A 57,671-nucleotide genomic window follows, 5' to 3' on the forward strand; every position below is an offset into this window, starting at 1 on the left:
GTGAGGATTGCTCTGAATATATTCAAATATACTGCCCATAACGTCTTACCAAAAAATACACTTTTATATTCTTATACCATAATTTAATTCTTTTTCGGAGATGTCTATTAGTTAAATTCTAGCCTAGAAATTTTAGGATTAAAGTAAAAGTAAGGAAGAGATAATGTTAGGGTTTGTATCTTTTCCTTACCTACAAAATAGGCGATCTCACTAAATCTTCACCCCTCTACACTTGGAAAGCCTTCCGTAGGTTGCCAGAGTAGTTTTTTTATTTGCTCCTTTTTAAGGTGTGCATTAAATGCTTTAATAGTCAAAGCTGCCAAAAAAGTCATTTTTGCTGGTCTAAAAATATGTTCCTCTTCACAAATCAACTTATGTAAAACAAAGGTTGGGCTTTGTGGTTCAGGACTACATTCCTTTTTCCAGATACTTTCAAGCTCACCAAAGAATTCCTCTCCATCATCCATAGCTGTATCTAAAATTAAAAGTGCGGCGAAACCTATCGCTGCACTTTTTCTACCTAATTTTTGAGCGGCTTCAAATGCTGGTAATATAACAGATACATGTTTTTCACCATGTAAGGCTATATTTCTTTCGGTATATTTTCTTGTGGCAAGCGTGAATTTATGCCTATTTTCTTCTTCTGTTTCTATCCATGCTTTATGTTGTTTGGCTATCGCTGCAAATAATGGAGCTTTTGGAAGTCCTTTAAGACTCATTAAATCGGTTACACTTCTAGGCTTACCAATATCAATTGTCCCAAAAGCAGAATCATCTTCAATTCCCTTTATAACAATAGTTTTAAAAGATTTTCCACTATTTACACATGCGGTCAAACGATGCTGTCCATCTAATAAACGCCCAGTTTCTGAAAATGCAATACTTTCCCCATTTAACATCCATTCACCACGTTTAATGCTATCGGTTAACATTTTTATGTGATCTTTTTTTAGTGGGCGATTACCGTCATTATTATTGTTTAGAATAGTTTCTGCTAATTCTGGCGTTATTTCAGCAACTCCAGCAACAATATTGCACTCAATAAATTCAATTCCGTCCATTTAAACCTGCCATAAAAAGTAAAAAAGGTTAATAATATCCAGACTATATCAAGAAAAATTATGCCTATCGTCAATATCCAGTATTATACAATTTTTTCGGGATATATACTTAGCTTGGTGACAAATTACAGGCTTTTCCCGGATTTCTCCCTAATAGCCAGAATTTCTATGCGTCACCTCAGTCTAAAATAAAACTTGTAATTATTCAACAAGCGATAGTGAAGCGCTGCTGCAAGCAGTTCGCCAGGGAAAACCCCAATTTGGTTTTATGCCGGGTATTGTGGACTTAAAAAACTTCAGCTTTCCAGATAGATCTGATGATAATCAGCAGTAGCTTAGGGTTTGGTAGCGATATTTGAGACACAAGCTAGGTAATCGCATCTATTTACACGCTTGCAAAGAGTTCCATCAAAAGTTACACTTTTTAAAACATTCTCATTTTTCCTTAGCGATCGCGTCAACGCTCAAACAGAAACCTCCTGAAAGTTCACAAGCCCCACCCAAAAGTCTTATCGGCTTTTGCCTGCTGACAAACCCTCGGCAGTTATACAGGCTTTTCGCAACTCTCAAGGATAAAGCTTTTGTAGCTGATAAGCATTGCTAAACCACAGGCTGATCTGTGGTAAAACTCAAGACTGGCAATAACAAAAAACTCAGAGACTTCTCTAAGAAACGACCGTCTTTTATGAGAACCTCAGTAAGAAAATTGCTTTGTAAACTAACTCATCTAGGAGGATTGTAGTCGATGGGACTACCCTGGTACCGAGTACATACAGTTGTTCTGAACGATCCAGGTCGGCTGATTTCTGTACACTTAATGCACACAGCCCTAGTTGCTGGCTGGGCTGGCTCAATGGCGCTGTACGAACTGGCCACTTACAACCCCAGTGATCCAGTTCTCAACCCCATGTGGCGACAAGGGATGTTCGTTCTCCCCTTCATGTCACGGTTAGGTGTCACCCAATCTTGGGGCGGTTGGAGCGTTACTGGCGCTCAAGCAACTGATCCTGGTTTCTGGTCATTTGAAGGCGTGGCTGCGGCTCACATCGTTCTTTCCGGTCTGTTATTCCTAGCAGCCGTTTGGCACTGGGTTTACTGGGATTTGGAACTTTTTAGAGATCCCCGCACCGGCGAACCTGCACTAGACTTGCCAAAAATGTTTGGCATTCACCTGTTCTTATCTGGTTTACTTTGTTTTGGTTTTGGTGCTTTCCACCTCACTGGACTATTTGGCCCCGGTATGTGGGTTTCTGATGCCTTTGGTGTAACTGGTAGCATCCAGGCAGTAGCACCAGAATGGGGACCAGCCGGGTTTAACCCCTATAACCCCGGTGGCGTTGTGGCACACCACATTGCAGCTGGTGTTGTTGGCATTATTGCTGGTTTATTCCACCTCACAGTTAGACCCCCTGAAAGGCTCTACAAAGCCCTACGGATGGGGAACATTGAAACAGTACTTTCCAGCAGTATCGCAGCGGTGTTCTTTGCCGCTTTCGTCGTGGCTGGTACTATGTGGTACGGTAACGCTACCACCCCTATCGAACTGTTTGGCCCTACCCGTTATCAGTGGGATCAAGGCTACTTCCGTCAAGAAATTGAGCGCCGTGTGCAAACTAGTGTTGGACAAGGTGCAAGCCTTACAGAAGCTTGGTCACAAATCCCCGAAAAACTGGCTTTCTACGATTACGTAGGTAATAGTCCCGCCAAAGGTGGTCTGTTCCGTACAGGGCCAATGGTTAAGGGTGATGGCATTGCTCAATCTTGGCAAGGTCACGCGGTATTCAAAGATTCTGAAGGTCGGGAACTGACAGTCCGTCGTTTACCTAACTTCTTTGAAACCTTCCCAGTAATTCTGACTGATGCTGATGGTGTTATCCGCGCTGATATCCCCTTCCGTCGGGCAGAATCCAAATACAGCTTTGAGCAAACAGGCGTTACTGTTAGCTTCTACGGCGGTGATCTCAATGGCAAAACCTTTACAGATCCTGCTGATGTGAAGAAATATGCCCGTAAGGCTCAAGGCGGCGAAATATTTGAATTTGACCGGGAAACCTTGAACTCAGATGGCGTATTCCGCACATCTCCCAGAGGTTGGTTTACCTTTGGTCACGCTGTATTTGCGCTGCTGTTCTTCTTTGGACACCTGTGGCACGGTTCTCGGACAATCTACCGAGACGTATTTGCTGGTGTGGAAGCAGATCTAGAAGAGCAAGTAGAATGGGGTCTGTTCCAGAAAGTGGGTGACAAATCAACCCGCCGGAAAGAAGCTCTCTAATTCTTGGGGAACTGGGCATTAGGAACTGGGGATATTATCCAACACCTAATCCCAGTCCTTGGTACACTAATATTACTGGCTGGATAAACAGGAACTCGTAATATGGAAAGTGTTGCATACATCTTGATTTTGACTTTGGCAATAGGCGTTCTCTTTTTTGCGATCGCATTCCGCGAACCTCCCCGCTTTGAAAGAAAAGATAAGTAGATTCCTATTACCAGGCTTGTAAAGCAATCTAAAGATTCTATCCGTTGCCGCCTGTTTTAGGTAGCAACGGATAATCTTGCGATTTTCTTTTGCTAAACTTGTGAGGCTACAACTGCCAACTACTGAAAAACTTTTTGATATGTGATATAATTTCCTATCTGGAAGTTGATATGTGTGAACCTAGCTCTTCTGCGCTAGGATAAACAAAGGTGTAAGTGTAAACTTCTTTAAAAAAAGCCCTTACCCGTTGTGGGACAGACAATGGATGCTTGTGGAGGGTAAAGTCATTAGACTCCCCGTGAAGCAAGAATCTGCTTTTCTTAATTAGAAGCAGACTGTCAAATACACATTGTTAATTGTGGCAAAAACTTGACGGAGAACAGAACCAGGAACAAATCAGCATGGTCAATCAGAACTTAACCGCTACAGAAATTGGATTTACTCACGAAGATTTCGCTGCTCTACTCGATAAGTACGATTATCACTTTAGCCCTGGTGATGTTGTGCCAGGTACAGTTTTCAGTATAGAGCCGCGCGGCGCTCTGATTGACATCGGTGCTAAAACAGCAGCATACATACCTATACAGGAAATGTCTATTAACCGGGTGGATAGCCCGGAAGAAGTCTTACAATCAAACGAAACACGGGAATTTTTCATCCTCACTGATGAAAACGAAGATGGTCAGTTAACCCTTTCCATTCGTCGTATTGAATACATGAGGGCATGGGAAAGAGTACGGCAGTTACAAGCAGAAGATGCTACTGTCCGTTCTGGTGTGTTTGCCACTAACCGTGGGGGAGCATTGGTACGAATTGAGGGATTGCGCGGCTTTATCCCCGGCTCCCACATCAGTACCCGCAAACCTAAAGAAGAATTGGTAGGCGAAGAACTACCGTTGAAATTCCTAGAAGTAGACGAAGAACGTAATCGCTTAGTTCTCTCTCATCGTCGGGCGCTAGTTGAGCGCAAGATGAACCGCTTGGAAGTTGGTGAAGTAGTAATTGGTACTGTTCGCGGTATTAAGCCCTACGGTGCATTCATCGACATTGGTGGTGTTAGCGGACTACTCCACATTTCTGAGATTTCCCACGAGCATATTGACACACCTCACAGCGTCTTCAATGTCAATGATGAAGTGAAAGTGATGATCATTGACTTGGATGCAGAAAGAGGACGGATTTCTCTGTCTACCAAACAGTTGGAACCTGAACCCGGTGACATGATTAAGAACCGTGATTTGGTCTATGATAAGGCCGAAGAAATGGCAGCTAAGTATAGGGAACAGATGTTAGCGAAACAGCAAGGTATCACTGCGACACCAGTGGAATCAGTAGAAGCTGTGGAAGTTGCAGAAGCTGTGGAAGCTGTAGAAACTGTGGAAGCAGTAGAAGCTGTGGAAGTTGCAGAAACTGAAGCAGAAATCCCACCAGCAACTGAAACTGATGAAGAGATCCCAGCCGCTATTGAAGAGTAATACATTGTTAGTTGCAGTAACTTGCAACTTAGCGCATCAAATCATTTAATAAAGAGGGATTTTCCCTCTTTTTTTGTGCTAATAGGGGATTAATAACTGATGCCGACTATTAAATGTAGAGAAATCAAGTTTTCTGATATTCAGGCAATTTTATTTGATAAAAATGGGACTTTAGAAGACTCAGAAGCCTATTTGCGATCGCTTGGACAAAGAGGCGCACGAATGATAGACGCGCAAATTCCCGGAATTGGGGAACCTTTATTGATGGCTTTTGGTATTAATAGCGATAAATTAGATCCTGCTGGTTTAATAGCAGTAGCCAGTCGCCGAGAAACAGAAGTCGCCGCAGCTGCATATATTGCCGAAACTGGTCGAGGATGGTTTGAGTCTTTAAAAATCGCCCGTCAAGCTTTGGAAGAAGCTGAACAATACATTGATAGAACTCCTTCACCGCTGTTTGTGGGTAGCTTGGAGGTGCTGAAGTCTTTATCAGCAGCAGGTTTAAAACTTGGCATCCTCTCAGCCGCCACAACTCAAGATGTGTCGAAATTTGTCACCCATCACCAGTTAGGCAATTATCTTCAACTCGAAATGGGAGTTGATGAAGGACCAAGTAAACCAGATCCAGTACTATTTTTGCAAGCTTGCCAAAATTTGGGAGTAGACCCAGGTAAAACACTCATGGTAGGTGATTCCGTCGGTGATATGCAAATGGCGCGGAATGCTCAAGCCGCAGGTTGCATTGGTATTACTTGGATTGGTAATTCAGGTAATGTTCAAGGTGCAGATGTGGTAATTAACCAGCTTGATGAAATCCAGGTTATGGAATTTTGATTTGGCGGCATCTGCACTTTACACATAGACTCCAAATCAAAATTTTAAATTAATTAATTTAAATTTGGAATTGTCAACTCACCGCAGGAGTTGACGATATCAATCATGCTGCCAAATTTTGATAGTATTATCCGCACCACCACTAATTATAGTTTTTCCATCAGGGCTGAAAGCTACACAATAAACAGTTAATGAATGTTCTGAGAGAGTATTGATTAATTCTTTTGTCCCTAGATGCCAAAGCTTAATTGTTTTATCATTACTGCAACTGGCTAAAGTCTTACCATCAGGACTAAAAGCAACACTGGTTACACAATTGGTATGGCCGTAATATGTGTGAATCAGATCTCCTGTCGCCAAATCCCAAAGTTTAATTGTATTATTATCACTACCAGTGGCAAAAATTTTCCCCTCAGGGCTAATTGCTATAGTATTAACAGACTCTTGATTGGTAATGGTAATATCTACCATACCAGTTTTTAGATTCCAGATCTTGATACTTTGATCACAACCACCGCTAATGAGATTTTGACCATCTATACTAAAGACAATTGAGTTAATAGAATTTTCATGTGCGGTGAGAGTATACATTAACTTTTCATTGCTTAAGTCCCATATCTTAACTGTTGAATCTAAACTTCCAGTGGCATAAGTTTTACCATCAGGACTAAAAGCAACTGAAGTTAAACCACCTGAATGCTCAATGAATGTTTTACCTTTAAGGGAATGCCATAGCTTAAATGTTTTGTCATAGCTACCACTCGCAATGGTCTGTCCATCAGGGGAAAAAGTAACGGAGCGAACATAGTTTGAATGCCCAGTTAATGTATGAATTATTTCACCAGTTTCTATATTCCAAACTTTAATGTTGTGATCTGCACTTCCACTAGCAAAGGTTTTGCCATCAGGGTTGACAGCAACAGAAAAAATTTGATCGGAATGCCCATAAAGCGTATTAACACAGCGCCAAAATTTTGGTCTTTCTTTTTGAGAACTGGCTAATACTTTCAATTCATTATTATAAATATTTCTATATGTTTGCCTAATTAATTTTAGCTTTTCCATCATTTTATCAGTCCATATTGAAGGAAAATCTGAACCTAATTTAAATAACTGAGGTTCATAATTAGGGTTGATATTCAAGTAGTACCAATCTGCTAAAAATGCTGCTAATAGCTTATGCAGAATCACAATAGTTTGCCTAATTGCCCGCCAACACTTAGTTTCATCATTTCCTGCTTCTTCTAGTTGTCTTTTGAGTTCTTCCCAGTTCAAAGGTTCAAAAGATAAAGATACTGGCTCTTGTAGTCCCCAAAATCTAACATTAAAGTAAATTTCATGGTCTGTAATATCAGTGTAAATAATTGCTGTGGGTACAGCAGATAAAATCGTTTCCAACTGCTTGACTTCAGCATCGAAAACTGAGCGCTCAAAATATTTACCATAAAATTCTACAGGGCAGAAATCACTACCAAGGGGATAATAATTCTCTAAAAATAATTTTAATTGATTGCGGATTTCTTTTTTGAGACTATCACGGAATGATATGGGAAAGTCATCGCTAATATCTGGTGGAGGAACTAACATCAATAAACGTGGTTTCTTTTGTTCATCTACAAAAATTCTTTGTGCTTCATCACGACTTAAGACACCCGGCCACTTCTGCTGGTCAAAAATTCCCTGAATTTCTTTTTGTTTAAGTGCGATTTCATTAGCAGTTGTTTCTCGGCTCAAATCTAGATATAAGATGCTTAACTTACTTCTATCTTCTATTTCTTCTTGCTTAATTTGCTGCAACCTTTCCTCTTTTCCATCTCCATCTGCTGGAATTTGTAAATTTGTCTCAGTACGTATTTTTTGAATTTGTAAGAATTCTTTTTTTCTGGCTTCTCGACGATTGTAATAGTCTATTTCTGCCTGAAGCACTCGCTGATCTTGTCTAACTTCCTGAACTTTGGCAGGTAAATTAATGATATTTTCCTGAAAAAGAGTTTGGTTAATAAACGCTGAGATAATGCGGTTAGTGGTATGAGTAACAAAACCGACAGCAGCACCAACAGTATCAAATGCCATAGAATCTTTAAGCTGACTATTTACTATTTTTGTCAACTTCATTATGTCAATTTTATTTGTTGATGTTATCAGTGTATAGATTATGGTATTGGTATTAAATCTGTTTAATGACCCAATATCAAATATTTCACCCCTAATATAGTGTCCGGTTTACTGTTTATCATTAAGCAAGCGCGCGGAGAGTTTTTTGATCTGCAATTAACCGGACTTAATATAATCAGCTCTTGTGCAGATGGTTTATGCCATGGGGTAGATAGAGATAATGGAGCAGGTAAAAAGGGAGACAATTTTTCACTACTGTAACTTAAACCCTGCTCCTAGATTTGTGGTTGAAGTTCTTTTAAATCGAATAATAAATAGGGAATGACTTAGCGTCTTTGGGTTTGACATACACACGCTCTTGTGGTTCTAATTTCAACTCATCAAAGCGATCACGTGTTAAATGTGCTGTCACCATTTGCCCATCATCTAACGCTAATTCTACTTGAATTTCCCAACCCAGATGAATCACACGGTTAACTTTAGCAGGTGCAGTTGTACCGTTAGCGACCTTTTCCACGATCACATCTTGCGGACGCAAAAATACTTCTGGGTTGACAGAATCGAAACCACTGCTTTGGAAAATTTTGGAAGAACTTGGTAATACGTTCACAGGGCCAATAAAACTCATCACAAAGGCTGACGCAGGATGGTCGTAAATTTGCGCTGGAGTCCCTACCTGTTCAACTTTTCCTTTATTCATCACTACGATTTCATCTGCCACTTCCATTGCTTCTTCTTGGTCGTGGGTAACGAAAACCGTGGTGACATGAACTTCATCATGGAGACGACGCAACCAAGCGCGTAAATCTTTACGGACTTTGGCATCTAATGCGCCAAATGGTTCATCTAGTAATAATACATTCGGTTCTACAGCCAATGCTCTAGCTAAGGCTACCCGTTGTCTTTGACCACCAGAAAGCTGAGAGGGATAGCGATCGCCTAATCCACTCAATTGTACCAATTCTAATAACTGCTCTACTCTTCCCTTAATCTTCTTTGGCGGTGCTTTGCGAATTTCTAAGCCAAAAGCGATATTTTGTCGCACAGTCAAATGCTTAAATAGAGCATAGTGCTGAAATACAAAGCCAATATTTCGTTCTTGCACACTTTGATATGTTGCATCCTTCCCAGTCAGTAATATTTTGCCACTATCGGGCATTTCTAAACCGGATATTAACCGCAGTAAAGTAGATTTCCCAGACCCAGATGGACCTAGTAAAGCAACCAGTGAACCACTGTTAATTTCTAGACTTACCTGATCAACCGCTTGGAAACTGCCAAATCGCTTAGAGACATTCTCAACTACTATGCCCACTGGTTATACACCTCTATGATTAATCTACGGCTTGCAGCTAGGATTACCGTGTTTTTATTTATATCATAAAACACTTGCTTTTGGATGAATTGAATTACAAAGATTGACTTGTATCAATATGTACGTAGCACACTCAGATTAGAATTGTGTTGAGGGAAGTAAACTGTGAGGATCTTGGGGATTGAAGACGTTCCATAACTTGTTTCCCGAAGACTCACTGAGATTCATTCAAAGATCACGGCTTGTTTTCAAGGAAGGAAAATGGAGAGAGGTGACAGACAAAGGTGAAGAACGCACTGCATCAGGAGTCTATAATTTTGTTGTTGATTTACAAGGAATCATTTTTATTCGTAAAGCCAGTGCTAGAATTTTAGGCTACCCAGAACCTATTGGTCATGTAGATTTAGCAATGGGAAAAGATGTAAAATACGCTGGTCAGATATACTTTTCAGGACGCAATAAGAGAGGAATTCTCCGCAATTGGAATAATGCATCAGGACATTATAAACCTCAAGCTGAGTTTATGGCAAACTCAGGTTTGCCAGGAGAACTTTTTGAGTCATGTCTGTTAAGATGATATTTAGTGATATTGCATGGAAGTTACGTCGGATCACAAACATCGTAATTCAGATATTAATGGGAAAGAGAGCATGACTAGCCGAGTTATTGCTGATCATGATTTTGAAAACCATAAAGCTTTGCAAGATAGGCTAATGAGTTTACCAGAGGAAGCTAGGTTTGATGATATAAGCGTCATTTTAGATAAAAGTTCTCTCATCGGTCTAAAGTTGGCTAATGCCGTACTCAAGAACAAAACATATTTTGAAATTTTGCTTGAACGAGGACTAGAGACAGCTAATGCTAGTAGCATAGAACTTTGGCTAAAATATTTACTCCCGCGTCTTGGCTACCGCCGTGTTATCGACATCTTATCTGACAAATTAAATTCAGAACACCCCCAGCAAGTAGCTAAAGCTTCATACTGGTTGCCAAAATTTTTACCAAAAGGTAATGAGCGGGCTGAAATATTGCTGAAAGAGTTTTTGATTAAGGAGAAGCAGATGTTAGGTGGAGAGTACAAAGCTGTTAAACCTTCAGGACAAGTTTACAAGTTAATTTTGAAAATCAAGAAAACAGGTGAATATGCTGTTTTTGGTGGATATCCATTGGGTACTCGTGGTTCTAAAATAATTGTAGAAATTCTGAATCCAGATGACCTGTATCCAACTGGTGGAATTAGGCAAGTATCACCTGGTGATATAGAGATTCTTGATCCTCAACCTTATAATGATTAATCAGGACGAGCCAAATTCACTATCCACAACCACCACAATCGAGAAAACTACAATCAGCACCGCTACAATCTAAGGAACTGCAATCAGTAGCACCACATTCTAGAGAACTACAATCAGGAGCTATATTCAATATTTCTGGACAGTCGCAACTTATTTCAGCACAATTAATTCCTAAATCCACAACATCAAGACTATCTTGACAAGATGATTTAGGAGCAATCGGCTGAGATTTCTTTTTTCGCTGATTTTCATCTGTGGTTGGTGGTTCTAGTTCCTCAGCTTGGGATTTGAGAATTATATTTGCTTGCTGACAACTTTGAAATCTGACACGAGATTTGGCAAATCCAGCTTTTAACCCTTCCTGAGCAATTATCCGCTTGATGTACCCAGAGCAAGACTCACCACCATACAAGACTCGGTGAGCGCACACAAAGCCTTTATAAGGGGAAATATGTTGTTGATATCCAGTAATTGCAGAAACACCAACTTTTCTACCAAAAGAGTCCCACAAAGAAACTTGCATATTTTGTCAGATGTGTATGAAATAGTTAATTCTTCTAGTTACCATCGACTAATATCTAGTCATAAATCCTAATGACCGTTTTTAACCTCAGTTTTTATGTCGAAATGTTAAAGAATATTGCATTTATCTCAAAACCTTAAGGGAAAGCGCCAAAACAACCAAAAGTCCGTGATAGGATTTTCTGGGTAAATGTGAAGATTGGGAGAAAACCTTTGACACTACGGGTTGCGGTTGTTGGTTCAGGCCCAGCTGGTTCATCTGCCGCTGAGACACTGGCAAAAGCTGGAATTGAAACTTACTTAATTGAGCGCAAGCTCGATAACGCCAAACCATGTGGGGGAGCCATTCCTCTGTGTATGGTGAGCGAATTTGACCTACCACCAGAGATTATCGACCGTCGAGTGCGGAAGATGAAAATGATTTCGCCTTCAAATCGTGAGGTTGATATCAATCTGATAAATGAAGATGAATATATAGGAATGTGCCGTCGGGAAGTTTTGGATGGCTTCTTACGCGATCGCGCGGCCAAATTAGGCGCAATTTTAATTAATGCCACAGTTCATAAACTTGATATACCCACAAATAACACTGATCCCTATACCATTCATTATGTTGATCATACAGAAGGTGGGGCGCAGGGGATTGCCAAAACCCTAAAAGTGGATTTAGTGATCGGGGCTGATGGAGCGAATTCCCGCATTGCTAAAGAAATGGATGCAGGGGATTATAATTATGCGATCGCTTTCCAAGAACGCATTCGTCTACCCCAAGACAAAATGGACTACTACAACGACCTCGCCGAAATGTATGTTGGCGATGACGTTTCTACCGACTTCTACGCTTGGGTATTCCCCAAATATGACCACGTAGCAGTAGGTACTGGCACAATGCACGTCAACAAAGCCAGCATCAAAAACCTGCAAGCTGGTATTCGCGCCCGTGCTTCTGAGAAATTAGCCGGCGGTAAAATCATCAAAGTAGAAGCGCATCCCATCCCCGAACATCCTCGTCCTCGTCGCGTTGTTGGACGCATAGCTTTGGTGGGAGATGCCGCTGGTTATGTTACCAAATCCTCTGGTGAAGGTATTTATTTTGCCGCTAAATCTGGGCGGATGTGTGCAGAAACCATTGTCGAAGCTTCCAACAGTGGTGCGCGGATTCCCACAGAAGGCGACCTCAAGATTTATCTGAAGCGTTGGGATAAGAAATACGGACTCACCTACAAAGTTCTGGACATTCTCCAAAGCGTGTTCTATCGTTCCGACGCTACCCGTGAAGCATTTGTAGAAATGTGTGGTGACATGGATGTACAGAAACTAACATTCGATAGTTATTTGTATAAAACAGTGGTTCCAGCTAACCCCATCACTCAACTGAAAATTACTGCCAAAACCATTGGTAGCTTAATTCGGGGTAACGCTCTGGCTCCCTAACCTTCTTTCAAGACAGCAAGATCGAGATAACGCTCCCCTGCTGCCTTGATGATAAGTCTTGAACCGGACATGATATAGGTCAGTGTTGATTGCTCAAAGACTTGAAGCAACTAGGTTTATACTCAGCACGGGGTAACTGCCCCCAAGAAAGCTAATAGCACTTTGTAATATTACCCATCTTCGCAAGCGAGGGTGGGTATTTTAGCTTAAACAGCAGAAGCCCCACGGCTCACTCTTAGGAGCGTGGGATGAATGCGAGGTAAAAACGAAACATTGTTTTTATTAATTTTCTGCGTCGCAGGAATAAGTAAAAACAATAGTTAAGTTTTTACCAAAGTATTTATTTTTTCTCAGGCAGGCTATCTATCAATTCTTCTATTACTTGTGTCATGGTCTTATCCTTGTTTACGGCGTATTGACGCAATTTATCCAGTCTGCGGTCACTCAATTTTATGTGTAAATCTTTTTTCATAATATGTACACAACGTGGATAGAGTTATGTTAACATAATTCAAGGAGGCAAAATAAATGAGAATTTCATACCAGTACAAAATTAAGCCAACAAAAGAGCAAGCAGAAAAAATTGACAGAACACTAGAAATGTTGCGATATCAATACAATTATTTGCTTGCTCAACGGTTTAATTGGTATGAACAGTGCCGTTCTCCTATTGATAGATGTTCTATCTTTGTTTGCCATTTGCCAGAACTCAAAAATAAACCGAATTATTACAGTCAAAAAGCATCATTAGCTCAACTAAAAAAAAGACCGTCCCTGGTACAAAGAGATACATTCTCAAGTGTTGCAAGAAGTCCCTAAAAAAGTTGAATTAGCTTTTGATAGATGGCTAAAAGGTGATAGCAACGGTAAAAAATCTGGTAGACCTAGATTTAAAAGTGCGGGGCAATACAAAACATTTACTTTTCCTCAATTTAAGCAACATCACTTTATTAACAACAAAATTACGCTATCAAAAAAAAATAGGTGACATTAAAGTAATTGTTCATCGTCAAATACCCGATAGGTTTGATATTAAAACTGTGTCTGTCACAAAAAAGCAGACGGGTATTATGTAACTCTAAGTCTTGACGATAAAACAGTTCCAACAATTAAACCTGATTTTAATGCTAATAATATTGTTGGTATTGATGTAGGTTTAATTGATTTTATTGTCACCTCAGATGATGAAAGAATTGCAGCACCTAAGTTTTTGCGTAAAGCTGAACGTAAATTAAAGTCAGCACAACGTCGTGTTTCTCGCAGAAAAAAGGGTTCTAATCGTCGTAAAAAAGCTATTAAAAAACTTGGTATTCAACACAAGAAAGTATCAGATACCCGCAAAGATTTTCATTTCAAAACAGCAAATAATCTCCTAAAAAAGTACGATGTAGTAGCTGTTGAAAAGCTGAATATTAAAGGACTTGCTAAATCAAGATTGGCTAAAAGCGTAAACGATGCTGGATGGGGACAGTTTATAGAAATACTTTCAAACAAAGCCGTTCGCGGAGCGTGCCGAAGGCATAAATGCTGGTTTGAAAGTGATAGCTGTAAATCCAAATAGCACGAGCCAAGAATGTTCTAGTTGCGGTCACAAAGTTAAAAAGCCGCTATCTCAAAGAATGCACAATTGTCCTGTATGTCATGCGAGTTTGTGCAGGGATTTGAACGCCGCTATCAATATCAAGAACCGTGGGACACACGGTCTTAAAGCTCAGTCAATGTCCGGATTAGGAGTCGCTGAGAAGCCCACACTCACCTGTATCCCTTACGGGACCGCAAGGCATAAGGGAGTGTGTGGAGTATGTCACTAACAACCAAAATGGGTAGGTTCCCAAAAATCCGCATATCATACAAAGGTACAAATTTGTCACGTATAAAATAAGTTTCATAGAAAATTTATCAACGTCTTTTATGCCTACATCCTCAGAAAGATGATAAATCCTTTAATCACAGTACTTATACCACGCAGATACACTTAATCGGGAAATTGCTAGTAAAAGTTAAATTTATTTTTTTAGTGAAAATACCGAGGAAATATTTCCGTAAAGGGGTTTTATCTGTCACTATTGAGTAAGATTAGTGTAAGACTGACGTTATTGACCAAATAACTATACAGCAATCTCCGTATAGAGGAGATATGTATAGTTCCATAAATTTCATATTCTGCTAGTTTTTTCGGAGTCGCCAAATGACTCAGTGCCGAGCTACCCAAACTTTGCCAATGACAAACATCCCTACCTTGGTCGAACTACTACGCTGGCGTGCCACTCATGAGATGGACAAGCTTGCCTATATGTTTCTCATCGACGGAAAAACAGAAGGAGCCAAGTTAACCTATGGAGAACTTGACCGTCAAGCCCGTGCCATAGGCGCACTATTGCAGCAACATAATGCCAAAGGCGAGCGGGCTTTATTGCTTTATCCTCAGGGATTGGATGTCATAGCGGCTTTCTTGGGTAGTCTTTATGGTGGTGTAATAGCCATACCAGTACCACCACCCGATGCAGGAAGACTAAAGCGAGCATTGCCTCGGTTACGGGCAATCGTCAAAGATGCAAATGCTGCCTTTGCCCTAACCACGAAGCGCTTTTTAACAATTCTGCAAGAAGCAGAATTAGATTTTCCAGAATTTCAGGAAATAAATTGGATAGTCACGGAAGACATTGATTTAGAACTGGCAGACCAGTGGCAAAATCCCCAAGTTAGCCCAGATACACTGGCATATCTGCAATACACATCCGGATCTACCTCCACACCCAAAGGAGTGATGATCAGCCACCACAACATCATGCACCACTGCGCCTACCTTCAAAAAGCCTGTGGCTATGATGCACAAAGTGTTTCCATTACCTGGATGCCTTATTTCCACGATTACGGGCTGGTAGAAGGATTGACTGTGCCACTATACAATGGTCATCCTTGCTACGTCATGTCCCCCCTAGCCTTCATCAAACAGCCGGTTCGCTGGCTCAAGGCGATCTCGCGCTATCGGGGTACTCACAGTCAGGCTCCCAACTTTGCCTATGAGCAGTGCGTTGGGCGTGTTAACGACATACAACTGGATAGCCTCGATCTTAGCAGTTGGGTAGCCGCAGGTAACGCCGCAGAACCAATCAATCCTAGGGTATTAGAAGAGTTCTTTGAAAAGTTTGCCAATTGTGGATTCCGGTGGGAAACCTTCGCGCCCGCTTATGGATTGGCAGAAAATACACTCCTAGTATCAACAAGTCCCAGAGGACAAACACCTGTACTCTGCCTGGTAAAAACATCGGAAATTGAGAAAAACAAAATTGTCGAAGCCACAGCTTGGGGAGAAGGAGTGCGGGCTATTCCTGGATGTGGTCAGCTGGTATGTGATACCAAAGTAGCGATTGTTAATCCCGACACCCTCACCCGTTGCCAACCCGATGAAGTCGGAGAGGTTTGGGTATCTGACCCCAGCGTGGCAGACGGTTATTGGCATCGCCCCGAAGAAAGTGAAAGTACCTTTCGCGCCCGTACAGTCGATACCAACGAAGGTCCATTCCTACGGACAGGCGACCTGGGTTTTATGAAAAATGGTGAATTATTCATCACAGGACGGATTAAAGACTTGATCATTATCCGGGGTACTAACCACTATCCTCAAGACCTAGAGTGGACAGTGCAGCAAATTCATCCTTGCCTCCGTCCCGACTATGGTGCAGCCTTTTCTATTGATGTAGATGCCGTTGAGCGACTGGTGATAGTACAGGAAGTAAAACGCAATCCCGAAGAGTTTAAACCAGAAGAGGTAATTAGCAGCATTCAGCAAGCGATCGCAGAAATTCACGAACTTCAAGTCTACGCTGTTGTTCTAGCCAAGCCTGGTAATGTCCTCAAGACATCCAGTGGCAAGATTCAGCGTCGCGCTTGTAAAGCCAGTTTCCTCGCAGGTGAATTGGGCGTGATAGCAGACTGGAGCGAAAACCCTAAGTTTAGCGCCAGTTACCAACAATTATCACAGGAAGTCGATTCCTTGCTGGATCAAGTGCAAGTTACCCACTAAGGAGAAAACCATGCAGCCACTCAAGCAATTTTGGGTCGCCGAAGCACTAGAACGGGATTTAGGCGACCCAGGCAACCCAGACAATATCATGTCATTCAAACAGGTAATAGACCTGGATGAAAAGGAAGAGTTTCCTCACGAAATTATCAACTGGCTTTACAACTGGAAACTTCAGCATTATTACATCCCGACAGAGTGCGGTGGTGAATTCACTACTTTTGATGAATTCATCTCCTTTGTGCGGGTGCTTTCACGGCGTGACCAAACAGCCGCAATCGCCTTCACCACCATGTTCTGGTCATACCTAGTATGGATGGCAGGAACCGACGAGCAAAAACACACTTTGGCAACCTTTATGAAAGATGCCAACGGTGCGATGTGCCTAGCTTATTCAGAAAAAGCTCATGGCAGCGATTTGCTCGCTGGTGATATGCAAGCCACGAAAGTTCCAGGAGGCTACATCCTCAATGGGGAGAAATGGCCAATTAATCGTGCCACCATTTCTGGAGTCGCTTTCGTATTAGCCAGAACCGACGAGGAAGGTGGAGCGAGAAGCCTTTCCCTGTTCATGGTAGAAAAGAGCAAAATTGACCCAGCCAACTATAGCAACCTCCCCAAAATCCTGACTCATGGGGTGCGTGGTTCGGATATGAGTGGTATCCGCTTTGATAACTGCTTCATCCCCGAATCCATGAGATTGGGAGCAGAAGGACTAGGACTAGAACTAGCACTTAAAGGCTTCCAAATTACCAGAGCTTTATGTGCAGCCTTTTCCCAAGGTGCGGCAGATACAGCATTGCGTACCACCCTCAAATTTGCCCTCGAACGCAAATTATATGGCAAAACAGTTTTCGATATGCCCCAACCCAAACGCACCCTCACAGATGCGTTTCTGGATATTCTCATTTGTGACTGTGCCACTATTGGAGTTGGTCGTGGATTTAACACCATGCCAGAGCAAATTAGCGTCTGGTCAGCAGTAGTAAAATACTTTGTCACCACCACCTTAGAAACAACGGTGCAGAATGTCTCTGTCGTTTTAGGCTCACGCTTTTATATGCGGGAAGCCCACGAATGGGGAATTTTCCAAAAAGTTTTACGAGATAACGCCATCATCAGTATGTTTGATGGCAGCACCGTGGTCAATCTCCATGCCCTGCTGCTGCAACTACGTCAGTTAGCCAAATCTCGCGCCAGAAATGCTGGACGCAATCTCGACACACTGCAAACACGTCTAGCTACCACTTTTGACCTGACACAGCCTTTACCCACCTTTGAGGGCAAAAAACTGGAACTGGTAAACCGAGGTGGCGATGATGTCCTGCAAGGCTTAGACCTAGCATTGACATCTCTGCAAGACCTGAAGGCGGACTCTAACCTCGACCCAGATATTCTGTACCAAATCATTACTTTCACGGCCATGGTGCGGGAAGAGCTAAATGCTTTTGATGAACAGGTCACAGCTTCCACCTTCCAGTTTGGTCATGAGCAATCGCCAGAAGTATTCGACATGGCGAAACAATACTGCGTCATGCACGTAGCGGCGGCTTGTGTGCATACGTGGCTTCATAACCGCAATCATCTGGGAGACTTCTTTGCTAACGGGGAGTGGTTAGCACTTAGCTTGCGTAAGCTAATGCTGACATTTCGTCCTGCGAAAGCATTACCTGGACGAATCGATGACGGGGCTGTTACCCAAGAATTGATTCGATTGTATAGCGAAGATCGGATGTTTTCCATCTTTCCATTCCAACTTGCAAAATCTGAACAACAAGAGGCTACTACTGATGCAACTCCAAAACTCCAACTCCATGCCTAATACCATCACTGCTGTTGATACCATCCAAGGATGGTTGGTTAACCAAATTGCCAAACAATTGGGCATCAATGCTCAAACCATCAAAGTTACTGAACCTTTGACTCGCTATGGTTTAGACTCTATCGACTCGGTAACAATCGTTGGTGATATGGAAGATTGGCTAGATGCAGAACTTCCTTCTACCTTACTGTGGGACTATCCCACCATTGAAAAAGCAGCTAATTACTTGGTTAGCGAACTGAGTGTATTGCCTTCGGAAACCGTCGCTGCCCAGCCTGTAGCCGCTACCAGTAAACCTAAAGAAGAAGCTACCCAAGGCAAAGGCTGGGGTGGTCTTTGGAACAAAATCAGTGGTAGCTGATGTAGGGAACTCTTAACAGGGAATAGGAAGTAATTATCAATTACCCATTCCCCATTCCCCATTCCCAATACTCTAAATTTCACGCATTTCATAGACCGGAGGAAGGGTGAATTGAATTTTTCGGAGTTTTCCTTCTGGTGGGTGCTAATACTATTCAGCATCCCTTACTTTACAGTTCGCTATATTGCCAAGTCTTTAAACCTCTGGAAAGGTGCTTTTGATGCCTTTGGTTTGGCGGCAATGTCGTTGTTATTATTTGTCAACGCCTCTAAATCCAGCTTTGCCATTTTCATCTGTGAAATCATCTTTAACTACATCATGGTGTGGTTGATGCTGCGACAAGAAGGATGGAAATCGAAGGCAATAGCTACAGTTGTAGTGGCGATAGATATTGGTATCCTGGCCTATTTCAAATACCTGAACTTCTTTATAGAAGATATTTTGGGGTTAGTAGTGCCAGGATTGTCAGAAAATTGGCAGTCGCGGAATATTCCCGGACTAGGTTCAATTCCACCAGGATTGTCGTTTTACACTTTCCAGATGGTGGCGTTTGTAGTTGACTCCTACACCAGTGCGAAGAAACAACCTATTAGTGCATTAGATTACGTCAACTTTGTTTCCTTTTTTCCCCAAGTAGTAGCCGGTCCTATTGAACGTCGGGCTGATTTCTTTCCCCAGATTGAAAATTTTACTTTTAAATTCACGCTTGATAATTTTGAAGCTGGGTTTCGCTGGCTTTCCCTGGGGTTATTTATGAAGTTTGTCTTGGCTGACAATATTTCACCCTACATCAAAGTAGCTCAAGCTGATAATCCTTGGTTAGTCTGGTTTTTTGCATTTTTATTTACCCTGCAAATTTACTTTGATTTTGGTGGATATAGTTTTATTGCCTTAGGTTTAGCCAAATTTTTAGGTGTTAACTTAACCATTAATTTTCTCGCTCCTTACACTTCCCAGAGTATTAACGAATTTTGGCGCAGGTGGCACGTCACTCTCAGCACTTGGTTTCGAGACTATGTTTTTCTACCGCTGATGGGTAGAAATATGAAGTGGGCCCCATTTTATCTATTTATTACATTTACCCTATCAGGCTTTTGGCATGGAGCAGCCTGGAATTTCATTATCTGGGGGGCTTACCACGGACTACTGCTATTAGTACTACGCTATGCGGGACGACCTTTTTATAAATTTCTGGGACAGCAAAAGTTCCTCATGCCCCAGTTTATTTCCTGGGCTTTAACTTTTGGTTCGGTGATTCTGGGATGTTTATTTTTCATGGAAACTAATAGTTCTCGGTTGCTAGAAAAGTTGAAAGTCATCGTTATTCCCTGGAATTATTCCCTTGCCAATCTAGGTGCGGCTTTCACATTTTTGACTGACAATGGGGGGGCAACCTTAGGATTAGCTTTGGTTCTGGCAATGGGAGTATTGTTGATGGAACAAATTGGCGTTTGGCAACAACGGGAGTGTGAGTATGATATATTACTCTCCCCCTTAGTGTCGCGGGTGCTATTCGCTCTCACCATTTTGTTAGCTGCTACTGCACCTTCTCCGTTTATCTACTTTGAGTTTTAGCTAATGAACAAATTTTTGAGGGTCTCTAGTTGGTTTGCGATCGCAGGTTTAACTTGGGGTGTAGGTTATTTCTACAATGCCCGTTACGGTGGTGAACTTAGCTGGTTGCGGATGATGTATGAGCAGAAAATGGCAATAGCTAAGGAAGTCCAAGCACCTCAACGCATTCTGATTGTAGGAGGCTCTGGGGCGCACTACACCGTAGATGCGGAATTAATGCAAAAAGACCTGGGTATTCCCTCCATCAACATGGCCACAGATGGTCCTGTCGGTTTAGATGTGATTTTGCCCAGTGTCTCTGATGCCATCAAAAAAGGCGATATTGTGGTGCTGATTCCAGAGTATCTATTGCTTTTAGATGATGACGGTTTTGGCGATCGCTCTGGTCAGTTTGGTGCTGCTATCGGTAAACCAGGACTGGGAAATATACCTGCTAAACAACTGGCTCAGGACATGATGTTGTTAGGTGTATCCACCCTCAAAGCAGTAACTAAATCATCTCTTGATGTGGTGGAAAAAGGTCGTTTAACTGGCTATTACTCAGACCCCATTACAGCCAATGGTGATCCGACAGTGATGAAACAACGGACTAAGAGCAAATGGTGGTCATTGACAATCAACGATAGCGTTTCTCCCCATTCTTTGCGGCGGATTCAGCAATTTAAACAAGAAGTTGAAGCCAAGGGAGCCACTTTGGTATTAGGACTTTCCTGGATTTATGGCAGTACTGACTCTAAAACTCTCGGTAATATCCGCAAGACAGCAGACGAGTTAGGCAAGATTGCCCCGTTACTTTATGACAAAGAATCCTTAAATGTCAAAACAGATTCTAGTCTATTTGCTGATACTCACTATCATCTTAATCCCAGCGGCCGTCGGACTCGGACTACTGAACTTGTTCAGCAGTTAAAAGCAACAAATATAATTCGTAATTGAATTACATCTTTTTTGGCTCACGCAGAGGCGCAGAGTCGCGGAGAGGAACGCGAGAGTGCAGTCTGAGAAGAAATTTGTATTAATTACTAATTATTAAACCATGTATCAAGTAGATGATAAATTTCGTAACCAGGGTAAGTTTAAACAACCGCCTGTTATTAATACTCATCCGGTGCGGATTTGTATTTTAGGAGGTGGTTTTGGTGGGCTGTATACGGCTTTAGAATTGGGTAATTTTGCCAAATGCCCCTACAAATACGAGATTAAGCTGATAGAACAACGGGATCACTTTGTGTTTACCCCTTTACTCTATGAAGTGGTGACTGGTGAATTACATACTTGGGAAGTTGCACCATCTTATAAAAAGTTGTTAGCAGATAGTAGTGCAAAATTTTGTCAGGGGGAAGTTACAGATGTTGATTTAGAAGAAAATTTGGTAACTTTGCAAAATGGAGAAATACTAACTTATGACTATTTGGTGTTGGCTGTTGGTAAAGAAACAAGGTTAGATATAGTCCCAGGAGCAGCAGAATACGCCCAAACTTTTCGCACGTTAGAAGATGCTGAATATTTAAAAGAAAGGTTACGGTTTCTTGAAGCATCAGATCTTCCAGTGATTAAAATAGCGATTGCTGGAGCCGGTTCTAATGGTGTGGAAATAGCTTGTAAATTGGCAGATAGGCTAGGAAAGCGGGGAGAAATTCGCTTGATAGACCGAGGGAATGAGATACTTAAAACTTTCTCTAAAGGTAGTCAAACTGCATCATACAGAGCTTTGGTAAAACGTGGCGTGCAGATAGATTTGACTACTAATATTGAAGCTATCAAATCTGATGCAATTATCATCAATCACCAAGGTAAAACTCAGCACTTACAGACACATTTGGTTTTATGGACAGGAGGAAATCAATCAATTCAATGGGTAAAAAACCTCAATTGTCAACATAATCAACAAGGACAATTAGTTGCTACTCCAACTTTGCAATTGGCAGGATATCCCAATGTATTTGTATTAGGTGACTTGGCAGAAATTCGAGATGCTCAAGGTAATGAAACTCCGGCTACAGCCCAAGCAGCTTTTCAACAAGCACCCTGTGCAGCTCGTAATATCTGGGCAAAAATTACAGGACGTAAATTAAAGTCATTTAGTTATTTGCATTTAGGAGAAATGCTAACTTTGGGTATTAAGAATGCTGTAGTTTATAGCTTTGGTATTACTGTAGATGGTAATCTAGCTCGCATCATTCGCCGAGGAGTTTATATTCAACGTTTACCAACCCTCAAGCATAAACTTCAGGTAGCTAAAAGATGGATAGTTAGAGGCATCAAAAATCTACTGCGACGATAAATTATGCTCACGCTCCAAACGCAGAGAGTAAAATTCTACTATCTTTATTCCTAATAAAAAAACTTATTTTCCTTCTTCCTTCGCGTCCTTCGCGCCTTCGCGGTTTATTAAAAAAAATTTTATGACCATTCACGAACAAACATCAAAAACATCTTGGAAAAAAAATCTAGAAACTGTCTTAGGACTAGATTTGCGATCGCTTGCAGCTTTTCGGATTGGTATTTCTTTAATCATTCTCACAGATTTATTTACTCGCTTTGGGGATCTCACCGCTCACTATAGTGATGTAGGGGTTCTTCCCCGCGCGTTACTAGCGGAAATTGCTAAACCTGGGTATTGGTCTTTACATACCATTAGTGGGGAACCGATTTTTCAAGTATTATTATTTGCGATCGCAGCATTATTTGCGATCGCAATGTTGGTGGGTTATCGCACTAGGGTGGCAACTATCGCTTCTTGGGTATTGCTGATTTCCCTCCACAATCGCAATCCAGCCCTGATTTTTGCGGCTGATGATGTCCTTCGCGCTCTCCTGTTTTGGGCTATGTTCCTGCCTTGGGGAGCTTGCTATTCCTTTGATAGTGCTTTAAATACTTCTCATCGTCAGTTACCGGAAAGAGTCGTATCTGGTGCTACTTTCGCTCTGATGTGTCAGCAGTGCTTTATCTATATATTCTCCGCTGCAATTAAGACAAAAAGCCCCATTTGGGTTGACGGTAGCGCTGTTTATTATGCTCTGAGTTTTGACCAATATGTCACACCGTTTGGTCATTTTCTCCTCAATGTTCAACCTATTTTAAAAGTATTTACTCAAATCACTTTGGTGTTGGAATGGATTGGCCCTTTGGTGATATTTATTCCTTTTCGGAATAACTTGTTTCGGATGGGTGCTGTTATCACTTTTATCGGACTTCATGCCGGATTTGGCTTAACTTTAAATATCGGTATTTTTCCATTTTTGAGTATTTTTAGTTGGTTAGCATTCCTCCCCAGTTCTTTTTGGAATGCACTAGCAAAGGGTCTGCAAACACCAGCACGTCAAGGTTTAACAATTTATTTTGATGCTGATTGTGGCTTCTGTAAAAAAGTAGTACATATATTGCGGACTTTGTTGATTTTACCGGGAACGCCGTTATTAATGGCGCAGGAATACCCAGATATTTATGCTGATATGCAGGCTTATAATTCTTGGGTAATTGAAGATTGGCAAGGAAACCGACATTTTAAGTTTAAAGGCATTGTTTATGTAGTCAGTCTTTCGCCAATATTTAAGTTTTTAGTGCCGTTGCTAACCTGGAAACCAGTAATGGCAGGGGGGACAAAGTTTTATGAAGCGATCGCTTCCAACCGCAAGTTCGCTGGTAATTTCACCAAACCTTTCAAATTCCGTCCTCTAGAAATTCGTCCATCACGCTTTTTGAATATCCTGGCTTTGGTGTTGTTAATTTACGCTTTTATCTGGAATATCAGTAGTTACGCTCCTGATTTATTTAAGCGCAAAATCTGGCAACAAACTTCATTTATGGGCAGGGCTACACGCCTTGATCAATCATGGAGTATTTTTGCACCCGCTCCCCCTAGAGATGATGGATGGCATATAATTCCTGGACGACTTGAAGATGGTAGCGAAGTTGATATTTTTAGAAATGGGAATCCTGTTAATTGGGATAAACCTAGTTTGGGTGTCAGAAGTGCCATTTATCGCAATATGCAATGGCGCACTTATTTTATTAATCTCAATCGAGCAATTGGTAAAAAGCTTTATCCTTTTTATGGCGAGTATCTATGTCGTAACTGGAATTCTCAACACACAGGCAGTAAACATCTAGATAAACTCGATATTTACTTTATGGATGAGCGTACTGTCCCCCCAGGTGAACAGCAAACCGTTGAGAAAAAGCAAACTTGGCAACAATCTTGTTCTCAAACTTTATAATCGAGAGAAAAGACTGAGAAAGAAACACTGCCAGCCGGGCAAAATCATACAATATATTGATTATCCATGAAGTTGAAGACTATACATCATGGAAAGAAGGTTCATGAGAATAAAGGCTTTTGTAGTCAACTTTGATGATTTTGATAAAATCTCACTTCTCTCTATTCTTCATTTCATCAGCATTCTGAACCGATAGCGCAGCGTGGCGTAAGCCATAGGTCTGCGTAGCGTCTCCTGACTCCTGACTCCTGAATTCTTACGTAGGGCTTGCTGATAGCGCAGCGTGGCGTAAGTCATATAAATGTAAAACCTAGATAGATCAAGGGATTCAGGGGTAAAAAAGTTAAGAAGGTGCAAGGAATAGACATTAAACCCATCAAAAACTTATCACTTTTCCGCCAAAGCAACTATTCAAAAGCTGCTTCTAATTCTTCCTCCTGACTCCTGACTCCTGACTCCTGAATTCTTACGTAATTAAATTGGCACTCCCTGAATTACTTCAGAATGGAGTGCCAATTTATTAGATCAAAGCACTATGTAGCGTTAGTTTATTCAACCACTGTAGCGACAGTTCCCTCAGCCGAGGGAGGTACACTGGGTAACTCTAAACAGTATCCCGCGCCATAAACTGTCTTGATATAGCGGGGATGACGAGGATCTGGTTCGAGCTTAGTCCTTAAGTGGCGAATATGCACCCGAATTGTTTCGATGTCATCATCAGGATCGTAACCCCAAACTTCTCGCAGGATTTCACTGGGAGAAACTGTCTGACCATGACGCTGAAGTAAGCAGTGAAGTAGCTCAAATTCCAAGTGTGTCAGTTTCACAGTTTCATTGAACCAGATAGCCTCAAACCTTTCTGGAACTAAAGTAAGAGGCCCATAGCTGAGAATCTCACTGTGCTTTGCCGCTTGGGGAATGCGGTCAGTACGCCGCAACAAAGCCCGTACTCGTGCCAGCATTTCTTCAACTTCAAATGGCTTAGTCAAGTAGTCATCTGCACCCGCATTGAAACCCTCAACCTTATATTGAGTTTGGCTCAAAGCCGTCAGCATTAAGACTGGAATCTCAGCGGTGCGGTCATCCCGACGTAGGCGTTGGCAAATGGTAAATCCATCTACTCTGGGTAACATGAGATCAAGCATGATCAAGTCTGGTTGTAGCTGGAGGGCCAGCGCCTGACCTTTAATGCCGTCTTCAGCTTGACTAACATCGTAGCCAGCCATTTCCAAGTTGACAGCAACGAGTTCTGAAATCGCTGGGTCATCGTCTATGACAAGAATCCTCGGCATTCTTAAAAAATTATGACTACTTATTTAAGGATAAATAAGAACCTTTGAGATATACAAAGATTGTTATTAGGATTATCAAAAAGATTTAAAATCTAACATAAATATTAAGATTAAAAGGCTTTGAGATCAAGATCAATTTACACGAAATTTTTAAATGATGTGTTACTCTACCTACAATCCGCCTTATTTTTTGCGAAATGGCGTGACAATGACTGCCTACACTGCTTTGTGGGGAGGTCGTCATTGGGAAAGTACAACTATACATCCAGAGCCACTTTATCAGAAAGTCATCTTTACAGGTGGGCAAGGTGTGCCAATTTTTGGTTGGGTCGCTATCCCCCCAAATGCCCATAGCACAATTATTGGCACTTATGGGATTACCGGAGAGTTAAATCAACAATGGTTTTTGCGGCTGTTGGGGCGTAAAGCATACGCGCAAAGATACGCTGTGGTGTTATTTGATTGGCGAGCGCATGGTAAAACCGCAGAATTATCCCCAACTTTAACTTCCGATGGTTTGTATGAGGGTGAAGATTTTGTCCACATTGCGGCAGCAGCAGCGGCCATGGGCTGCCCAAAAAAGTTTTGGTTTACGGGGTATTCTTTAGGGGGACAATTGGCGCTGTGGGCGCTGAAAGCGGCTGTAGATTTAACTAGAGCAGGAGATTTAGGAATTAAAGAGAGTGACATTGCTGGGGGGGCGGTGATTTGTCCAAGTTTGGATTCATTGCGATCGCTCACGTATTTAGTCACAACTCCCTTTGGTAAGTACGTAGAACCACGCATTGCCAGGGAATTAAAAAAACTTGCATGGAAAATACACGCTGCTCACCCTGGTAGTTTGGAAGCAGAAGCAATTGAACGAGCTAACAGCATTTGGGGATTTGACGAAGAACTAGTAATTGAACGTTTGGGTTTTTCGTCTGTAGAAGACTATTATGAAGCCAGCAGTGCTTTAAATCTATTACCTCAGTTATCAAAACCAACCTTGATTCTTTATGCTGCTGATGACCCATTATTTCATCCCGACATTGTTGCCGATTTAAAAGCTGCCAGTTCCAAAAATGCGGCTATAGATTTGTTACTCACCTCTTACGGTGGTCATGTGGGTTATCTGAGTAGCAAAAAATGCCAGCGCCAAGCACAAGATCCTGACCCCTGGTGGGCTTGGAATCGCATTTTACAGTGGATAGAAGCAAAGCGTAGTCATGAAGTTGATAAAGTGGTCATGGTGAGATAATTTATCCAGAAGACAGCGCCACATCTCCCCGCGTCTCCGTGTCCCCGTGTCTCTTCTTCAATTTTGAACTGCTTGTGAATAATTCTAATTATATCTGGCTACCTGCACCCACAGATTTAACTTTGTCATCGGATCATGTCCATATCTGGAAAATAGATCTAAATCAGTCAGAATCACAACTGCAAGCTTTCAGAAAAACCCTATCAAGTGATGAAATTGCTCGTGCTGAAAGGTTTTATTTCCCAGAACATCGTCAGCGTTTTATTGCTGGACGGAGTAGTTTACGCTCTATTTTAGGGCGTTATTTGGGTGTTGAGCCTTCACAAGTAGAATTTGAATATCAACCACGGGGAAAACCTGTATTAGCGGCTAAATTTGCCGAGAAAAAGCTGTTTTTTAACTTGTCTCACTCTCAAGATTTAGCTCTGTGTGGGGTAAGTTGCACGCGGACAATAGGTGTGGATTTAGAACATATTCGCCCGATGTCAGATTTAGAAAATCTTGCCAAACGCTTCTTTTTACCCAGAGAATATGAAGTAGTCAAATCCCTTCCTTTAGATCAACAGCAACAGGTATTTTTCCGTTACTGGACTTGCAAAGAAGCTTATTTAAAAGCAACTGGAGATGGTTTAGTTCAGTTAGAGCAAATTGAGATATTTTTGACATCAACCGAACCTGCCAAATTGCTTGTATCTGGAAATTGGAGTTTGAGAGAATTATCACCAGCAAATAATTTCGCTGCTGCTGTTGTGGTTGCAGGTACTATTGGGGATTTGTATAGTTGGAACCTGATTGAGGATAAAATTAGTTAATACTTTTGCTGAATTATGGGCATGATTGAGGTTCTCCCAGCATGACAATCGAACATTTCAAATTGTTAATCACCTGGGTTGTCACTTCACTAACTGCTAATCCCCCAGCAGTGCGATAGCGCACAGAACGCAAAACCACTAAATCAAATGCCTGAGCTTGCTCAATAATGACTTTGGCAATATCATCACCAACAATTGTTTGGATATTTGTATTTACTTGTAACTTGCTTTGATTAGCAATATCAGACAATTGAGATGTAAAATGTGTGACCTGATGAGCAGGTATGAGGCGTTGGCTTACGTGCAACAGTACAACTTCAGCTTGATTGGCATCAGCTAAAATTTGGGCAAACCTCACAGTACCGATAGTCACCCTTGTTAAGTCACCAACGGGGACAAGAATTCGCTTGATTTCTGTAGGACTTTTTAACAAGCGTGTTACTGCTACCGGACAGTGAGAAGACCAGAACACCTTATCAATGAGACTACCGAATAAACGAGCGCGGAAATTTCTGGTATTTCCCCAACCCATCACCACTAAACTAGCATTGTGTTCCCGACTAGCGTGACTAATCCCCAAAGCCACATCATCATCAATCCGAATTGTCGGTGATGCTTTTACGTCAAATTCTTGACTGATTTCTAAAGCCAACCTCAATCTTTCCTGACTTTTTTCTAGTGCCGTTACTAATGTCGGATCATCCATATTCACATGGGCTTGAGTAATGGCTAAAGGCATAATCTGTCCAGATTCATGGCGCGCCAGCAGTGCTGCCATTTCCAGTAAATAGCGTTGCGTGAGCGGGTTATAAATGGGAACCACGACAATGAATGGCGGGTAATCTTGCTGCAAACGGTTGTCTGCTTTCTCTGCTTGCTCAATCACCGCCTCCTGAGATTCCCACCACACCGATAGACTGTCTGTTTTCCAGTCCGTGGCTGGGATGACTTGTAAAAACCTAGCAACCCTGGCTGTAATTATTGGACCCATGATGGCAGTAACCAACATCAAGACAATGACACTGTTTAAGACATCCTCACTGATTAGTCTCTCACCAGCAGGATTTAGGGATTGATAGGCAACTAATGTTGCTGCTAGTGTGGCTGCTACCTGCGGTAGCGATAATGACCACATTGTCAGCATCTCTGAATTGTTATAGCGATAAAATATTTTCGCTAGAAATGCCGCAACAAATTTACTGCCAATCAGCGCCACTACAATTGCCGCAGTCAGACCAATTGAACTGAGAGTTTTGATAAACGCAGGTATATCAATTAGTAATCCCATGTCCACAAAGAAACAAGGGATAAAGAGAACACTACCAATGAACTCTACCTTTTCTTTAACTGGACTATTTCCTAAAACGCCGTTGACTGCTAAACCTGCTAGGAACGCACCGACAATTTTTTCTACTCCAATCACCTGCGCTCCTACAGATGCCAAAAATAATGCCAGCAAGATAAACAAAAATTGATTACCTTCTTCCTCCCCAGTGCGGCGGAAGAACTCTTTTCCTACCCGATTGAACCCAAATAATATCACAATTGAATAAATTGCCAGTCCAGCCAATAAAGTGAATAATTTAAAAGCTGTGAAATCTCCTCCATGAATACCCACACAAATTGCCAGTACTAACAAAGCACCTGTATCAGTGAAAATCGTTGCCCCAATTGTCACAGTTACTGCTTCATTGCCTATGACTCCTAAACGACTGATAATTGGATATGCCAGAAGAGTATGAGAAGCAAGTAAAGAACCAATCAGAACAGAAGAATTCCAGCTAAAATCGAATAAACGTCCAGTAATAATACCAGCAATTAAAGGTACTAAAAATGTTAAAGTGCCAAACCCAATTGAGCGATTTTTGGTTTGGCGAAACTGCTCAATATCAATCTCTAAACCAGCTACAAACATCAAATAAACTTTACCAATATCCGAAAGCAGTTTTATAGTTTCGGAGTTAGAGTTGAGGAGATTGAGTCCATTTTGACCCAGGACTACACCTGCTAGTAGCAAACCCACCAATCCAGGTAATTTTAATCTCTCAAATAGCGGCGGAACAATAAAAATAGCTAGGAGGAGAATTGTAAAAGAAATGAGAGGTTCCGTGAGAAAATTTACTGGCATTTTTAATAAAAAAAGGTTACATAAGGCAAATTTTGTAATAGCAAACACAGCATACAGTTTGCTATCTTTATAACTGCTCTATCTCCAGATGTAATTGTTTACTGCCGGAGACAATGGCAACGAGAATACCACGGGCATCACCCGACAGCACCAGTAAGTTAATACTCTTGATCAGACTTATTAATTAATTATAGTTGATACTTGCTTTCGTTCAAAGGATGGGAGTGCAAGGTCTCAGCTGAATTGGTATGAGCAAAAAAAATAAGTCCGTGTAGAAGGACTTTACTAATTTAAAAACCATTGATCATCACTAAAATTACTTATCTTCCTGCATTGTTCTCACAACTTTGGTCACCAGATTTCTAGGAAAAAATCTGACACTTTTAGCCAATATTTTATTTAAAAGTCCGGGAATCACTATCGTCTTACCTCGCATTAAAGCATCATAACCAAGCTGGGCAACAGTTTGAGCATCCATCATTTTCTGACCCTTAACCAGCTTAGAATCTGCCATTCCCGTTCTTTCATGAAATGCAGATACTGTTGAACCTGGACAAAGAACTGTCACCGTCACACCAGTTCCTTCCAATTCATTAGCTATAGCTTCAGAAAAGGATAAAACATAAGCTTTAGTTGCAAAATAAACCGCCATTAAAGGCCCAGGTTGAAAAGCAGCAGCTGAAGAAACGTTTAATATTTTGCCCTTACCATCTTTAACCATCTCTTTGAGAAATAACTTAGTTAAATGGGTAAGACAAACTAAATTTACCTGCAACATTTCTAATTCAATACTCAGGCTCGTTTCATTAAATAAGCCATAAGTACCAAATCCAGCATTATTTACCAGTACATTAACTTTGATCTCAGATTGTTGCAACTCAGTAAAAATTTCTTCAGGTGATGTTGATATAGATAAATCTTTAACAAGAATCTTAGGAAAAATTTTGAATTTTTGTTGAAATTCAACATCTATTTCTGCAAGTTTTAGTCTATTTCTATCGACCAAAACAAGATTGTAATTTTTGGAGGCAAAAATACAGGCTAATTCGTAACCAATTCCACTAGCTGCCCCCGTAATCAGAGCAGTTTGTTTGTCTTGTATATTCATGTCAAAAATTTTGTGAAATTAGCCGGAAATACTGGCATTTCAACAGAGTAGGGTGAGCAATGCCCACCCTGTTTACTTAATAACTAAGCAAGACTCAAGAAACCAGTTTGAACCAAATATGAAGTGTAAGTCATCAATAATTGAGAGTCGAGTGGTGGACAAACAATCGCAGTACCAGCTAGTGCATCTAGAGTTTCTTGGCAACTAATAATCGGTCTTCTGGCTTGCAAATACAAATCGGGAATAGTCAATTGTTCATCAGACCAACGCTCTAATAAAAATGGTCGCAGAGTGTATAAAGGATTTTCAGGAGAAGTGACATTATTAATTAACTCTGCTTGCCACTGTTCATAAGGAACCATCTTAATTGCAAAACCAAATGAGCGTACCCAATCAACTAAAGATGCTAAAGATGCAGGTTGAGGATGTTGTAAGTGAAAAGCCTTACCAATGGATTTTTGTTGACGTGATAAATAAACAATAGCTTTGCTGACATAGTCCACAGGAGACATATCCAACATATAATCTACATCAGGAAAAGATCCCATTTGTAGACAACCTTTAATCATCAAATTGATAAAGTCATGGGTATTGCAAATACCAGTTGTGCTATCTCCAGAAATCAAAGGTGGTCTGTAGATAGTGATAGGAAGTCCCCGACTACCAGCAATTTTTACTAACTTTTCAGATACCCATTTAGTTTGTGAGTAGCCGAGGAAAATGCCTTCCCAATCATTAAAGTCTTGTTGTTCTGTAACTACCTTGCCAGCATAAGCAGTTGATTCAAAAACAGCCACACTAGAAACGTAATGAACAGGCTTTACTTTGGTTTGACAAGCCAAGCGTAAAACTTCCTGAGTTCCCAAAACATTAGCAGTTTTTAAAGCTGAATATGGATAAACATAATTCAGCAAAGCCCCACTATGATAAATAGTATCAATATTAGCTGCTAGGGTTTGGAACTGTTCTGCATCAATACCTAAAAGTGGCTGTGCTAAATCACCAATAATGGGAATAATTCGGGAGCTATAACTATCATCCCAAAGTCCATATTGTTGCAGATTATTTTCTAATTTGCTCTTACCTTCTACAATATCAGTTGCACGAACTAAGCAATACATATTTGCTAGAGTTTCTTGCAAAAGTCCTTTGATGATAAAAGCGCCTAAATAGCCTGTACCCCCAGTCAAAAAGATATTTTTGGGGTCGCTGATAGACACCGGAGAATTACCAACTGGTTGGATAGTGGGGTCAAGGACAACTTCAGCAGCTAAATCGAGAAAAGGAGGAGCAATATTTACAGCAGCAACGGTTTTACCCTCAGAATCTTTAACCTGAGATGTATTGGGTACTTCTTCAGATAAACGCTGGGAAAGTGAAGCAATAGTTGGATAATGCCAAAGTAGAACAGGAGAAGGTTTAAATCCTAGTAATTGTTCTAATTTACTGATAATAATCATGGCTTGGGCAGAATCCAAACCATAATTTTCTAAATTTTCGTCAACATCAATTTCATCAGTTGAAGTTGAAATTACTTCAGCTAAATTAATCACCAAGAATTTTTGAATATCTTCAGCAGAATAAGACGGTTTTAAATTCATCTTTACATCTCCAATGTAGACTGAACTGGGTGATATTGACCGTAGTAATTGGGTATTTGCAATCCCTGAATTTTTAAATTTTGGACGCGGTGTAGAAAAGCTGTCCCTTTCATAATTTGATTAGCGATATCGACTACATGACGATGATTTGGTTCAGATAAATATGAACCTCTCACCCAGTCATTAAAGCCACCCATAGCGGGGCCACACCAAATTTGATAATCTACCTCTCGACCTTTTTCACCAGAACTAGACCAACGGGAAGATAATCCTAAATACCAGCGAAAAATTAAAGCCATTTTGAGTTTAGGATTATTAACAGCTTTACCTAATTTCTCTGGATTTTTTTGGGATAAATAAGCAGCAGTTCCTTCCCAAACTTCAGCCAGACTCTTGCGGAAGATTTGTTTTTCTAATTTCTCTCTTTCCGCTACAGGAATATCTTCAATTGAGTCATAACTGCGATATAATTCATATAATTTCTGCGCTCGCATAGGGAACATTGTTCCACGTTTGAGAACTTGCAATTTGACTCCCATTTCAAACATATCTGCGGCTGGAGCCATAATCATATCCGCCATTTCTGCTTGAGCTAATAACTTTTTGGTATGTTCAGAAGCTCCAGATTCAACACAAGATTGATTAATTGAACCAGTCATTACATAAGCAGCACCCATCATAAATCCAGCTAAGGCTGATTCTGGTGTACCAATTCCTCCAGCTACTCCCACTCTAATGGGTGTTGTGTAATGATATTGTGCTTGAATTTCATCCCGTAAACTAATAATTGAAGGTAGCAAACAAACTAAAGGACGATTATCTGTATGACCACCAGAATCAGCTTCGACGGTAATATCATCAGCCATGGGAACTTGGCTGGCTAGAGTTGCTTGTAACTCAGTTATTAGTCCTTGCTGAATTAATTCTTTGAGAATCCTCGCAGGTGCTGGTTGCATAAATTTAGTTGCAACTTCGCGGCGAGAAATTTTAGCAATGACTTTATTTTTAATTTCAACTTGATTAGCACTATTTAAACTTAGCCCAGATACACGATAATAGACGATGTTAGGAGTTAAGTCTAAAAATGCTGAAGCTTCTACAGTTCTAACCCCATAATTGAGGTATAAATCTACAGCACGACGTTCAATAGTAGGTTCATTAGGACTGTGAATTAAATTAAAAGCATAAGGTTTATCAGGTAAGGCTTGTTGAATGCGGTTAATGGCAGCTTCTAAACGGTCTGGTGTTAAACCACCTGCACCAAAAGAACTTAAGATGTTTTCTTTTCCTAGTGCAATTACCATTTCTTCGGAAGCAATACCACCTGCCATTGCACCAGTAACATAGGCATATTTCACACCATAAGCAGTGAGAAAATTGGGGTCACCAAATTGTTGTAGGTGAATTGGTGGAACTGAGATTAAAAGCTCTGCTTGTCCTATTGAACCGTTATCAGCAGGTGCTAAATACCCATCGTTAGTAACACCAATTTTGCCACCAACTCTAATAATATAACAAGGTTTATCTGATGCCAGCAATTTATCTTTGATGGCATTTTGCTCAAAGGAGATACAATCTAAGGAACCTTTCCAAATTTGTTTTTGATTTTGAGACCAAGAAAAAAAACTTAGACCATTATTATGTTGATTTCGTACCGTCTCTACAGTTGTCACGGCAGTTATTCCTCAAGTTTTAATCAATGGATATGAGATGAAGAATTTAGATCACGCTCAAGACGCAGAAACACCGATTAAGAGGTTTGATATTTCTACGTCTCGGTGTGATATTTTATTATGTTTCTTCGTTTAGCAAGTTTTGAGCGCAGGTTAATTGCAGTTGAATTATTTCGCTCATTTGCTTACTGAAGTCTTGTCTGGCTTCTAAAAAGCTGATGTGGGCTTTAGTCAATTTGGAATTATTGATACTCAGTTTTTGATACTGATGGGTTTTAAAATCATTCATGCTGATTGTCGGTTCGGAGTCGTGAATGAGTTGAGTAGTTGGCTGTAAAGTTGCGGTTAACTCAGAAGATTGTACTTTTTCTCTAGATTCAAAACAGTTATCAATGATAGTTTTCATGATAATGTTTTCTGGCTGAGGGTAAATTTCACTGGGGCTAATTTGACTATTGCCTTGGAGAGAATTAATGATTTTATACTCTCGGTAATTAGAAAGATTTAGCTGCTGCTTTTGAGAATTACTATGGGAGAAAAGTTTGCGGTTTTCGTCACTCAATATGGCAGTAGTCATAGAATCACCACCTAAGGTAATTTTCTTCAGCGTTGCTTTATTTTGATTGCCAGTTTTTGAGGATAAGTTGTAGAGTGGATCTAAGTTCAAATTGACTCGATGACTGAGCAATTTTGCTAGTCCTTTGACAAGTGATGTATGGTCATCCATACCGCGACGATTTAGGGATACGGTGATGTGTTCTTGGTTGCCAAGAATTTTATCTATCCAGCGAGAACATACACCACCAGCACCTGCTTCAATGAAGATTCTAGCTCCATCTGCGTAGACACGATTAACTAAGCGGGGAAAATCGAGTTGTTGCGATAATCCTTTGGCAATGTTATGAGCAATTTCTTGACTATCAAGTGTCGTTGGTTGATACTCAGCCGCAGAATAAAAGGTAATACCGGGAATTGTTTGTGCTGGTAAAGTGTAGAGTTTTTCCAATTCTTGCGCTTCTGATTGCATTGTTTGACAATGAATCACATGATCAAAAGGTGCAGGAAAAGCGTTACAACCAAGCTTTTTAATTACTCGTTCACAAGCAGCAGGTTCACCAGCAATTAATACTTCTTCTGGTGTATTAATCTGAGTTAAGTAGACGCGATTTTCATCTTTTAAACATTCTTTGACCTGGGTAGGACTGGCTATGAGAACGTAGTTACTCCAGAAATTATTATCAGAAGTTGAGGATGCTTTTGGTAGTCCCCAATACTCACGCACAGCATTTTTGGGGCCAGATAATCTATCACCAAATAAAGCTGAGGAATTAAAAGTATGACTGACTTCATAAAAATTGCTCCATACCCCTTGAGCAACCATCATACTTGTTTCACCTAAACTATACCCAAAGATATATTTAGGTTTAACTTGAAAATCCTGGCTGATAATTGTTGTGATCATTCTGGTAAAAAGCACTTCGGCTTCAAACATAGCCAGAGAATCATCAAGCAATTTCCTTTCTAAAGTTTCTAGTTGTCGTGTTGACAATTTGCTCAAACTTCTGGGAAAAACAAGTAGTTCAACATCAGCAGCACGTTTGTAAAGACTTTTGATGATTAAGTCATCGAAGGATTTGGGGAAAAGACGGAATAAAGTACGTCCCATGCCCACATAGGAATTTACTGCGGCAGGATAAATATAGGCAATTTCTCCATTTTTACCAAGTGGTTTTGGTGTAAAATAACTACCAAGAGGAGTTTGCCAATCTGTACCTTTTTCAAAGGCAAGATTTACACCTTTACGCGCCGAGTTAATTTCTTTGAGTAATTCTTTGTGGTTGCGTCCGGTAATAGATAAGGCATATTTAGCATTTTCATGCTGCTGAAATTTAACAAACGCCTGACTCGCAGTAGCTTGAAGATTATCAGCATTTTCAATGTTTTGTTGCAAATTATCTAAACCTGCAAACAAAGTGGCATAATCATCAGCAGCGATAGGGAAAAGATAAAAAGGTCGTGACTCTAAATAGCGGCTGACACGTTCTTCTTGATGGGTGTCTTCTGATAAAATGACATGAGCAAAAGAGCCATCACAGCCGATACTATTAATAGCGGAAATTCTACATCTACCTTCTTTTGGTGAAAACCAAGGTCTTGACTCGGTAGCAACGTAGAAGGGGCTACCTTCCCATACTTGTGGTGTTTTGACACCAGACCAATTGGGGGTTCCGGGAATATATCTATGGTAGAGACTGAGGGCAGTTTTAATTAAGCTGGCTATTCCCGAAGCGACAAAGGTGTTACCGATATTGGCTTTGACGCTACCAATGGCGCAGTGTAAACCGTTACCGACGGGGGGATAAGCTTGGAGAATGCCGTTAATTTCGGCTTCGTCTTCTGCGGGAATTCCACTACCGCAGACTTCCAGGTAATTTACCTCTGTGGGTTGAATTCCTGCTTGTTGAAAAGCTTGTTTGCAGACTTGGCTAATGGTAGCTTCATCGACAGCCATTGAGGGAGATTGTCCGATGCTGATACCGTCAATGACTGCATAGATGCGATCGCTATTTTCCAAAGCTGTATCATGACGTTTGAGGATAACTGCACCTGCACCTTCTCCCACAGTCCAACCGTCGGCGTTTTGATCAAAACTTAAGGTATTGATACCTGTATTTACTTTTCCGAATTGACTGCGGAGTAAGACATTTTCCACTCCACCGGCTAAGTCAACAGCACCAACAACAACTGCGTCTACTTCATTTGTAGCTAATAGCATTTGTGCGATTTCTAAAGCTTTAAATGCCGCAGTTTCTACAGCGCTAACAGTGAATGAGGGGCCAGAGAAATTCCACAACGAAGAAATGCGACTGGCCATAATATTGCCGACATAGCTGAGATATTCACCCAAATCAACTTGGTGGTGAATACTATCTTTAACTATGGTTTCTAGTTGGGTAATTTTTTCGGGAGGTAAGGCAATTTCCGCAGCATTTAAACCGTCTTTAACTTGCCAAGGTGAATTCCAACGTTGTTGTAGTTGGTGTACAGATAATTCTGTGTCCGCAGCGATAATTACCGCTACATTACCACCTTGGGGTATTTTTGCATCTTTGAGGGCGCGATCGCACACTTTCAATAATAAAAGTTGTTGCGGGTTAATTTTTTCAACTTCGTTGGGGGGAATTTTGTAAGCTAAAGTATCAACTTCAAAGTCTCTAATGTATGCACCTTGAGGTACTTTTCCGGCTTCTAAACCGTACTCTTGCAGTAATGTTTCTTGCTCATTAATACCATGCCATCTTTTTTCTGGCAGAGGAATAAAATGCTGCTTTCCATCATAAATGCTGCTTTCAAAAGCATCTAATTGATTACATTCACCGAAAAAGGCATCCATGCCTACAATTGCCATTTTTACAGTCATATTTTCTTGAAGACTCATTTGCTGACTTCCCCCTGTTCAAGAATTAAATGAGAGTTATTTCCACCAAAACCAAATGCACTTAAAGCTACGTACTTATTTCCTTTACTCGGCCAAGGTGTGGCAGTTCTGACAATGTTTTGAGGCGAAATCACATTATTTTCAGAACCCACAGGTTCACTGACATTGATAGTTGCAGGAATAACACCGTGAGACATACTTAAAATCGTCTTTGTTATCCCCACCATGCCAGCAGCAACGAGTAAATGACCGACGTTAGTTTTAGCTGAACCCACCAAAGGCGTTGCTTGGTATTGACCAAAAAAGCCTTCAACTGAGTTGCATTCAGTGGTATCTCCCAATAAAGTGCCGGTAGCGTGACACTCTAAATAATCAATTGCTTGGGGGTTAAGTTTAGCCTCAGCATAAGCTCTTTGATATGCAGTGGTTTGTCCGTGAGCATTGGGACTGAGGAGGTGCTTACCTTTACCATCATTAGATAGACCATTACCGCAGATTGTTGCTAGTATTTTGTCTCCATCTCTGACAGCATCACTGTAGCGTTTGAGCATTACCATTCCTATGCCTTCGGAGGTAATTAACCCGCGTGATGCTTTATCTAGAGGACGGCTAATACCGTTTTCTGGATATCCTTGAATCCCGGAAAACAACATTCTTAAAAACAACGGATCTGCACAACTAATAGCACCAGCTAACATCAAATCAGCTTTACCAGATTGCAGATAATGGGATGCTAATTTAATGGCATAAAATGCTGATGAACAGGCAGCATCTATACAGCAATGAGTTCCAGAAAGAGAAAATGCACGAGAAATTATAGCAGCAGGTAAGCCGCTCACCATAGCATTATATGGAGATGCTTTCGTGGCAGTTAATGAACCACCTAAACGGAAGTCTTTTTCCTGTAAAAGTTCACCAATTGCAGGTTCAATCGTTTGCTGATAAATAGGAGCAAACAATTGATTAGAAGCTTTCGTTGGTAAAGCGAGAGTTCCTAAAATTACGCCGCATTTCGAGAGAGCAGATTTATTTCCCCAATAACCACTGTGAACAATTGCCTGTTTAGCGGCATACAGTGACCATTTAAAAGTATTATCCAGACCTTGGACAAATGTTGCAGGTAAATTATACTCACTAGCATCAAAGTTGAAATTGCGGATAAATCCACCTTTTTGGAAGTAAATTTTTTCCGGTTTCCCCTTATTAGCATCGTAAAATATTGCGGGATCTACTCCCAATTCAGCAACACTTACAGATGAAGTTGAGTCTTTTTCTGCGCTGAGATTCTGCCAAAACTCTTCGGGATTATTCGCATCTGGAAACAGGCAAGATAACCCGATAATCGCTATTTTCTCCACTGTTGAAATCCTCGTTGGGGCATAAGACGTTAAGGAAATTTTTATTTCCTTAGTTTTTAAGGATTTACGCTATTCCCCCAATCGGCAAGGATTAACAACTTTCGCTGTTATTATTTAAGCATTCAGGTGAATTTGTTGGATTGTGCTGTCGCTTAACCCAACCTACTATTACTTACGGTTGAGCATTTTCATGGGCCAAATAACTGCTTTTGCTCCGAGAATACGTGAATATATTCTGCCTTCACGATTATGGATTAAGAAATTAGCATTTATGCCAGTATCGGTTTTGCTAATAATTTCACAAGACACATAAAAAGGTACATTAGGTGGAACGGTTAAAAATTGTTCACAGTATGTTAATTGTCCTGGTAAACATACTTCTTGATGGAAATGATTTAACCATAGCCATAGAGTTTGAGTACTCAAATCAATTATGTAGGGATTGTGCCATTTAACGGGGAATTGTCCTTGTTGTTTGGCTGTAATTTCTTGCCAACAGCATTCGGCTGTAAGTTTTTCTGGGCTAATATTTAAGACTTTAGTAATTTCTTGGAATGCTGGGCCATGAAATAAGGACAAATCACCATTTTGATAAAAACCTTTACCAGTGGTGGTGACAATTTTATCTTCCCTGAGATCTACTGATTCATAAATGGGAGCATCTGGCATTTTGCGGACTATTTTGATGAGAGCGCTAAAATGATAATGAGTTCTTCCTTCAGGAGTTTTACTCAATATCTTGGTCTGAAATTCAACAAAATTACCATCGCTTTTGGAGACTTCTTGTATTTCTAGAATATGTTCATTAGCCAGGCTAGAGTTAAAAGTAATTCCTTTCAAAACTTTGAAGTCTTGACAACTGAAATATGTATAGCCTGGATAAATTTCTTCACAACCATTAACCATCCAAGATTTAGCACAGGTTGCTGGTAATACTGGAGAACCTGCAATTGTATGATCATACAAAAATGGATTTTCTGCTAATGTCATTCTTCGCCTAATTCGATAGCTTCGCAGTTGTGAATCTAAAGGCATTGCTGGGGCAATCATGGTGCTACCAATGACAATTTGTGTATTATCTTGATAAGCAGGATGCAGTTCATTAACTAACATTTGTGTACCCACTTCCAGAGGAATAATACTAATTCCCCTTTCTGCAAATGCCTTTTTCAGTTGTGGTGTCACCATACCACTATCCCAACCACCCCAATTAATTGCCACTACATGACATTGAGGATGAGATTGTTTGATGAGGTGGGCTGATTTGTTGAGAATTTCGTTAGCGATAGCATAATCACTTTGACCAATATTCCCATAAAAACCAGTCACAGAAGAAAATAAAACTAAATGCTGTAATTGCTGGATATTAACGCAAGCGAGCAGATTTTCTAAACCCTGAACTTTAGCGGTGTAAACCTTTTCAAAATCTTCTTGTGTTTTCTTTTCAATTAACTTATCAGCCAAATTACCAGCACCGTGAATAATGCCTGTAATTTGACCAAACTTTTGAGCGACAGCGCCGAGTTTGGCTTTCAATGTTACGGTATCTGTAACATCAACGCTGATATATTCAGCCTTTGCACCTGTTGCTTCAATAGCTGCCAAGGTCTTCTTAATTTCTCGGCTAGAATTAATCTCATTAAATATTTTTTGTACCATCATGGGTGTTGGTTTCTCACCTTGAGAAATCAGATTTTCCATGATGCGTTTCTTCAAAGCCGAATCTTCTAAACAATCACGAGCATATTCTGGTTCTGTGGTGATTTCAGAACGACCAAGCAGAATAAATTTACAAGGTTGGTTTTGTGCTAATTTAATGGTGCATTGAGCAGTGATTCCCTTGGCTCCACCACTGACAACAAAGACAGATGATGGGCTAACTTGAAGTGTTGCTGTCATGTTTCCAATTTATAATTGATTCTGTGTTGATGAATAAATTTATGAAATGTCTCACGCAAAGGCGCAGAGACGCAAAGAGGAAGAGGGGAGTTTTTGTGAGGTGGGCATTGCCCACCCTACTGGTTATTCGGGTTTAGCTACGAGGGTGACTCGTCCTTGAGAACTATAGCCAACTTCACCTATATATCTGTTGGAATCATGCAATTCGGCAACAATATATTCTGCTGATTGGTGAGGATCTAAGGAAGGGCTTAAGTCAATTGCTCTCAAGAATACTTTTGGCCATTCCCATCTCAAACTTTTGGTTAATCCAAATAAGCCGGCACCGATAACTCCAAAGTTTTCTTTGTGTTCTAACCCAAATGCTCCGTCAAGATGGGCTACTGTACAGAAGCTTACTCTTCCTTCTAAATCAGCGGCTGTGTTCAAGGTTGGTTTGAGATGTTTGGCCATCAAGAACACTTGTTTAACTATTGCTTTTTCTGTTTCTAGATAGGAAATTTTACCTGTGTTTTCTGTGTTGAATTGAGGATGAAGATGAATGAATGCCCCAATTTTTCCATGTTGAGTAGTTATGCTTTGTAATAGTAGTTGCAAATGTTGTTCGCTCATATTTGCCATGATGACGCGGCTAACACCTAGGGGTAATGGCAATTGTTGAGAAACTAATGTTTGGGGGAAACTCAGAACTACTACTTTCCAACCTTGTTCAACTAGTGCGTGAGCTAGTTTGGTGGTGGTGAGGGAACCATCATCAGTAATTAAACTAATGTGTCCCTCTGGTAATTTGCATTCCCAAAAATCAGGTCGTGGTAGGCTTTTTAGTTTGGCGGGACGACGGGGAAGATTTGGGTCTACTATTGGCGGTGGGGTTAAATCCACTACTTGTGGGAGGCTAAGAGGGGGAGACCCCGCCCCTACCGGGTCAAAATCAGGCTTTTTTTTTTCACCTCCCACCAGCTTTTGGAGGTAGTCTACTATTTGCCCAATTGTTCGCAGGTCGCCTAATTCTTCTATATTTGGTTTGGGTAAGTTGGGGTATGTTTCTTGCATTGCGCCCAATATTTCTACCCGTTTGATGGAGTCAATCCCTAAGTCGGCCTCCATGTCCATGTCTAGTTCCAGCATCTCGACTGGGTAGCCTGTTTTTTCACTGGTGATGTTTAACAGGGTTTGTCCTAAATCAGCGTATTCGTCGCTTTCTTCTGGGGACTGGGAAGTGGTAATAGGTAATTCTTCCCTTGCTTCCTCTACTTTCTTCTCTGTCACCTGTAACCTGTAACCTGTCACCTGTTTTTCTTCTGTCACCTGTAACCTGTCACCTGTCACCTGTATGACTTCTTCTGTTACTTGTAACCTGTCACTTGTAACCTGTTTTTGTAGATACTCGACAACTTGACCAATGGTGCGTTTTTCTGCTAGTTCTTCTAAGTTTGGTTTGGGTAAGTTGGGGTATAGTTCTTGCAATCCTCCCAGAATTTCTACCCGTTTGATGGAATCAATTCCTAGGTCAGCTTCCATGTCCATGTCGAGTTCTAACATTTCGATGGGATAGCCTGTTTTCTCGCTGGTTATGGCTAGGAGGTTTTGACCTATGTCATCAATATTAATGTTGGTGGTTGCTGGTTCGGGAATTAAAGCTACAGGTGCTACTGGCTCAGGTTGAGTTTCTACAACTGGGGTAGGTTCTGCAATTTGAGGAAGGGGAATTGCTGCTATTACAGGTTCAGCTTTTTCAACTACTGGCTCTATTACGGGTTGGGTTTCGACAATTTTGGCGGTAGGAGGAACAACTGTTTCTGTTACAGTTGCTTCTGTCATTAACTCCCGTAAACTGTTGGTGTGTGTTTCTGTTAGTTGGGGAGGAATTAGGGGTTGAGTTGTTTCTGTACCGGCAATTAGTTGAGAATATTCTTGTTGAATGAGTTGGAAAAAGTTTTTGGTGTATTCTACTTGTTCCCGCAGATATTGTTCATGAATGCGAAGGGTTTCACTTTGTTGGTTGTGAAACTGCATCATGCTGCGCTCAAAACTTTCCATAACAACTTGTTTGAGTTGGGCGGTTTCTGAAGATTTACTATTGATAAATAGGTCGTTCTGTTGTTGCATCAGTTGGAAGAACGTTTTGGCGTATTCCATTTGATGGCTTAGATAAGTCCCGTGAATTTGTAAGTTATCACTTTGGTTGTGTTGAAACTGGTTCAGGAGGTTTTCTAAACTTTCTAGAACCTGTTGGAAGTTAATATTTTTATCTGGTGTTTCCATTTTCCCTCCTGGACGCTCTGCAACTGCTTGGCGTGCTGTAGGTAATAATTCTGGGATTGCTTGATTTGAACGAAGTGCAGGAGTCATCTGAGGCTGTTGTGGGGTGCTAATTACAGGCGTTTTTTTGTGTCCGTTACCGTTGTGACCGTTGGTTGTTTGTGCTGGAATGTTGTTGTTTGGTTGGACTGAATTTTCTATGAGAGTTTCAAGACGAGGAGACTCTGGGAGAGTAAGAGGGGGAGACCCCGCCCCTACGGTGAAACCATCCTGTAAGGCTTCGGTGAAGGCGTTTTTGGTTTTTTCGGAAACGTAGTTAACACCGTTTAACTTGACGCTTAAGGTCTTTTTAGTAGAAGTTGGGGGAATAACTGGAGTTAGTTGGTAGGGGTCGAGATTAGCCAAAGCCATACCAATTACGCGCAGTTGGATTGCGGCTTCTCTGAGAGTGCGATCGCTATTCTTTTGAGTACTAGGATTAAGAGATACGGTAAGATGAGGGCGATCGCCTAAGATATCTTTGACTAGGTTGGTGAGAATCCGTTTTGGCCCAAATTCTACGAAGCAATAACCACCAGCAGCGTAGATGTTTTCAATCTCTTGCTTAAACATCACTGAACTCGAAAGATGTCCTTCTAGAACTCTTTGAATTCCTGATGGTTCTTGGGGATATTGTTTACCAGTAACGTTGCTGAAAACGGGAACTTTGGGATTTTGGAAATCGACAGACTTGGTAGCGATCGCAAATGATTTTTGAGCAAATGCAATTAAAGGTGTGTGGAATGCAGCGGAAACTGGTAACAACACCGCCCCATAGCCTAATTCTTGGAACTTTTGCTGTATTTTCTTAATTTCCGCCGTTGGTCCAGCCAGGACAACTTGAGTGGGAGAATTAAAGTTAGCGATCGCAACTTGGGGAAAATGCCTCAGCACCGCTTCCACCTTAGTAATATCTTCCTTCACCGCCAACATACTACCCGCATCATGGTCTGGGTCTTTTGGTGCAGCCATCGCTTGACCTCTAGACTTAACCAAGAACAAATAATCCTCTTCAGTCAGCACTCCCGCCGCCCACAAAGCCGTCAATTCACCAAAACTATGTCCAGCGGTAAAATCTGACTTAAACCCAGCTTGTTGGAAGATAGAATACAGCCCCGCACTAAAAACCCCAATTGCAGGTTGAGCATATTCAGTTCTTTGCAAAGCTGCAATTTGAGCAGTTTTTTCCTCTTCTTCAAAAGTGGGATTGGGGAAAACAACTTCCGAAATTGGCTGCAAATTATCCTTAATTAACAACCCATCCATCTGTCCATACAGACGACGCAAAGCCGGGAAATTCATCACCGCTTCTCTACCCATTTCTAGGTATTGAGAACCTTGTCCAGAGAATAAAGCCACAACTTTTCCGCCCAATTCCATCCCTGAAGAACGGTAATAAATACCTTGAGGATGTTCCCAAGAAACTGCTGACGGCTTATTTTTTAGTAAATCAATACTAACTTTCAGTAACTTACAAGCTTCTTGCAGATTCTCAGCTACAAACCCAATTCTCGCCGCAGTTTGGGGAATAGTTAGAGATTGTGATTCTTGGATTAATTGCGAATAATGTCTTTCTCCCTCGTTAGATTGCAAATTGTTTAAAGTTGCTTCTAACTTAGTAATCAACTCTGCCGGATTAGAACCAAATAACAACACTTCACTCGGTGCATTATGTAGACGATAAGCTTGTTTTTGTTCCGCTTCGTATTCTTCCAAAACCACGTGATAATTAGTTCCCCCAAAACCAAAAGAACTAACTCCAGCCCGTCTTGGTGCTTCCCCTTCTGCCTTGATCCAAGGTCTAGTTTCAGTATTCAAGTAAAACGAAGAATTTTGAATATCGAGTTTAGGATTTGGCTCAGTAATATTGATAGTTGGTGGCAAAATCTTGTGATGTAAAGCCAACGCAGTTTTAATTAAACTTGCTGCACCTGCTGCGGCTTTTGTATGTCCAATTTGCGATTTTACACTACCTAAAGCAATATGCTGTTTTTTGTTGTCATGTTGATTCAAGAAATCTCGTAAAGACCCAAATTCTGTAGGATCTCCAGCCATTGTTCCTGTACCATGTGCTTCCATCAAACCCACAGTCGCAGGAGAAAAACCAGCATCATCGTAAGCACGTTCTAAGGCTTTAACTTGTCCTTCTTTGCGAGGAGCATAAATACTCTTGTAACGTCCGTCGCTAGAAGTGCCAATACCTTTAATAACTGCATAGATTTTATCACCGTCTCGTTCTGCATCTTCGAGACGTTTTAACACAATCATCCCGATACCTTCACCTAACATCATGCCGTCAGATTTAGCATCGAAAGGTTTGACGTTTTCGCTAGGAGTAACAGCAGGAGTTTTGCTAAAAGAAATGTAAGCCATGATGCTGTTATCGGTATCTACACCACCAGTCAGCATCATATCGCTACGATATTCAATTAGTTCACTAATTGCCATTTTCAAAGCCCCAAAGGAACTAGCACAAGCTGCATCAACTACACAGTTTGTACCGCCAAAGTTGAGCCGATTGGCAATTCTTCCCGCTACCACATTTGCTAACATTCCAGGGAAAGCATTTTCATCCCATTTGATATAAGCGCTTTTGATTTTATCGACGATTACTTTAGTATCATCGTCAGATAAACCACTGCTTTTCAGGACTTTTTCCCAAATCGGATATTCTAACCTTGCAGATAGTGGTATTCCTAATTGCTTGGCTTGGGCTACACCTAAGATTACCCCCACATTTTCACGGTTAAATTCACGAGATTCACTATAACCAGCATCTTCCATTGCTTCTTTCGCAACTACTAAACTTAATAGTTGTGATACATCAGTAACTTCTAAAATGCTGGGAGGAATACCAAATTCCATCGGATTAAAATCTACCTCAGGAATAAATCCACCGCGTTTACAATAGGTTTTATCTTCAGGGGTTCTGGGGTTAGGATCATAATAATCTTTGACACTCCAATGTGTGTCAGGCACATTAGTAATACAGTCAGTTTTATTAACAATATTGCGCCAATATTCCCGTAAGTTTCTGGCTTTTGGTAATAAAGATGCCATGCCCACAATTGCAATCGGATTTTGTTGCAGTTGTCTGTTAACTTTATTAGTGGATACTGATGTTTCTGATTTCATTTGTTTTTCCTCTATAAACCTAATCAAATCCTTTTCACAACTGTTAATCTGAGCTTCTAACTCCGACAAGGCAGTATTAATTGAAGAAGCAGATATCATGGCATAGACTAATTTTGAGTACTGTGGATTGTTTAGCAACAGTAATTTCTATTGCTTACAAATAATAAAGCTATCTCTTCTTACCAGCAGTTAGCTATCCTATCTGCGTAAGGAATAAGGTTTTTTCAATCAACACCACACGGTAAATACTGCCTTAGTTCCATATCTAAATAATTGGCATCTTTGGTGCTTTAAGGCAATTTGGGAACACTGTAGTCCTAAAAAAATACTATGCAAGTTTCTCTTCCCTTTTGTGCTTTTCTCAGAGACGTTATGAGTGAAAATTACGGTATATTAGAAACACAAGTTGACCGTAATATTTACTAACTCCTACACAAGCAATTCTTGATATTGTGGCAAATGGTAAAATATTCTAGGTGTGCTTTAGGTAATAAATTGGTGAATTGCATCCCAGATTAATAGTAAAGATTTCGGCGATTTTATCCCTCTGGAACCAGAAAAACTGAGGAGTAGTGATGAAAATAAAAATGTGTTTTTCTCTCGCACCATTGAGATAATCTAGCTTGGCTACAGAAAGGCTATTAGTATTAATCCTATGTGCTGTATTTTGATAAATACCATAGCTATTTTCACCATCTAGGTTAATATATTTTATGCTATTCGACCAATAAAAGCTGCCAAACTTGTTACAGAAAGGGCAACACCTTTAATCTGAATTCATGCAACGTCGTGAAAAATACTTAAACTTTTTACATCCTCTAATAACCAGGCTAGGTTATAGTATTTATTCCTTTTTTATTTCAATTAATTACCTGACTATTATGCAGCTTTTACGCCTTGAATTAATACAAAGACTAGCACAGCTTAGAGAAATTGAATAGTTCATTTAAAGTCAGTTTAGAAAGAAATACTTTGTCACTCATATTGCTTTTGTAAATAAAATGAATAGAAAGGTATAATCTTTAACTGAAATTGACTAATCACTGGTTTAAGTAATTACGGGTTGAACGGCAAGTTTGTCTTTATTGATCAAGCTTTACACCTCTGTTGTCTACTAAGTCACAAATCAATAAATACACATATATATTCCTTGAACATAAAGGTGTTTTTTTCAGAAAAGCATCATAATTCCACCTCCTTTTTTGATGAATTTATAAGATAACTTGGCTTACCCAACAAAATAGTTATTTATAAAGCAAATATTAATTTACAGGATGTTGTTAGCTAAACATCATCAGCATGACTTGTGATGAAATCTGCACATTTCCCACCCGATAATGACTATTTGATAAGAAAAATACAGATTTAATAGCTAATTTATGAGTTTATAAGATCATGATGAATAGAAAATATCTAGTTTCATCTATGTTGATCATCACAACTATTGTTGTTATTGCTAGAGAAAAGTACCTGACTAATTTTGTTGACAAATAGGAATTATTTTGGCAGACTTAAATATAAGTTAATCAAGTTTTTCCCCTTCAGTACAATCACCGCTTCGTTACATCTTGAGATGAGAATTTTATTTGGCACTATGGTATTTTACGCTACTTTACCAAATGCCCATTAAGCATAAAACTGAGGATACTTGGAAGTAATATCACTGTTGATTTGGTCGCTCATCTTTTTATCTATATCGGCTACAAATCCTAATAGCAATTCATCAAAAACTAATTAGGCTGATAGCGTTGCCCACATTCATGAGATACAGCAAGAAAAAATTAACCGCAGATGGACGCAGATAACTTTATCTTTCAGCTTGTCCCTCAGCAGACTATTAAACGCTATATCCACTGACTAAAACTACAAATATGGGGGATAAGTTATTTTAGATAATCTGCGGATATAACTATTACGATTATCCCTGAGCAGAAAATACTTGGAATAAAAATATGGCAGTAAACAAAGAGCGCCAGTTATTGAAAAAAGCTGCGATTAAGTGGAAAATAATTTTGGCAGCTTCTATTACTTTAGCTACTGGGTTTATATCTTTCTACAGTTTTTCTCAGTTGAAGCTAAACCCTGAGAATCAGGTTCAATCTTCTCCAGTGAATCCCCTCAACCCAACTCCTATAAAAGTTTCTGTAACTGCTTTGGGACGCTTGCAACCACAAGGCAAAATTACTTATTTATCTGCTCCTAATTCCATCAATGGTGTGCGTGTAGAAAAGCTGTTGGTAACTGAAGGAGACGAGGTAAAAACGGGGCAAGTATTGGCTTATTTAGAAGATTATACTCGTTCTAAAGCAGCTATTAAGCAAGCCTTTGATAAATTATTAGTTGCTAAATCTAAATTAGCACAAGTAAAAGCTGGGGCTAAACCTGGAGATATCAACGCTCAAAAAGCAACAATTACTCGTTTGAATTCCCAATTAACAGGTGATATCGCATCTCAAATTGCAACAATTAACCGTATCCAAGCCGAAGTAGATAATGCTCAAAAAGAGAGCGATCGCTATCAGCAATTATACAAAGATGGGGCAATTTCTGCTTCCATAACTGATACTAAAGCTTTGCAACTTAAAACTACTCAAGAACAATTAACAGAAGCTAAAGCCTCGCTTGCACGTACTCAAAATACCTTAAAAGATCAAATAAAAGAAGCAACAGCAAAACTCAACAGCATTAGCGAAGTACGTAACGTAGATGTTCAGTTAGCAGAAAGTGAAGTCAAAAGTGCTGAAACTGCTATTCAACAAGCCAAAGCCGATCATGATTTAACTTATATCAAATCTCCCATAGATGCCAGAATTTTGAAAATTCATGCCAAAAATGGTGAAGTAATTGCTAATTCTGGCTTCGCTGAACTTGGTAAAACATCAGAAATGAATGTAGTTGCTGAAGTTTATCAAACCGATATTCAAAAAGTACGTGTTGGTCAAAAAGCTACTATCACCAGTGCTGCATTTCCTGAGCAATTACAGGGAACTGTGAAAGAAATTGGTTGGCAAGTTGAGAAACAAAGCATTTTTAGTATTAACCCCAATTCAGATACTGATCGACGCATAATTGAGGTAAAAATAGCCATTGATAATTCTGCTGATAATCAAAAAGTAGCTCGATTAACCCATTTGCAGGTTGATGTTTCTATTCACATTTAGTCACTAGTCATTGATTGTCGATCAACTGACAACTGACAAATAACAAATAACAAAATATATGAATATCAAAATTCCTTTAGCATGGCTACAGCTTGCCCAGCAAAAAGTGCGTTTTGTGGTAGCTGTAGCTGGAATTGCATTTATTGTGCTGCTGATGTTTATTCAACTTGGTTTCCAAGATGCACTTTATTCTAGTGCTACCGCAGTTCATCAAAATCTCAAGGGGGATTTATTTTTAGTCAGTTCTCAATATAAATCCTTGACTTCTAATCAAAGCTTTTCTCGAACTCGTTTATACCAAACATTAGGCTTTGATGGTGTCGAGTCGGTTAGTCCCATGTATTTGCAATTTGCTAAATTAAAAAATCCTGCTACTGGTGAAAAATATTCAATATATGTAATTGGCTTTGATCCAGGAAAACCCGTCATAAATATTCCCGAACTGGAGCAGAATTTAGATAAACTCAAAATTCCTGACATCATGTTTTTTGACAGAGATTCCCGACCAGAATTCGGTCCTATAGCCGAAAAATTTGCGCGGGGAGATACTGATCAAACGGTTGAAATATTTCCTTTTGATGCCGTAAAAGGTTATCGGGTAAGAGTAGGGGGTTTATTTAGTTTAGGTCCTTCCTTTGGTGTAGATGGAAATTTAATTGTTAGTGACTCAACTTTCTTAAGAATAAATCCTAATTCTCGTCCTGTAGAAAAGATAGATGTGGGTATTATCAAACTTAAACCTGGTGTAAAGACAAATCAGGTTTTGAAAAATTTACAAGCAAGTTTACCTAATGATGTTCAGATTTTTACTCGTCAAGGCTTTATTGACTTTGAAAAAAAATATTGGGCTGTAAGAACTCCTATTGGTTTCATACTTAACTTGATGCTCACAATGGCTTCTGTTGTTGGTGTAGTTATTGTTTATCAAATTCTTTACAGCAATATTGCCACTCAATTTATTGCCTATGCAACTTTAAAAGCTATTGGTTATGCAAATGGTTATTTACTGAATGTGGTTTTTCAACAAGCGTTAATTTTGGCTATCTTAGCTTATATACCAGGGTTTATCGTTTCCTTAGCTTTATATGATTTTGCTATGAAATCCACTAATTTACCCATCGTCATGACCCTTAACAATGCATTAATTGTCTTAACATCTATAGTTTTGATTTGCATCACTTCGGGAGCGTTGGCTATTAATAAACTTCGCTCCGCAGATCCTGCTGATATTTTCTAGTTAATCTAGATTAAATTCCGCAATTTCAGTCAACATATTCACCTTTCAATAATTCACTATGAACCTCAACAACAAAACTATTCTCATCACCGGAATTGACGAATTTATCGGCTTACGTGCAGCAGAGTTAGCTTTAGCTCAAGGGATGAAAGTAAGAGGATTACAAAGTTCTTCGGAGCAGGATAAGAACCTCCAAAATTTGGGAGTTGAGATTATTGTTGGTAGCATCACCGATGCAAAAATAGCTCAAAAAGCTTGTCAAGGAGTAGACATTGTTTTACATACCAATCAACTTGCTGAAGAAGCTGGAGAACTCAAACATTTTCGGGAAATAAATGTTAGTGGTACTTTGAATATAGCCAAAGCCGCAAAGCAAGCAGGTGTGAAAACCTTTGTACATCTTTCCACTGTGCTAGTTTATGGTTTCAATTATGCAAACAATGTCACAGAAATAGGGACACTTTCTAGTGAAAATAATCCCTACTGTCAGACAAAAATTGAAGCTGAAGCAGAACTTTTACAACTTAATTCTCCATCAGAATTCGGTGTCATTATTATCCGTGCTGGAGATGTTTATGGCCCAGGTAGTATGCCTTGGATAGTACGGCCAGTGATGATGATGCGACAAAAATTATTTGCCTATGCAAATGATGGTCAAGGTGTGATGAATCATTTGTATGTTGATAACTTAATTGATGCCGTCTTTTTAGCTATAGAAAAAGAAACCTACGGCGAAATTTTTAATGTCACAGATGGTGAAGAAACTTCCTGGAAAGAATATTTTATTCACCTAGCTGCTATGGAAGGTTTACCAGCACCTATGTCTCTTCCTAAAGAAGAAATGAAATTATTTCTCCGCGTCCGTCATCAGGGACAAAAGCTATTTCGTAAAAAGGCGGATATTCTCCCTGAATCTGTCGATTTTATGAGTCGTCCTTATGCTTATTCTATTGCTAAAGCTACAAACATCTTAAATTATAAACCCAAAGTTGACCTCGAAGAAGGAATGAAGCGTACTCATCAGTGGTTGCAAAAAACTGATCTCCAAAAATTGATGAAATAGGCTAATTTATTGGGGAATTTTGTATGTGCAACTATCAATCAGCCAGCTTTGCAAAAAATTCCTCCTATGGGTGGTCACGGTAATGGAGATGGGATTTTATTATTAAGATTGGGCATGGTCGGGCAGTTTGATGAAATCCCTGAATACTTATTTTTTGCAAAGCTTTGTTGATAGCTGCAAAAATGCTGTTGTTAAATAAGTTGGCAACAGCCAAAGCTACAATTTTATCCGATTACTCTGGCATCAATTAATATGTTGAAAATTTCTCAACTTCATTATCTGTTTCTGGCAACCTTATTAAGCTTAAGTTGCGCTAAAACAGTTCATGCAGAACCAAACACCACACTGACTGTAATAGTCAATGGGATACGTCACAAAACAGGTGAAATCTGCTTCAGAGTTTATGATTCTGAGAAAGGATTTCCGATGAGTAATTCTAGTGAAGTTCAAAATGGCTGCACTAAGATTACTGGTACTTCTGTAAAGAAAGTATTTTCTGGTTTAAAACCTGGAACTTATGCTGTTGCAGTTGTTGATGATCAAAATGGTGATCGCAAACTAAATAAGGATTTTTTTGGGATACCTAAGGAAGGTTTTGGAATTTCTAAAAATCCAACTGTTTCTGTTCAAACTGGTACACCAAAGTTCCGCAATTCAAGTTTTAAAATGACCAAAAATACCACTATTAATATCTCACTTAAATATTCTCTCGATCCCTAATCAGTGACCGAGAAAAGGGAATGGGAAACAGGTAATTCTCCCCATCTCCCTATCTCTTCATCTCCCCATCTACCCTAATTCTGCCGGAGACTATAGATTTCATGCAAGATGTAATGACATTTCTGTCTCAGTCTTTGATAAGTTGGCTGGTTATTCAGGTATGTTTAACGCTGCTATTTTTATGGTATTTGCGCTCATACAAACAACCTGTATTATTAGATGACCAATTACCAAAAACGGCAGTAATTCTTTGTTTACGAGGTGCTGATCCGTTTTTACCTAACTGTGTGCGATCGCTCTTAAAACAAAATTACCCACAGTACGATTTAAAGCTGATCATTGACAGTCCAGAAGATCCAGCTTTTAAAATTGCCAAAGAAGCGATCGCAGAAATCGGTGCAACTAATGTCCAAATTAGCACTTTAAGAACCGTCCGCCATAATTGTAGTCTCAAATGCAGTTCTCTAGTGCAAGCTGTTTCAGATTTAGATGATTCTTACAAAGTACTTGCTCTAGTAGATGCAGATACAATTGTTCATCCTAATTGGTTACGAGAATTAGTTAGTCCTCTCACTAATGACAAAGTGGGATTAACAACAGGAAACCGTTGGTATGTACCCACAGGTAAGTATTGGGGGTCTTTGGTACGCTATGCCGGCAATGTCTCGACTGTCGTCCAAATGTTCCTGTTTCAAGTTCCTTGGGGTGGGAGTTTAGCAATTAAAACAGAAGTGCTACACCAAACAGAATTACTTGAGAAGTGGGGAGAAGCTTTTGGTGATGATATGCTGCTACATAAAGTCATCAAAAAACACGGATTAAAAATAAAATTCGTCCCTTCTTTATTAATGGTTAATCGAGAAGAATGCGATTTAGTTACTTTATTTGCATCTCTCAAACGCTTAATACTTTGCTCCCGACTTTATCACCCAAATTGGTTGGCTTTAGTAAGTGATGCTGTTTCTAGTATTCTATTCCCGACTGTAGCCATCATATTAGCTCTAGGATTGTTGTTAGCAAGTGAATGGGAAGGAGCAGTCTTCTTATTAAAATCCTATAGCATCTACACAATTGGATTACTCTTATTGATGCTGGTGATGGAATTAGGAGTACAAGAAGTAATTCGCTCTCAAGGTCAAGCAATTGCTAAAGTGTCACTGACTACAATCATAAAAATGTTAATTGCTATTCCTCTAACACAGTGGATTTATGGATTAGCAATGCTATCTTCTCTGTGGATGTCAACAGTTACATGGCGCGGACTTACTTATAAAATTCAGGGGCCATGGAATATTCGCTTAGTTGAATATCATCCTTATGAATGGTTAGATCAACCAATTGATGGCAAACATTCTCTGTAATCTCATGCTGGTATTTGGTTGACTAAAAAATACAAAAGCCAACATTTTTATGAACTATTTCCTTTGATTATGAAAAAGCAACCTCTTCGTATAGCATTATTTACAGGATTATTTGCTCCATTTTTAACAGGAGTTTCAGTTGCAGTACATCAGCGAGTTCGTTGGTTGCTTGAGCAAGGACATGAAGTTTTTCTTATTCACCCAGAAATTAATAATCTATATCCTAAAGCCGTTGGTAATCGCCCCATGCCGGGATTAGATGAACTACAATCTTTCCCCAACTTTTCATCATTTGCTTTCCCCACAAAACCACTTATTTTCTACAAATCTCTACCGCAACCATTGCATTATCGCCATTGGAATGATACTCAATTACTAGAAAAATTCCAACCTGATATCATCGTAGTTGAAGAAGCAGCGCAGATGAGAGGTTTGTACTCATTTTTCCTACAAGGTTATGGTCGCCCTGTGGGAGTTAAATACGCCAAAAAAACTAAAACCCCGATTATCTCAATCTTTCATACGGATATTGTTGCCTATATTAGATATTACTTAGGAGATTTATTCTTCAACTTAGTCAGTCCCATTGTGCCACTTTTAGTGAAGCAATTTAGTGAGTCTTATAATCTCAATTTATTTTCTTCGAGAGAACAACTAGCTAAATATCAAAAGCTAAAATGCCAAACAGGTGAATACCTTCCCTATCAAGGAATTAATTGTGAAAAGTTCCACCCTCGGAACATCACTTATGATCCGATTCCCACAGATAAACGACCGACAATTCTCTTTGTGGGACGCATTACCGCAGAAAAAAATGTCACTCAACTTTTAGATGCATATCCGTTAATTGCTGCTAAAATTCCTGATGTTCATTTGGTTATTGTGGGTAGCGGTCCTTTAGATGCAGAAATTCGTCGTCGCGCTCAAAATTACCAATCTGGTGTTACTATTTGGGGTGAGTCTCACGGCACACAACTTTTGGGATGGTTCGCTAGAGCAGATGTTTTTATTAACCCTTCAGTCACCGAAAACTTCTGCACTACAAATAACGAAGCCTTAGCTTCTGGAACTCCTGTCGTTGCCGCTATTGCTCCCTCAACGGCTGAACAGGTAATACCCGGTTACAACGGCTTTCTGGCTCAACCCAACAACCCCAAAGATTTTGCCGAAAAGATAATTGCAATTCTGGAAAATCCTGACCTCAAAGCACAATTATCTCAGCAAGCTCGACCCTCCATATTAGAATTTGATTGGTCGGTATGTACCCAAAAGTTTGAAGATAAGCTGTACGAGTTAGTTGAAATACCCGAAAAGTTAGAATTGTCTAATCATTCTTAATTAGAACTGTTGCACAAATGACGCGAAAGCCTTGATTTACTGTAGGGGCAATTCATTTAGCTTGCTTCCCGAAGGTTATTGCCCCTAATTGTGTACTTAATACGTAAGTCATCTTAATTAAGATAATGTGCCTTTAAGTTGCGTAATTCGTAATGTTTTCAAGAGGCTCTGCTGAAGTTTAAATAATGATCAGCTTACTGATGAATCTAGAAACAATAGCCACTTTGGCTACATATTCTCGATTATTTCTGGTAGAGTATTGCAGTAATTGACCTGTGGACTTTTAGGAGCTAAGTTCGAGATACCTATAAACTTTGCCATAGTGTTCTCAGTCGAGAAATGACCCACTCAAATTGATAGCGCTATTGGTATTGTCCTCAACTGTGCCTAAAAATCTATAGACCTCATAAGTAATCACTTATGGGGTCTTTCTTCATCTTAAAATATGGAGATTAAGGAAATACTAGACAAAATTCCTTTCCTTATGTCTGCTTTTTAGACTGATTAAATTAAGAATATTATTCTTAAATAATGGGTAATTGGTAAAAATTATCCCCTAGTTTCTATTCCCTGTGCTATCTTACTTCTTTTCCTAAATAGCAAATTACGTTACTTTTATCAAGTATCTACAATAATAAATCAAAATACTCCAGAATTTTAAATTACATTTAACTAGACATAACTCCTGAAATTATGTCTTAAAGTTTCCGTTGATAGACTTGATTTTTTATGTTTTGTCAGCAAAAATACAAATAAGTCTAACATCTTGTAGGCTCTCTTGGTGACAACTTAACCTTATCCAATTTCCATAGTCCGCACCTGCGGACTTTATTTATTTGTACTTACGCAAGATTTAACTAAAAACCTTATTATTGTGTAGCAGTAATTCATGAATTACCGCTACTTTTGTTCTGTTTTGCGTAAGTCCTGTTTATTTGTACTCAACATTGAGTAATAAATTTTCACTTGATTCTAGCTAGTAAATGATCTCCCACTCGCAGGGCATTTGCCATAATAGTTAGTGATGGGTTTAAAGCATTACTAGAAGGGAAAAAGCTACCATCAACGATGTAAAGATTATCGATATCATGAGTACGGCAATTAATATCTAATACCGAAGTTTTTGGATCTACTCCAAAACGACAAGTCCCACATTGATGTGCAACTTCTCTCATCCCCATGTTTTGAGGAATATGCAAAGATAATTGTTTGGTTATTTGAAATTGTGTAATTGATTTTAATACTTCAGTCCAGCGGTTAAGTAAATAATTAAACGCTATCTGGTTATTTTTGGTATAGTTAATAAAAATTTTGTTATTATTAACACTGACTCTATTATCGTAATCGGGTAAATCTTCTGTTATTATCAACCAAGAGATAGAATGACTAGCTACAGATTCCGCAATAAACTGCGGCATTAAAGGCGGGCCATAAGCAGTTATTTTATCTTTATTGACATTACCAAGTAATTGCACGCTACCCATTGGGTAACTAAACTTTTTTTCTCCCCAATAAAAATCATTGACTGCTAAAGTTTTAGGAAAAATTGTCGGATTTAACTTAGTACTCAAACTCATGATCACCCCAAAGTTATGTGTCATGTAATTTCGACCAACCAAATCAGAACTATTAGCTAATCCCTTGGGGTGTTGATCATTGGCAGATTTAAGCAACAATGCTGCGGAATTAATTGCACCACAAGCAACAATGACAATATCTCCAGAAAACATCTGAAATTGTCCTGCTATTTCTGCTTCTACACCAGTTACTTCTCGACCAGATGCACTAGTATGTAAACGGACTACTTTTGCTTCAGTTATTAATGTGAGATTTTTATATGCTATTGCTGGACGTATACAGTTAACATCTGCATCAGCTTTAGCATCAACTAAACATGGAAAGCCATCACAAGTATTACAACGAATACAATTATTTAAATGACGATTAACCTTATTTAGTTTAATAGCAAGTGGTAAATAAAAGGGATGTAAACCTTGATCTTTTAAAGCATAATTGATTTCTTGAATATAAGGTTCATGACTGACTGGGGGAAAAGGATAATTTGAATTAGTATGTGGTTCTGTAGGATCAAGACCTCTTTGACCATGTACTTCATAGAGTTTTTCTGCTTGGTCATAATAGGGTGAAAAATCCTGATATTTTAATGGCCATTCGGGAGAGATACCATCTTGATGAATGACTGTTTCAAAATCACGTTCACGAAATCTAAACAGCGCACCACCATAAAATTTAGTATTGCCACCTACATA

Annotated in this window: 37 protein-coding genes and 1 pseudogene (1 of these 38 running past the window's edge); 23 read left to right on the plus strand and 15 right to left on the minus strand. The window is 39.9% G+C overall.

Annotation, left to right across the window (positions count from 1 at the left end):
• Positions 1 to 218: 218 nt before the first annotated feature.
• Positions 219 to 1,061: a hypothetical protein gene (locus H6G68_RS19295; protein WP_190908087.1), complete on the minus strand. Its 843-nt coding sequence runs from the start codon at positions 1,059 to 1,061 to the stop codon at positions 219 to 221.
• 745 nt (positions 1,062 to 1,806) lie between these two features.
• Here H6G68_RS19295 and psbB point away from each other — a divergent pair.
• The 4 genes from psbB to H6G68_RS19315 all read left to right on the plus strand — a co-directional run bounded on the left by psbB (position 1,807) and on the right by H6G68_RS19315 (position 5,852).
• Positions 1,807 to 3,336: a photosystem II chlorophyll-binding protein CP47 gene (gene psbB / locus H6G68_RS19300; RefSeq protein WP_190908088.1), complete on the plus strand. Its 1,530-nt coding sequence runs from the start codon at positions 1,807 to 1,809 to the stop codon at positions 3,334 to 3,336.
• Positions 3,337 to 3,438: 102 nt separating this feature from the next.
• Positions 3,439 to 3,543, plus strand: coding sequence for a photosystem II reaction center protein T (locus H6G68_RS19305; protein ID WP_084776914.1), 105 nt, complete (start codon positions 3,439 to 3,441; stop codon positions 3,541 to 3,543).
• A gap of 401 nt (positions 3,544 to 3,944) precedes the next feature.
• Positions 3,945 to 5,018 (plus strand): 30S ribosomal protein S1, encoded by a 1,074-nt coding sequence (locus H6G68_RS19310; RefSeq protein WP_190908089.1) that lies wholly within the window; start codon positions 3,945 to 3,947, stop codon positions 5,016 to 5,018.
• A 99-nt stretch (positions 5,019 to 5,117) separates the two neighbouring features.
• Positions 5,118 to 5,852: an HAD family hydrolase gene (locus H6G68_RS19315; RefSeq protein ID WP_190908090.1), complete on the plus strand. Its 735-nt coding sequence runs from the start codon at positions 5,118 to 5,120 to the stop codon at positions 5,850 to 5,852.
• Positions 5,853 to 5,951: 99 nt separating this feature from the next.
• On the opposite strand, the gene H6G68_RS19320 is transcribed toward H6G68_RS19315, so the two are convergent.
• Positions 5,952 to 7,967, minus strand: coding sequence for a WD40 repeat domain-containing protein (locus H6G68_RS19320; RefSeq protein ID WP_242045324.1), 2,016 nt, complete (start codon positions 7,965 to 7,967; stop codon positions 5,952 to 5,954).
• 298 nt (positions 7,968 to 8,265) lie between these two features.
• The gene (locus H6G68_RS19325) at positions 8,266 to 9,282 is read right to left on the minus strand and encodes a TOBE-like domain-containing protein (RefSeq protein ID WP_190908091.1); all 1,017 of its coding nucleotides are present in this window, start codon (positions 9,280 to 9,282) and stop codon (positions 8,266 to 8,268) included.
• 271 nt (positions 9,283 to 9,553) lie between these two features.
• On the opposite strand from H6G68_RS19325, the gene H6G68_RS19330 reads away from it, so the two are divergent.
• Positions 9,554 to 9,859, plus strand: a complete 306-nt coding sequence (locus H6G68_RS19330; protein WP_190908092.1) for a hypothetical protein — start codon at positions 9,554 to 9,556, stop codon at positions 9,857 to 9,859.
• A gap of 73 nt (positions 9,860 to 9,932) precedes the next feature.
• Entirely contained in the window at positions 9,933 to 10,577 is a 645-nt protein-coding gene (locus H6G68_RS19335; RefSeq protein ID WP_190908093.1) for a hypothetical protein, read from the plus strand.
• 19 nt (positions 10,578 to 10,596) lie between these two features.
• Here H6G68_RS19335 and yidD read toward each other — a convergent pair whose 3' ends face one another.
• Positions 10,597 to 11,100 carry a membrane protein insertion efficiency factor YidD gene (gene yidD / locus H6G68_RS19340; protein WP_190908094.1) on the minus strand — a complete coding sequence of 168 codons (504 nt, stop codon included), beginning with the start codon at positions 11,098 to 11,100 and terminating at the stop codon, positions 10,597 to 10,599.
• A 212-nt stretch (positions 11,101 to 11,312) separates the two neighbouring features.
• Here yidD and chlP point away from each other — a divergent pair, with 212 nt between their 5' ends.
• The gene (chlP, locus tag H6G68_RS19345; protein ID WP_190908095.1) at positions 11,313 to 12,533 is read left to right on the plus strand and encodes a geranylgeranyl reductase; all 1,221 of its coding nucleotides are present in this window, start codon (positions 11,313 to 11,315) and stop codon (positions 12,531 to 12,533) included.
• A 340-nt stretch (positions 12,534 to 12,873) separates the two neighbouring features.
• Here chlP and H6G68_RS27680 read toward each other — a convergent pair whose 3' ends face one another.
• Positions 12,874 to 13,005 (minus strand): hypothetical protein, encoded by a 132-nt coding sequence (locus tag H6G68_RS27680; protein ID WP_277925544.1) that lies wholly within the window; start codon positions 13,003 to 13,005, stop codon positions 12,874 to 12,876.
• 56 nt (positions 13,006 to 13,061) lie between these two features.
• Between H6G68_RS27680 and H6G68_RS19350 the strand changes: the two are divergent.
• From H6G68_RS19350 to H6G68_RS19385, 8 genes and pseudogenes are all read left to right on the plus strand, one after another.
• Positions 13,062 to 14,344: pseudogene (locus H6G68_RS19350) on the plus strand (RNA-guided endonuclease InsQ/TnpB family protein).
• A 377-nt stretch (positions 14,345 to 14,721) separates the two neighbouring features.
• Positions 14,722 to 16,560 carry a fatty acyl-AMP ligase gene (locus tag H6G68_RS19355; protein ID WP_242045325.1) on the plus strand — a complete coding sequence of 613 codons (1,839 nt, stop codon included), beginning with the start codon at positions 14,722 to 14,724 and terminating at the stop codon, positions 16,558 to 16,560.
• Positions 16,561 to 16,570: 10 nt separating this feature from the next.
• Positions 16,571 to 18,379 carry an acyl-CoA dehydrogenase family protein gene (locus H6G68_RS19360; RefSeq protein ID WP_190908096.1) on the plus strand — a complete coding sequence of 603 codons (1,809 nt, stop codon included), beginning with the start codon at positions 16,571 to 16,573 and terminating at the stop codon, positions 18,377 to 18,379.
• A complete protein-coding gene (locus H6G68_RS19365; RefSeq protein WP_190908097.1) occupies positions 18,348 to 18,740 on the plus strand; it encodes an acyl carrier protein in 393 nt (130 codons plus the stop codon). Before H6G68_RS19360 ends, H6G68_RS19365 begins: the two co-directional genes overlap by 32 nt.
• A gap of 141 nt (positions 18,741 to 18,881) precedes the next feature.
• Positions 18,882 to 20,315: an MBOAT family O-acyltransferase gene (locus tag H6G68_RS19370; protein ID WP_339327874.1), complete on the plus strand. Its 1,434-nt coding sequence runs from the start codon at positions 18,882 to 18,884 to the stop codon at positions 20,313 to 20,315.
• 3 nt (positions 20,316 to 20,318) lie between these two features.
• Positions 20,319 to 21,251: a hypothetical protein gene (locus H6G68_RS19375; protein ID WP_190908099.1), complete on the plus strand. Its 933-nt coding sequence runs from the start codon at positions 20,319 to 20,321 to the stop codon at positions 21,249 to 21,251.
• Between the two features lie 100 nt (positions 21,252 to 21,351).
• Positions 21,352 to 22,599, plus strand: a complete 1,248-nt coding sequence (locus tag H6G68_RS19380; protein WP_190908100.1) for an NAD(P)/FAD-dependent oxidoreductase — start codon at positions 21,352 to 21,354, stop codon at positions 22,597 to 22,599.
• 121 nt (positions 22,600 to 22,720) lie between these two features.
• Positions 22,721 to 24,535, plus strand: coding sequence for an HTTM domain-containing protein (locus tag H6G68_RS19385; RefSeq protein WP_190908101.1), 1,815 nt, complete (start codon positions 22,721 to 22,723; stop codon positions 24,533 to 24,535).
• Positions 24,536 to 25,083: 548 nt separating this feature from the next.
• Here H6G68_RS19385 and H6G68_RS19390 read toward each other — a convergent pair.
• Positions 25,084 to 25,827 carry a response regulator transcription factor gene (locus H6G68_RS19390; RefSeq protein ID WP_127054202.1) on the minus strand — a complete coding sequence of 248 codons (744 nt, stop codon included), beginning with the start codon at positions 25,825 to 25,827 and terminating at the stop codon, positions 25,084 to 25,086.
• Positions 25,828 to 25,981: 154 nt separating this feature from the next.
• Here H6G68_RS19390 and H6G68_RS19395 point away from each other — a divergent pair, with 154 nt between their 5' ends.
• Both H6G68_RS19395 and hetI read left to right on the plus strand, forming a co-directional pair.
• Complete coding sequence (locus H6G68_RS19395) at positions 25,982 to 27,067, plus strand: YheT family hydrolase (protein ID WP_190908102.1); 1,086 nt, start codon at positions 25,982 to 25,984, stop codon at positions 27,065 to 27,067.
• 74 nt (positions 27,068 to 27,141) lie between these two features.
• On the plus strand, positions 27,142 to 27,879 hold the full coding sequence (hetI, locus tag H6G68_RS19400) for a 4'-phosphopantetheinyl transferase HetI (protein WP_190908103.1): 738 nt from the start codon (positions 27,142 to 27,144) through the stop codon (positions 27,877 to 27,879).
• A gap of 13 nt (positions 27,880 to 27,892) precedes the next feature.
• Here hetI and H6G68_RS19405 read toward each other — a convergent pair whose 3' ends face one another.
• The 8 genes from H6G68_RS19405 to H6G68_RS19440 all read right to left on the minus strand — a co-directional run bounded on the left by H6G68_RS19405 (position 27,893) and on the right by H6G68_RS19440 (position 46,620).
• The gene (locus tag H6G68_RS19405; RefSeq protein ID WP_190908104.1) at positions 27,893 to 30,007 is read right to left on the minus strand and encodes a cation:proton antiporter domain-containing protein; all 2,115 of its coding nucleotides are present in this window, start codon (positions 30,005 to 30,007) and stop codon (positions 27,893 to 27,895) included.
• A 316-nt stretch (positions 30,008 to 30,323) separates the two neighbouring features.
• Entirely contained in the window at positions 30,324 to 31,115 is a 792-nt protein-coding gene (locus H6G68_RS19410; RefSeq protein WP_190908105.1) for an SDR family NAD(P)-dependent oxidoreductase, read from the minus strand.
• A gap of 83 nt (positions 31,116 to 31,198) precedes the next feature.
• Positions 31,199 to 32,716, minus strand: a complete 1,518-nt coding sequence (locus H6G68_RS19415; RefSeq protein ID WP_190908106.1) for a thioester reductase domain-containing protein — start codon at positions 32,714 to 32,716, stop codon at positions 31,199 to 31,201.
• 2 nt (positions 32,717 to 32,718) lie between these two features.
• A complete protein-coding gene (locus tag H6G68_RS19420; RefSeq protein WP_190908107.1) occupies positions 32,719 to 34,389 on the minus strand; it encodes a PfaD family polyunsaturated fatty acid/polyketide biosynthesis protein in 1,671 nt (556 codons plus the stop codon).
• Positions 34,390 to 34,507: 118 nt separating this feature from the next.
• Positions 34,508 to 37,828 (minus strand): PfaB family protein, encoded by a 3,321-nt coding sequence (locus H6G68_RS19425; protein ID WP_190908108.1) that lies wholly within the window; start codon positions 37,826 to 37,828, stop codon positions 34,508 to 34,510.
• Complete coding sequence (locus H6G68_RS19430; protein WP_190908109.1) at positions 37,825 to 39,186, minus strand: beta-ketoacyl synthase N-terminal-like domain-containing protein; 1,362 nt, start codon at positions 39,184 to 39,186, stop codon at positions 37,825 to 37,827. The genes H6G68_RS19425 and H6G68_RS19430 overlap by 4 nt, the downstream gene beginning before the upstream one ends.
• A gap of 168 nt (positions 39,187 to 39,354) precedes the next feature.
• Entirely contained in the window at positions 39,355 to 41,085 is a 1,731-nt protein-coding gene (locus H6G68_RS19435; protein WP_190908110.1) for an SDR family NAD(P)-dependent oxidoreductase, read from the minus strand.
• 123 nt (positions 41,086 to 41,208) lie between these two features.
• Positions 41,209 to 46,620: a type I polyketide synthase gene (locus H6G68_RS19440; RefSeq protein ID WP_199332660.1), complete on the minus strand. Its 5,412-nt coding sequence runs from the start codon at positions 46,618 to 46,620 to the stop codon at positions 41,209 to 41,211.
• 1,853 nt (positions 46,621 to 48,473) lie between these two features.
• Between H6G68_RS19440 and H6G68_RS19445 the strand changes: the two genes are divergently transcribed.
• The 6 genes from H6G68_RS19445 to H6G68_RS19470 all read left to right on the plus strand — a co-directional run bounded on the left by H6G68_RS19445 (position 48,474) and on the right by H6G68_RS19470 (position 55,401).
• Positions 48,474 to 49,682, plus strand: coding sequence for an ABC exporter membrane fusion protein (locus H6G68_RS19445; RefSeq protein WP_190908111.1), 1,209 nt, complete (start codon positions 48,474 to 48,476; stop codon positions 49,680 to 49,682).
• A 58-nt stretch (positions 49,683 to 49,740) separates the two neighbouring features.
• Positions 49,741 to 50,919: an ABC transporter permease DevC gene (gene devC, locus H6G68_RS19450; protein ID WP_190908112.1), complete on the plus strand. Its 1,179-nt coding sequence runs from the start codon at positions 49,741 to 49,743 to the stop codon at positions 50,917 to 50,919.
• Positions 50,920 to 50,977: 58 nt separating this feature from the next.
• A complete protein-coding gene (locus tag H6G68_RS19455; RefSeq protein ID WP_190908113.1) occupies positions 50,978 to 51,982 on the plus strand; it encodes an NAD-dependent epimerase/dehydratase family protein in 1,005 nt (334 codons plus the stop codon).
• A 252-nt stretch (positions 51,983 to 52,234) separates the two neighbouring features.
• On the plus strand, positions 52,235 to 52,702 hold the full coding sequence (locus tag H6G68_RS19460; RefSeq protein ID WP_190908114.1) for a DUF2141 domain-containing protein: 468 nt from the start codon (positions 52,235 to 52,237) through the stop codon (positions 52,700 to 52,702).
• A gap of 101 nt (positions 52,703 to 52,803) precedes the next feature.
• Positions 52,804 to 54,063, plus strand: a complete 1,260-nt coding sequence (locus tag H6G68_RS19465) for a glycosyltransferase family 2 protein (RefSeq protein ID WP_190908115.1) — start codon at positions 52,804 to 52,806, stop codon at positions 54,061 to 54,063.
• 69 nt (positions 54,064 to 54,132) lie between these two features.
• Positions 54,133 to 55,401, plus strand: a complete 1,269-nt coding sequence (locus H6G68_RS19470; protein WP_190908116.1) for a glycosyltransferase — start codon at positions 54,133 to 54,135, stop codon at positions 55,399 to 55,401.
• A 962-nt stretch (positions 55,402 to 56,363) separates the two neighbouring features.
• On the opposite strand, the gene H6G68_RS19475 is transcribed toward H6G68_RS19470, so the two are convergent.
• Positions 56,364 to 57,671, minus strand: partial view of a GMC oxidoreductase gene (locus tag H6G68_RS19475; protein WP_190908117.1) — the 3' portion only. Its footprint extends 234 nt past the window's final position; the window shows 1,308 of its 1,542 coding nt (coding positions 235–1,542); its start codon lies off the right edge, out of view; it ends in the stop codon at positions 56,364 to 56,366.

This window comes from Anabaena catenula FACHB-362 (genome assembly GCF_014698735.1).
GTDB lineage: Bacteria > Cyanobacteriota > Cyanobacteriia > Cyanobacteriales > Nostocaceae > Anabaena > Anabaena variabilis_A.

Bases quoted from the DNA above. Each gene is read 5' to 3' on its own strand.
- H6G68_RS19335 (WP_190908093.1), top strand. From the start codon at position 9,933: ATGACTAGCCGAGTTATTGCTGATCATGATTTTGAAAACCATAAAGCT.
- H6G68_RS19310 (WP_190908089.1), top strand. From the start codon at position 3,945: ATGGTCAATCAGAACTTAACCGCTACAGAAATTGGATTTACTCACGAA.
- H6G68_RS19295 (WP_190908087.1), bottom strand. From the start codon at position 1,061: ATGGACGGAATTGAATTTATTGAGTGCAATATTGTTGCTGGAGTTGCT.
- H6G68_RS27680 (WP_277925544.1), bottom strand. From the start codon at position 13,005: ATGAAAAAAGATTTACACATAAAATTGAGTGACCGCAGACTGGATAAA.
- H6G68_RS19315 (WP_190908090.1), top strand. From the start codon at position 5,118: ATGCCGACTATTAAATGTAGAGAAATCAAGTTTTCTGATATTCAGGCA.
- H6G68_RS19395 (WP_190908102.1), top strand. From the start codon at position 25,982: ATGATGTGTTACTCTACCTACAATCCGCCTTATTTTTTGCGAAATGGC.
- H6G68_RS19440 (WP_199332660.1), bottom strand. From the start codon at position 46,620: ATGATATCTGCTTCTTCAATTAATACTGCCTTGTCGGAGTTAGAAGCT.
- H6G68_RS19415 (WP_190908106.1), bottom strand. From the start codon at position 32,716: ATGAATTTAAAACCGTCTTATTCTGCTGAAGATATTCAAAAATTCTTG.
- H6G68_RS19410 (WP_190908105.1), bottom strand. From the start codon at position 31,115: ATGAATATACAAGACAAACAAACTGCTCTGATTACGGGGGCAGCTAGT.
- H6G68_RS19435 (WP_190908110.1), bottom strand. From the start codon at position 41,085: ATGACAGCAACACTTCAAGTTAGCCCATCATCTGTCTTTGTTGTCAGT.
- H6G68_RS19405 (WP_190908104.1), bottom strand. From the start codon at position 30,007: ATGCCAGTAAATTTTCTCACGGAACCTCTCATTTCTTTTACAATTCTC.
- H6G68_RS19445 (WP_190908111.1), top strand. From the start codon at position 48,474: ATGGCAGTAAACAAAGAGCGCCAGTTATTGAAAAAAGCTGCGATTAAG.
- devC (WP_190908112.1), top strand. From the start codon at position 49,741: ATGAATATCAAAATTCCTTTAGCATGGCTACAGCTTGCCCAGCAAAAA.
- H6G68_RS19385 (WP_190908101.1), top strand. From the start codon at position 22,721: ATGACCATTCACGAACAAACATCAAAAACATCTTGGAAAAAAAATCTA.
- H6G68_RS19380 (WP_190908100.1), top strand. From the start codon at position 21,352: ATGTATCAAGTAGATGATAAATTTCGTAACCAGGGTAAGTTTAAACAA.
- H6G68_RS19460 (WP_190908114.1), top strand. From the start codon at position 52,235: ATGTTGAAAATTTCTCAACTTCATTATCTGTTTCTGGCAACCTTATTA.
- H6G68_RS19375 (WP_190908099.1), top strand. From the start codon at position 20,319: ATGAACAAATTTTTGAGGGTCTCTAGTTGGTTTGCGATCGCAGGTTTA.
- H6G68_RS19390 (WP_127054202.1), bottom strand. From the start codon at position 25,827: ATGCCGAGGATTCTTGTCATAGACGATGACCCAGCGATTTCAGAACTC.
- H6G68_RS19320 (WP_242045324.1), bottom strand. From the start codon at position 7,967: ATGAAGTTGACAAAAATAGTAAATAGTCAGCTTAAAGATTCTATGGCA.
- H6G68_RS19455 (WP_190908113.1), top strand. From the start codon at position 50,978: ATGAACCTCAACAACAAAACTATTCTCATCACCGGAATTGACGAATTT.
- H6G68_RS19355 (WP_242045325.1), top strand. From the start codon at position 14,722: ATGACTCAGTGCCGAGCTACCCAAACTTTGCCAATGACAAACATCCCT.
- H6G68_RS19360 (WP_190908096.1), top strand. From the start codon at position 16,571: ATGCAGCCACTCAAGCAATTTTGGGTCGCCGAAGCACTAGAACGGGAT.
- H6G68_RS19425 (WP_190908108.1), bottom strand. From the start codon at position 37,828: ATGAGTCTTCAAGAAAATATGACTGTAAAAATGGCAATTGTAGGCATG.
- yidD (WP_190908094.1), bottom strand. From the start codon at position 11,100: ATGCAAGTTTCTTTGTGGGACTCTTTTGGTAGAAAAGTTGGTGTTTCT.
- H6G68_RS19470 (WP_190908116.1), top strand. From the start codon at position 54,133: ATGAAAAAGCAACCTCTTCGTATAGCATTATTTACAGGATTATTTGCT.
- psbB (WP_190908088.1), top strand. From the start codon at position 1,807: ATGGGACTACCCTGGTACCGAGTACATACAGTTGTTCTGAACGATCCA.
- H6G68_RS19305 (WP_084776914.1), top strand. From the start codon at position 3,439: ATGGAAAGTGTTGCATACATCTTGATTTTGACTTTGGCAATAGGCGTT.
- H6G68_RS19365 (WP_190908097.1), top strand. From the start codon at position 18,348: ATGCAACTCCAAAACTCCAACTCCATGCCTAATACCATCACTGCTGTT.
- H6G68_RS19465 (WP_190908115.1), top strand. From the start codon at position 52,804: ATGCAAGATGTAATGACATTTCTGTCTCAGTCTTTGATAAGTTGGCTG.